Here is a 57,449-nt window from a genome sequence, read left to right on the forward strand (position 1 = left end):
CGGCTGGTGGGCCACCGCCACGATCTGGCCGCTGCGGGCCTTGATCTCCTCCATGGCGGCGCGGTTCTTCTCCAGCAGGTCGTCGTCGGGGACGATCGCGACCGTGGGCAGGGCCGGCTCGATCAGGGCGAGCGGGCCGTGCTTCAGCTCGGAGGCGGGGTAGGCCTCGGCGTGGATGTAGGAGACCTCCTTGAGCTTCAGGGAGGCCTCGCGGGCGACCGGGTAGCCCCGGACGCGGCCGATGAAGAGCATCGAGCGGGCGTCGGCGAACTGCTCCGACAGCTTCTGGATGCCCTCCTCCTGCTCCAGGATCTCGGCGATCTGGGCGGGCAGCCTGCGCAGGCCCTCGATGATCCGCTTGCCGTCGCGGACGGAGAGGTCGCGGGTGCGGCCGAGGTGCAGGGCGAGCAGGGCGAAGGCCACGCAGGTGTTGGTGAAGCACTTGGTGGACACGACGCAGACCTCGGGGCCGGCGTGCACGTAGATGCCGCCGTCGGCCTCGCGGGCGATCGCCGAGCCGACGACGTTGACCACGCCGAGGACGCGGGCGCCCTTGCGCTTCAGCTCCTGGACGGCGGCCAGCACGTCGTACGTCTCACCGGACTGCGAGACGGCGATGTACAGGGTGTCGGGGTCGACGACCGCGTTGCGGTAGCGGAACTCCGAGGCGGGCTCGGCGTCGGCGGGGATGCGGGCCAGCTCCTCGATCATCTGGGCGCCGATCATGCCCGCGTGGTACGAGGTGCCGCAGCCGAGGATCTTCACGCGGCGGATCTGCCGGGCCTCGCGGGCGTCCAGGTTGAGGCCGCCGAGGTGCACGGTGGAGAAGCGGTCGTCGATGCGGCCGCGCAGGACGCGGTCGACCGCGTCGGCCTGCTCGAAGATCTCCTTGTGCATGTAGGTGTCGTGGCCGCCCATGTCGTAGGAGGCGGCCTCCCACTCGACGGTGGTGGGCTCGGCGGTGGTGCGCGTGCCCTCCGTCGTGTAGGTGCGGAAGTCGTCGGCCTTGAGGGTGGCCATCTCGCCGTCGTCGAGGGTCACGATCTGGCGGGTGTGGGCGACCAGCGCGGCGATGTCCGAGGCGACGAACATCTCCTTCTCGCCGATGCCGAGGACGACCGGCGAGCCGTTGCGGGCGACGACGATACGGTCGTTGAAGTCGGCGTGCATCACGGCGATGCCGTAGGTGCCCTCGACCACGCGCAGCGCCTCGCGGACCTTGTCCTCCAGCTTCTCGGCCTGCGCGCGGGCGATCAGGTGGACGAGGACCTCGGTGTCGGTCTCGGAGAGGAACTCGACGCCGTCCGCCTCCAGCTTGCGGCGCAGATCGGAGGCGTTGTCGATGATGCCGTTGTGGACGACGGCGACCTTGGACTCGGCGTCCAGGTGCGGGTGGGCGTTCACGTCGGACGGGGCGCCGTGGGTGGCCCAGCGGGTGTGGGCGATACCGGTGGTGCCCTTGAAGCGCGCCGGGACCTTGGCCTCCAGGTCGCGGACCCGGCCCTTGGCCTTGACCATCTTCAGGCCGGCCGTCTTCGGGGAGCTGACGACGATGCCCGCGGAGTCGTAGCCGCGGTACTCCAGGCGCTGCAGGCCCTCCAGGAGCAGGGGCGCGACGTCACGCTTCCCGATGTATCCGACGATTCCGCACATGTATATGTATTCCTCAGCCGTAGACGATGCGGCGCAGCTGCCGGAGCGACAGCTCCGGGGGTGCCACGGCGCGATAGCGCAGGTCCGCCGCGATCCGTTCGAAGATCGTCGCGTTCACCAGGCCCTGGGCCTGCAGCTCGCGGTGGCGGCGACGGACGAACTCCTCGGTCGTCTCGTCGAAGAACGCGAGAACGTCCTGGATCACCCGCAGCGCCTCGCCCCGGTTGAGGGGCGTCGTCCGCGTCAGATGATCGACCAGTTCGTCGTGCACCCGCTAGATCTTGGGGTAAGGGCGCCACTTTCGCAAGAAGCCTGCCCGATTTCGGGCAGGCGGCTGTTGAAGGACTCATGAGCGGCTGTTTGTCGGCTGTCCATCCGGCGTCCGGACTCCCGTTGCCCGAGGAGACGAGTTTCAGACGCCATGGACATTCCTCGCATGGGCGTACCCGAGCGGCTCGCCGGCCGCATGAGCATGGCCGAGCAGCACGAGTACCTGCGCGCCACCTTCTCGCGGCGCACGATGATCAGAGGCGGCGCCGTCACCCTCGGCGCCGTCGCGGGCGGCGCGTTCGTCACGGGCAGCACCGCCCAGGCCGCCGTACCCGCGCCGAGCGGCGCCCCCGCGGCCGAGACCGTCGACGGCGCCCTCGTCGCCCCCTTCGGCCGCCACCTCGCCTATGGCAACGACCCGCGCACCGAGATGACCATCTCCTGGCAGGTCCCGGTCGCCGTGAAGAAGCCGTTCGTGCGGATCGGCGCGCACCCCTGGGACCTCTCCCGCCGGATCGAGGCCGAGGTCCGCACCCTGCACACCCCGGCCGGCGTCGGCGCGAGCGGCGACCACACCCAGTACTACCTCACGCCAAGCTCACCCACCTGCGCCCCGGCCGCACCTACTACTACGGCGTCGGCCACGACGGCTTCGACCCGGCCGACGCCCACCTGCTCGGCACCCTCGGCACCTTCACCACCGCGCCCGCCCACAAGGCGCCGTTCACCTTCACCGCCTTCGGCGACCAGGGCGTCAGCTACCACGGCCTCGCCAACGACGCCCTCATCCTCGGCCAGCGGCCCGCCTTCCACCTGCACGCCGGCGACATCGCCTACGCCGACCCGTCCGGCGGCGGCAAGACCACCGACAGCGGCTTCGACGCCCGCGTCTGGGACCAGTTCCTGTACCAGACCGAGTCCGTCGCCAAGTCCGTCCCGTGGATGGTCAGCTACGGCAACCACGACATGGAGGCCTGGTACTCGCCCAACGGCTACGGCGGCCAGGAGGCCCGCTTCACCCTCCCCGACAACGGGCCGGACCGGAGGAACCTGCCGGGCGTCTACTCCTTCACCCACGGCAACACCGCGGTCATCTCCCTCGACCCCAACGACATCTCCTTCGAGATCCCCGCCAACCTCGGCATCTCCGGCGGCACCCAGACCCGGTGGTTCGAGGCGCAGCTGAAGAAGTACCGGGCGGCGAAGGACATCGACTTCGTCGTCGTCTTCTTCCACCACTGCGCCTACTGCACCTCCACCGCCCACGCCTCCGAGGGCGGCGTGCGCCAGGAGTGGGTGCCGCTGTTCGAGAAGTACCAGGTCGACCTGGTCATCAACGGCCACAACCACGTCTACGAGCGCACCGACGTCCTCAAGGGCGGCCGCGTCGCCAAGCAGCTCCCCATCGGCGGCACCGCCTACCCGGAGACCGACGGCGTCGTGTACGTGACCGCGGGCGCCGCCGGCCGGAGCCTGTACGCCTTCAGCGCCGAGCAGTCCTACGAGGGCCACGAGAAGGACCTCGGCTCCGTCGCCTCCTTCGTCTGCGTCCAGGGCGGCAAGCGGGCCGAGACCGTCGAGTGGTCCCGGGTCCGCTACCTCGACTACTCCTTCCTGCGCGTGGACGTCACGCCCGCCCCCAAGGGCCGCTACGCCACCCTGAAGGTGCAGGGCATCGCCGAGACGGGCGAGCGCGTCGACCACTTCACCGTGGCGCGGCGCGCCAAGTAGGCCGCGTCGTCATCCGCGTCCCCGGGAGGGTCACAGCCGCTTCAGCACCGCCTGCTTGGCCAGCGCGAACTCGTCGTCCGTCAGCACCCCGTCCCGGTGCAGCTCGCCGAGTTCGCGCAGCCGGCGCAGCAGGGCGTCGTGGTCGTCCCCGGCGACGACGGCCACGGTGTCCCGCGCCGGCGCCGCGGCCGCGGCACGCGCGGACGGATGGGGCAGCCGCGCCTGCACCGCCGCCGCGACCAGCGCCATCAGCGGGTCCTTCTTGAACCCCCACAGCTCCACCGCGTTCGGGTCGTACTTCGGCGGCGCCTTGGTCGCCGCGCCCCGCACCGCGAACCGCAGACAGCCGTTCTCCAGCCCGGCCGCGGGCCACCACTCCACGCCCTCGATGTCGGCGACCGCGAGCGTGCGGGCGCCCGCGGCGGCCTTCGCGTCCTCCGTCTTCCAGTTCCACTCCAGCCGTACGTGCTCCCCGTCGAAGCCCGCCGTGCCGTCCCCGGCCGACACCGACAGCGGCACCGCCGGCCCCGGCAGCAGGAAGGTGTCCACCGGCTCCGCCGGCACCTGCTCCAGCAGCAGCGCGTTGCGCACCTCGTCCGCGAAGTACTCGGCGACGCCGTACCGGTCCGGCTCCACGACCAGCTGGTACGGGTCGTGCGGCTCGGTCAGCCGGCCGCCCGTCGCGTGCAGCAGCGGATCGGCGCCGTCCCGCAGCCGCAGTCTCAGCCGCCCGCTCTTCTTCCCCTGCTCGAAGGAGATCCCCGCCAACGCCCCCAACGGGACGGTCAGTTCACCCAGGGTCCTGCGGAGAAGGCTGACGTTCTTGTCGCGTCCCGGCGTCAGCCGCAGGGCGTCGCCGTCGAAGGCCCACGTACCGTCCTTCTGGATGATTTCCGCCATGCACGGATTCTTCCACCGGCGCTGCACCCCTCGATCCGGCGGCGGCCCTGCGCGATAGTGGTCGGGAGGGTGGTCTATACCCCTCAGGTCCGACCCACCCCGAAGGGAGCGCACGTGAGACGGCAACGCCGAACGACTCCCCGCATCCGCAGGAGCCCCCGTCTGCACCGGCTGCTGGGCACCCTGCTGCTCGTGGCCGCGGCCGGTGTCTTCACCGCCGGGTCCGCCCCGGCCGCGGCGGCGGCCCCCGTCCCGCTGGACCAGGTGATCCCGGCGCCCGCCCAGGTGACGCCGGGCGGAGCGCCGTACCGCATCACCGCCGGCACCGCGATCCGCGTCGACCCCGACCCGGAGGCCCGCCGCGTCGCCGAGTACCTCGCCGGCATCCTGCGGCCGTCCACCGGCTACCGGCTGCCGGTCACCGCCCAGGGCAGCTCCGGCATCCGGCTGCGGCTCGCCGACGGCGGTCACGGCGCCGAGGGCTACCGCCTGGACAGCGACGCGGGCCGCGTCACCCTCACCGCCGCCACGCCCGCCGGCCTCTTCCACGGGGTGCAGACCCTGCGCCAGCTGCTGCCGGCCGCCGTCGAGAAGGACACCGTCCAGCCCGGCCCCTGGACCGTCGCCGGCGGCACGATCACCGACCACCCGCGCTACGGCTACCGCGGCGCGATGCTCGACGTCGCCCGCCACTTCCTCACCGTCGACCAGGTCAAGCGGTACATCGACCAGCTCTCCCTCTACAAGATCAACACCCTGCATCTGCACCTCAGCGACGACCAGGGCTGGCGCATCGCCGTCGACTCCTGGCCGCGCCTTGCGACCTACGGCGGCTCCACCCAGGTCGGCGGCGGCCCCGGCGGCTTCTACACCAAGGACGACTACCGCGAGATCGTCCGCCACGCCGCCTCGCGCTTCCTCCAGGTCGTCCCCGAGATCGACATGCCGGGCCACACCAACGCGGCCCTGGCCTCCTACGCCGAGCTGAACTGCGACGGCGTGGCGCCTCCGCTCTACACCGGCACCAGCGTCGGCTTCAGCTCGCTGTGCGTGCCGAAGGACGTCACCTACGACTTCGTGGACGACGTCCTGCGGGAGATCGCCGCGCTCACCCCGGGCCCGTACCTGCACATCGGCGGCGACGAGGCGCACTCCACCAGCCACGCGGACTACGTGGCGTTCATGAACCGGGTGCAGCCGCTCGTCGCGAAGTACGGCAAGACCGTCATCGGCTGGCACCAGCTCACCGGCGCCACCCCCGTCCCGGGCGCGCTCGCCCAGTACTGGGGCCTGGACTCCACCAAGGCCGCGGAGAAGGAGCAGGTCGCGCAGGCCGCGCGGAACGGCACCGGCCTGATCCTGTCGCCCGCCGACCGGATCTACCTCGACATGAAGTACGACAAGAACACCCGGCTCGGCCTGTCCTGGGCCGGCTACGTCGAGGTCAAGAGGTCCTACGACTGGGACCCCGGCACCTACCTGCCGGGCGCCCCCGCCTCCGCGGTCCGGGGCGTCGAGGCGCCGATGTGGACCGAGACCCTGCAGAAGTCGGCCGACCTGGAGTTCATGGCGTTCCCGCGGCTGCCCGGCGCGGCCGAGCTGGGCTGGTCGCCGGCGGCCGGCCACGACTGGGACGGCTACAAGGTGCGGCTCGCCGCGCAGGCCCCGCGCTGGGAGGCGCTCGGCATCGCCTACTACCGCTCACCGCAGGTGCCCTGGCCCACCGCCGGGTGACCGATACACGGACGGGCGCCCCGGTGGACCGTACACCGGGGCGCCCGTCTGCCCGGGGGTCACCGTCCCGCGAGGGGGTTCTCCAGGGTTCCCACCAGCTGCAGCGCGCCGGACGGATCGGCGAGGTCCACCATCTGCCGGTTGTCGCGCAGCTGGAGCCGGTTCAGGCAGGACAGCGCGAACTCCGGGGCGAACATGTCGTACTGCCGGAACTTCTCGGCCAGTTCGGGTGCCGCCGCCTGGTACTCGCGGGTCACCTCCGCGACCGTGTCCCAGAAGCCGTCCTCGGTGAGCACGCCCTCGGTGGCGAGCTGGGCCGCGAGGAAGCGGAAGAAGCAGTCGAAGACGTCCGTGAAGAGGGACAGCAGCTTCATGTCGTCCGGGACCTCGACGCGGATGCGGCGCACCTCCGGCGGCAGCACCGCGTCCGGGTCCATCACCGCGATCTCCTCGGCGATGTCCTTGTAGACCGCCCGCTGGACGACACCGTCCTTCAGGACCAGGATCACGTTCTCGCCGTGCGGCATGAACACCAGGTCGTAGGCGTAGAAGCTGTGCAGCAGCGGGGTGTAGTAGGCGCGCAGATAGCGGCGCAGCCACTCCTTCGCCGGCAGCCCCGACCGCTCGACCAGCGCGGCGGCGAAGCCGTGGCCCTCGTGGTCGACGTGCAGCAGCGAGGCCATCGTGGCGAGCTGCTCGCCGTCCTGGAGGGAGGGCACGGGGGACTCCCGCCACAGCGCGGCCAGCATCTTGCGGTACGGCGAGTAGCGGTCGGTGGCCCGCTCGTACTCCAGGTGCCGGTAGCCGACGGCGGCCCGCTCCCGGATGATCGTCAGGCCCGTCGACTTCAGCACCGGGTCGTTGTCGATCAGCTGGGCGAGCCAGTCGTTGATCGCCGGGGTGGCCTCCATGTAGGCGGCGGACAGGCCCCGCATGAAGCCCATGTTCAGCACGGACAGGGCCGTCTTGACGTAGTGCTTGTGCGGGCTGGTGGTGTTGAAGAAGGTGCGGATGGACTGCTGGGCCAGGTACTCGTCGTCGCCCTCGCCGAGGCAGACCAGGTGCCTGCGGGCCAGCTCGGCGGCGAAGGTGACGGTGAGCTTGTTCCACCACTGCCAGGGGTGGACCGGGATGAGCAGGTAGTCCGCCGGGTCCAGACCCTGCTCGGTCAGCCGCTTCGCGAACCGCTCGACGGTCGCCTCGCCCAGCTCCTGCCGGACGAAGGACTCGTACTCGATGCCGGCGCCGGCCGTGAACGCGGCCCGCGAGCGGTGCGCGGCCAGCCACACCAGCCGGACCGGGGACGCGGTCTCGGGGGCGTACGACAGGTACTCGTGGATGCCGAACCCGAGCCGGCCGTTGTTGGCGACGAAGCAGGGGTGGCCCTCGGTCATCCCGGTCTCGATGTCCTGGAAGCCCGCGCGGGTCAGCTCGGCCGCCGGTACCTGGGGCTTGGTGAGCTTGTAGCAGGTGCCGGAGAGGGTGGAGGAGATCTCCTCCAGGTAGACCGGCAGGATCTCGTCGCTCAGTCCGAGCGAGCCCTTCAGCTCGATGAAGAAGTCCAGCGCGGCGAGCGGCAGTTCCGTTCCCTCGCGGTGCCGGGATATGGAGTCGGCGTCTACCTGCCAGTGGTCGAGGGCCCGGCGGACGGCGCCGAAGCGGTACTCGGTGCGGCCGTCGTCGCTGCGGACGACGTACCGCCGCTCGCCGTCCGGCTCGGGCGTGACCAGCCGCTCGTGCGCGAACTCGGCGAGCGCCTTGCGGATGAGCCGGCGGTTGGCGCGGTCCCACAGCTCGGGCGTGAGGTGGGCGACGGCGTCGGCGAGGGTCATGCGGTCACCGCCTTCTCGAACTGCTCCCGGGTGCAGAAGCTGAGCAGGGCCCTCTTCTCCGGCTTCTGGATCTCCCGCTCGGGCACGAACCCGACCGCCGCGTTCAGCGCGTGGACGGCGGTGTTGCGCACGTCCGGCTCGACGACGACCCGCTCGACGGCCGGGTCCTCGAAGAGGTGGGCCATGACGGCGGTGATGACGGCCCGGGTGAAGCCGTGCTCGGGCGTGTCGGTCGCCGGGGTCAGGAAGTGCATGCCGATGTCCCCGGGCCGCGCCTCGTACAGCCCGGTCAGCTCGCGGTGGGCGGGGTCGTACTTCTCCATCAGGAAGGCCGGCTCCCCGTCGCGCAGCCCGAGCAGGGCGTCGTGGTGGGGGTCGGCGGCGATCTCCATGTAGGCCCGCTCGACGTCCTCCAGCCGGGCGTCCTGCATCATCCAGAACGCGGCCTTCGGGTGGGTGACCCAGGAGTGCAGCAGCTCGGCGTCCTTCAGGGGGTCCAGGGGGCGGAAGGTGAACGTCATGGCGGTGCTCATACGGAAAACTCCTGGAACGCGATCGTCTTCTCGACCGGGTAGTACTCGCTGCCGAGCAGCTCACGGATGATGCAGCTGTTGCGGTACGCGCCCATGCCCAGGTCGGGGCTGGTGATGCTGTGGGTGTGGACGCCGGCGTTCTGCAGGAAGACGCCGCGGCCGGTGATGTCGATGGCGTAGTTGCGGGCCACGTCGAAGTTGCCGTGGGAGTCGCGGACCAGGCGGTCGTGGACCGGCTTCAGGAATTCCGGTTCGGCGTAGGCGTAGCCGGTGGCCAGGACCAGGCCCTCGGTGGCGATCTCGTAGTCCTTCTCCTGTTCCTCCTGGCGGAAGGAGAGGGTGTACGTGCCGTGGTCGTGCCGTGCCGCGCGCAGGCAGGAGTTGGTGAGCAGGCGGGTGGGGACCGGGCCGGTGAGGTTCTTCTGGTAGAGCAGGTCGAAGATCTCGTTGACGAGGTCGCCGTCGATGCCCTTGAACAGGCCCTTCTGCTGCTGGACGAGGCGGTAGCGGGTCGCCTCGGGCAGGGCGCGGAAGTAGTCGATGTACTCGGGGGACGTCATCTCCAGCGTGAGCTTGGTGTACTCGAGGGGGAAGAACCGCGGGGAGCGGGTCACCCAGTTCAGCTGGTAGCCGTGGACGTCGATCTCGGAGAGCAGGTCGAGGTAGATCTCGGCGGCGGACTGGCCGGAGCCGACAATCGTGATCGACCGCTTGCGCTGGAGGGCGGCCTTGTTCTGCACGTAGCGGCTGTTGTGGAAGAAGTCGCCGCCCAGGCCGCGGACGGCGTCGGGGTAGTGCGGGGAGGTGCCGGTGCCGAGGACGAGGTGACGGCCGCGGTACGTCTTGCCGGTCGCGGTCCGCACGACGTAACTCTCGTCGCTCTCGTCGTACGTCACCTCCGTGACCGTCGTGCCGAAGCGGACGCTGCTCAGCTTGTTCGCGGCCCAGCGGCAGTAGTCGTCGTACTCGACGCGCAGCGGGTAGAAGTTCTCGCGGATGTAGAAGGAGTAGAGCCGGCCCTTCTCCTTGAGGTAGTTGAGGAAGGAGTACGGCGAGGTCGGGTCGGCGAGGGTGACCAGGTCGGACATGAACGGCGTCTGGAGGTGGGCGCCGTCGAGGAACATGCCGGCGTGCCACTCGAAGTCCGGCTTGGACTCCAGGAAGACGGCGTCCAGTTCGGCGATGGGCTCGGTGAGGCAGGCCAGGCCGAGGTTGAAGGGGCCGAGCCCGATGCCCACCAGGTCGTGGGTGCGTTCTCGGGTGTCAGCAGGCGCGGTCAAGGGAGTCTCCCAGGTACTGCTCGGCGTGGCCGGCGATCAGGTCGAGGACGGCGGCGATGTCGGCGGCCGTCGTCTCGGGGTTGAGCAGGGTGAACTTCAGGTAGTGGCGGCCGGCCACCTTGGTGCCCGCGACGACGGCGTCGCCGGAGGCGAACAGGGCTTTGCGGGCGTAGAGGTTGGCGCGGTCGATCTCGGCCGGGTCGGTGACGGCGGCCGGGATGTAGCGGAAGACCAGGGTGGAGAGGGACGGCTCGACGACCACGTCGTAGCGGGGGTCGGCGGCGAGCAGCCGCCAGCCCTGCTCCGCCAGGTCGCACACCTCGTCGAAGAGCTGCCCGATGCCGTCGGCGCCCATCACGCGCAGCGTCATCCACAGTTTCAGCGCGTCGAAGCGGCGGGTGGTCTGCAGGGACTTGTCCACCTGGTTGGGGATGCGTTCCTGCACCATGCGGCGCGGGTTGAGGTACTCGGCGTGGTAGGTGGCGTGCCGCAGGGTGGCCGCGTCGCGGACCAGGACGGCGGAGGAACTCACCGGCTGGAAGAAGGACTTGTGGTAGTCGACGGTGACGGAGTCGGCGCGCTCGATGCCGGCGAGGAGGTGCCGGCGGGTGGGGGAGACGAGCAGGCCGCAGCCGTAGGCGGCGTCGACGTGCAGCCAGGTGCCGTACTGGGCGCACAGCTCGGCGATCTCGGGCAGCGGGTCGAGGGAGCCGAAGTCGGTGGTGCCGGCGGTGGCGACGACGGCCATGGGGACGAGGCCGTCCCTGGCGCAGCGCTCCAGTTCGCGGGCGAGGGCGACGGTCTGCATCCGCTTGTCGTGGTCGACGGGGACGGTGATGACGGCGTCGGGGCCGAGGCCGAGGAGTTTCGCGGACTTCTTCACGCTGAAGTGGCTGACCTCGGAGGCGAGGACGCGCAGCCGGCCGAGGTCCTCGGTCTTGGCCTCCTCGCGGGCGAGCAGCAGCGCCTGGAGGTTGGACTGGCTGCCGCCGGAGGTGAAGACGCCGTCGGCGTTGGCGCCGAGGCCGATGCGCTCGGCGGTCCAGTCGATGAGCCGGCGCTCGATGAGGGTGCCGCCGGCGGACTGGTCCCAGGTGTCGAGGGAGGAGTTGACCGCGGACAGGACGGCCTCGCCGAGCACCGCCGGGATGACGACCGGGCAGTTGAGGTGGGCGAGGTAGCGGGGATGGTGGAAGTAGACGGCGTCGCGGAGGTAGACCTCCTCCAGCTCGTCCAGGACCGCCGAGGTGTCGCCCAGCGGGCGGTCCAGGTCGATCCGCTCGATGCGGGGGGCGAGGGCGTCGACGGTGACGCCGGTGAACGGACGGTCGGTGGTGGCGAGTTTGGCCGCCACCCGCTCTACTCCTTCGGTCACGGAGCGGCGGTAGTGCTCCGCCGTGAGGTCATTGAGCAGGTGCGAGCGCATGTGGGGGTCCTCCGGTGGGGACAGTCCGGGTGGGTGCGGCCGGGTCCGAACGAGATCAACTTAGGTTAGCCTAACCTAAATTAGAAGGTGCTGGGCATGCCTGTGCCGTGACGGGTGTCACGGTCACGGCAGGGGGCTACTCCGAGGCGCGCAGCTCTTCCTCCGTCAGGCCCCGGCGCCAGTAGCCGACGAAGGTGACGCGGCGGCGGTCGAAGCCGCGCTCGCCGACGAGGTGCCGGCGCAGCGCCTTCACGCACGACGACTCGCCCGCGATCCAGGCGTACGGACGCCCGGCGGGCGGGAGCTGGGCGGCGCGGAGGGCGCCGAGGGCCATGGGGATGGGGGCACCTCCCACGCCTTTCGGGCAGTGGGGGACCTCGGCGCGGTCGGTGGAGGACGGTCCGTCGTGGACCAGCCAGGTGATCTCCGCGTCGGCCGCCGTCTCCAGGTCCTGGATGTCCCCGGCGTCGTGCACCTCCAGCCACACCCGGGCGGGCAGACCGGCGGGCAGGCTTTCGAGGATCGCGGAGACGGCCGGCAGCGCGGTCGCGTCGCCCCAGATCACCACGAGGTCGGTGTCCCCGGGCGGGCGGAAGCGGATCGCGCGGTTGTCGGCGATCGCCGGGCCGAGCAGCAGCACCCGGTCACCGGCGGCGGCGCGGGCGGCCCAGCGGGAGGCCGGCCCGGCGGGCACGGCCGCGCCCGGCCCGACGCCGTGCAGGACGAAGTCGATGTCGATCTCGTCGGGGTCGCGGCGCAGCGCGCGCAGGGTGTACGAGCGCATCACGGCCCGTACGTCGTCCGGGAGTTCACGCCAGGCCTGCCACCAGCCGTCGCCCAGCTCCACGGGGACGACGGGCTCGGGCTGGCCCGGGTGCGGCAGGAACAGCGACAGGCTCTGGTCGCGTCCGTCGGAGTGGAAGGCGGCCAGGTCGGGCCCGCCGAAGGTGACCCGGACCAGAGACGGGCCGAGCCGCCTCGTCCGTACGACCTGGAGGGAGAAGAAACGGAACGGGGCGGCTACGGCCGTGGTCATGAGGGCTCCTGTTATCGGGCGGGAGGTCGGCTGACCCAGGGGCGCGGGGAACTGCGCGACCAGCCACGGACGGGCCGCGGCCGGAGAGCGGCGAAGTGCCCCGACGGCGCGCACGGGTTGCCCTCCCGGCGGTACATGTCAGCTGACCTTCTTGGCCTTCTCGATCGCCTCGGCGAGGGATTCGAGCAGCGGCGCGCACTTGTCGTAGGAGAGGATCGGCTCGGGGTTGCGGGCGATGACCTGGCCGGCCTTGACCGCGGGCAGCTTCTTCCAGGTGCCCTCGGTGATGTCGGCGGGCTGGATGGCCTGCGTGCGGTTGTCCATCATGATGATGTCCGCCGGGTACTTGTCGACGTTCTCCCAGCTCAGCGACTCGTACCAGCCGCCACCGCCGTTGGCCTGCTTGGCGCTCTCCGGCGGCTCGACGAAGTTCACGCCGAGGGACTTGAAGTACTCCAGGTCGATGGAGAGGTTGGTGCCGGAGACGTAGAAGATGTCCTGGCTGGCGGAGCCGACCAGCACCTTGATGTCCGGCTTGGCCTTCGCGGCGGCGCGCAGCCGGGCCGCCGCGTCCTCGAACCGCTTCTTGGCCTGGGTGAACTTCGCGGAGGTCACGTCACCGCCGAGCGACTTGGCGAGTTCCACCATCCGCTGGAGCGGCTGGGTCAGCTGGCGGTCGTAGACGGAGATGCCGACGCTCGGCGCGCCGACGGCCTCGATCTTCTTCTTCGACTCCTCCGGGACGTACCAGAGGGTGCCGGTGTCGTCGAACATCGTGGAGATGAGCGCGTCCGGGGCGAGCGCGGCGTACTTCTCGATGTTGAACTGGCCCCACTCGTTGCCGAGGTTGGTCACCTTGGTGACGTCGAGGTCGCCGGCCTGGACGTCGGGCTTGCCGTCCTTGGTGGTGGTCGGGCCGAAGACGCCCTTGGCCTCGACGCCGTAGTCGTGCAGGGCGGCGGCCACGCCGATGAAGGCGACGATGTTCGCGGGGACCTTGTCGGCCTTCACACTCTGGCCGCGGTCGTCCTTGAAGGTCCAGGGGCCGGACTTGGCGGCCGCCGTCTCCTTGCCCGCCGAGCCCCCGTCTTTCTCGTCGTCCCCGCACGCTGCGAGCGCGGCACCGAGGCCGAGTGCGCCGCCCGCGGCCAGGATGCCGCGGCGGGTGAGGTGGGAGGCTCTGGCGTTGGGCATGGGTATGACTGCTTTCGAACGGGGCGGAGCGCCCGCCGGACAAGTTCGAAGGTAGGTTAGCCTAACCTCATCACTTGTCCAGAGGGCGCCCCCTCGGGTCTCAGCCCACGAGACCCAACTCCCGCGCGATCAGCATGCGTTGCACCTCGCTCGTGCCCTCGCCGATCTCCAGGATCTTGGAGTCGCGCCACATGCGGGCCACCGGGTACTCGTTCATGAAGCCGTAGCCGCCGTGGATCTGCGTGGCGTCGCGGGCGTTGTCGACGGCGACCGTGGAGGAGTGCAGCTTGGCCAGCGCCGCCTCCTTCTTGAAGGGCTCCCCGGCGACCAGCCGGGCCGCCGCGTCACGCCAGGCGAGGCGGGCTGTGTGGGCCTTCATCTCCATGTCGGCGATCTTGAACTGGATGGCCTGGTTGGCGCCGATCGGCCGGCCGAAGGCGTGCCGCTCCTTGGCGTACTTGACCGACTCGTCCACGCAGCCCTGGGCCAGGCCCGTGGCGAGCGCGGCGATCGCGATCCGGCCCTCGTCGAGGATGCGCAGGAACTGCGCGTAACCCCGGCCCTCCTCGCCCAGCAGGTTCGCGGCCGGGACCCGCACGTCCTGGAAGGACAGTTCACGGGTGTCCGACGCGTTCCAGCCGACCTTCGAGTACGGCGGCGCCACCGTGAAGCCCGGCGTGCCCGACGGCACGATGATCGCCGAGATCCGCGGCCGGCCGTCCGGCTTGCGGCCGGTGACCGCCGTGACCGTGACCAGGCCGGTGATGTCGGTGCCCGAGTTGGTGATGAAGCACTTCGTGCCGTTGATCACCCACTCGTTCGTCGACTCGTCGAGGGTGGCCGTCGTGCGCGTCGCGCCCGCGTCGCTGCCGCCGTCCGGCTCCGTCAGGCCGAACGCGCCCAGGATCTCGCCCGCGCACAGCCGCGGCAGCCACTCCCGCTTCTGCTCGTCCGTGCCGAACAGGTGGATCGGCATGGCGCCCAGTGAGACACCCGCCTCCAGGGTGATCGCGACGGACGAGTCCACCCGGGCCAGCTCCTCCAGCGCCACGCCCAGGGCGAGGTAGTCGCCGCCCATGCCGCCGTACTCCTCCGGGAACGGCAGCCCGAACAGGCCCATACGGCCCATCTCGCGCACGATCTCGTACGGGAACTCGTGCCGCTCGTAGAAGTCGCCGATCTTCGGTGCGACCACGTCGTGCGCGAACTCCTCGACCGTGCGGCGGAGTTCCTCCAGCTCGGGGGAGAGTCGGTAGTCCATCGTTTCTCACTGCTCCTGGTGGGAGAGGGCTCGGACGGTGCGGGACGGGCTGGGTCGGCCCAGTTGGTCGGCCATCCACACGCTGGTGGCGACGAGACGGCCGAGGTCGACTCCGGTGTCGATGCCGAGGCCCTGAAGCATCCACACGAGGTCTTCGGTGGCGAGATTGCCGGTCGCGGACTTGGCGTACGGGCAGCCGCCCAGGCCGCCCGCGGAGGCGTCGACGGTGGTGACGCCGTGCCGGAGCGCGGCCAGGGTGTTGGCGAGGGCCTGGCCGTAGGTGTCGTGGAAGTGCACGCCGAGTGCCTCGGTGGGCACGCCCTCCCCGTTCAGCGCGGTGAGCAGGGACGTCACATGGCCCGGCGTCGCCACGCCGATGGTGTCGCCGAGGCTCAGCTCGTCGCAGCCCATGTCGAGCAGCGCCCGGCAGACCCGCACCACCTGCGGGACGGGCACCGGACCCTCCCACGGGTCGCCGAAGCACATCGACAGATAGCCGCGGACGTGCACCTGCTCGGCCTTCGCCCGGGACACCACCGGCTCGAACATGGCCAGCGCCTCGTCGACCGTGCGGTTGAGGTTGGCCTTGGCGAAGGACTCCGTCGCGCTGGCGAACACGGCGACCCGGCGGGCGCCGAGCGCGAGCGCGCGGTCCAGGCCGCGTTCGTTCGGCACCAGCACCGGCAGGTCCACCGGCAGGCCGGCGACCTGCGGGAACAGCTGCTCGGCGTCCGCGAGCTGGGGCACCCACCTGGGGTGGACGAAGCTCGTCGCCTCGATCGTGGTCAGGCCCGCGTCGGCGAGGCGGCGCACGAACTCCGCCTTCACCTCGGTCGGTACGGCCGTCTTCTCGTTCTGCAGGCCGTCCCGTGCGCCCACCTCGTGGATCCGCACCCGCCCGGGCAGGCCCTCGGCGGGGACGGTCATCGGCAGTCCGGGGGCGGTCATCCCGCCACCTCCTCGTGCGGTGCGATCACGGCCAGCACCTGGTCCATGGCGACCGTGGTGCCCGGCGTGACGTCCAGCTCGGCGACCGTGCCGGCGTGCGGGGCGGAGATGACGTGCTCCATCTTCATCGCCTCCACCACCAGCAGGCTCTGCCCGGCGGCCACCTCGTCGCCGACCGCGACCTTCACCACCGTCACCGTGCCGGGCATCGGCGCGGTGAGCGAGTCGGCGCCCGCGTGCCCGGAGCGCGTCAGGGAGGCCGCGACCGGGTCGTGGTCCCGGACGTGCCAGGCGTCGCCGTCGCGGCCCAGCCAGTCGGCCGCGCGGTGGAACGTGTGGCGGACGCCGTCGAGGGTGACGGTGACACGGTCCTCGGTGACGGTGTGCGTGCCGCGCGGGGCGTACTCCACCGGCTCGGTGACCCGCAGCGGGAAGCTCACGGGCTTCGGCTCACCGCCCAGCCGCCACCCGCTCGGCACCGAGAACGGGTCGATCCAGCCGTCCGTGGCCGGCTTCAGCCCCTCCAGCCGTACGGCCGCCGCCGCCTCGTACACCTCCTCCGGGACGTCCGTCGGCACCAGGTCGTCGACCACCCGCTCGACCAGGCCCGTGTCCAGGTCGCCGGAGACCACGTCCGGGTGGGCCAGCAGCCGCCGCAGGAACCCGGCGTTGGTCTGCACGCCCAGCGTCACCGTCTCCGCCAGGGCCGCCCGCAGGCGGCGCAGCGCCGTCGCGCGGTCGGGGCCGTAGGCGATGACCTTCGACAGCATCGGGTCGTACAGGCTGCCGACCTCGGTGCCCTCGGTGAGCCCGGAGTCGGTGCGCACGCCGTCGCCCTGCGGTTCGCGCAGCCGCAGCACCCGGCCGCCCGAGGGCAGGAAGCCGCGGGCCGGGTCCTCGGCGCAGATCCGCGCCTCGACCGCGTGCCCGGTGAGCGTGACGTCCTCCTGGCGGAAGCCCAGCGGCTCCCCGGCGGCCACCCGCACCTGCCACTCCACCAGGTCCAGGCCGGTGATCAGCTCGGTCACCGGGTGCTCCACCTGGAGGCGGGTGTTCATCTCCATGAAGTAGTACTGCGAGGGGTCGCCGCCCGGCACGATGAACTCCACCGTGCCCGCGCCGCGGTAGCCGCAGGAGCGGGCCGCCTGCACGGCTGCCTCGCCCATCGCCGCGCGCGTCGCCTCGTCCAGCAGGACGCTCGGCGCCTCCTCGACGATCTTCTGGTGGCGGCGCTGCAGCGAGCACTCGCGCTCGCCGAGGTGGACCACGCCCCCGTGGCCGTCGGCCAGGACCTGGATCTCGATGTGCCGGGGACGGTCGATCCACCGCTCCACCAGCAGGGTGTCGTCGCCGAAGGAGGCACGGGCCTCGCGGCGGGCAGCGGCGATCTCGTCGTCCAGGACGTCCAGGTCCCGCACCAGCCGCATGCCCTTGCCCCCGCCGCCCGCGCTGGGCTTCAGCAGCACGGGCGCGCCCAGCTTGCGGGCCGCCTCGGCCAGCTCCGGGTCGCGGCCGCCGGGCACCACCGGCACGCCCGCGGCCTGCACGGTCTCCTTCGCCCGGATCTTGTCGCCCATCAGGGCGATCGCGTCGGCCGGCGGGCCGATGAAGACCAGCCCGGCCTCCTCGCAGGCGCGCGCGAAGGCGGCGTTCTCGGCCAGGAAGCCGTAGCCCGGGTGGACGGCCTGGGCGCCGGTGCGGGCGGCGGCATCCAGCAGCCGCTCGACGGACAGATAGCTCTCCGTCGCGGGCGGCGGGCCGATCCGCACCGCCGTGTCGGCCTCCCGGACGTGCCGGGCGTCCGCGTCGGCGTCGGAGTACACGGCCACCGAGCGGATGCCCATCGACCGCAGCGTGCGGATGACCCGGACCGCGATCTCGCCGCGGTTGGCCACGAGTACGGTGTCGAACATCGAAGTCCCCCTCCTCACATCCGGAAGACGCCGAACTGGGGGTCACCCAGGGGCGCGTTGCCGCAGGCCGTCAGCGCCAGGCCCAGCACCTGCCGGGTCTGCAGCGGGTCGATGACCCCGTCGTCCCACAGCCGGGCCGTGGCGTAGTAGGCGTTGCCCTGGCGCTCGTACTGGGCGCGGATCGGGTCCTTGAACGCCTCCTCGTCCTCGACGGGCCACTCCTCGCCGCGCGCTTCCAGCTGGTCCCGCTTGACCGTGGCCAGCACCGACGCGGCCTGCTCGCCGCCCATGACGGAGATCTTGGCGTTGGGCCACATCCACAGGAAGCGGGGCGAGTAGGCCCGGCCGCACATCGAGTAGTTGCCCGCGCCGTACGACCCGCCGACCACCACGGTCAGCTTCGGCACGCGCGTGCACGCCACCGCCGTGACCATCTTGGCGCCGTGCTTGGCGATGCCGCCCGCCTCGTAGTCCTTGCCGACCATGAACCCGGAGATGTTCTGCAGGAACACCAGCGGGATGCCGCGCTGGTCGCACAGCTCGATGAAGTGGGCGCCCTTCTGGGCGGACTCGGAGAAGAGGATGCCGTTGTTGGCGACGATCCCGACGGGGTGGCCCATGATCCGGGCGAAACCGGTGACCAGGGTCTGCCCGAACTCGGCCTTGAACTCCGCGAAGCGGGAGCCGTCGGTGACGCGGGCGATGATCTCGCGGACGTCGTAGGGGGTGCGGGAGTCCACCGGCACCGCGCCGTACAGGCCGTAGGGGTCCACCTTCGGCTCGACGGCGGGCTCCACCGTCCAGGGGAAGTCTCCGCGCGCGGGGAGCGTGGAGACGATGGTGCGCACGATCCGCAGCGCGTGCGCGTCGTCCTCCGCGAGGTGGTCGGTGACGCCGGAGACCCGGGAGTGCACCTCGCCGCCGCCCAGCTCCTCGGCGGTGACGACCTCGCCGGTCGCGGCCTTCACGAGCGGCGGGCCGCCCAGGAAGATCGTGCCCTGGTTGCGGACGATGACCGCCTCGTCGCTCATCGCCGGGACATACGCGCCGCCGGCCGTGCAGGAGCCGAGCACCGCCGCGATCTGCGGGATGCCGGCGCCGGACATCCGGGCCTGGTTGTAGAAGATCCGCCCGAAGTGCTCCCGGTCCGGGAACACCTCGTCCTGCATCGGCAGGAACGCGCCGCCCGAGTCCACCAGGTACAGGCAGGGCAGCCGGTTCTCCAGCGCCACCTCCTGGGCGCGCAGGTGCTTCTTCACCGTCATCGGGTAGTACGTGCCGCCCTTGACGGTGGCGTCGTTGGCGACGATCACGCACTCGCGCCCGCTGACCCGGCCGATCCCGGCGATCACCCCGGCGGCCGGGGCCTCGTCGTCGTACATCCCGTCCGCCGCGAGCGGCGCCAGCTCCAGGAAGGGCGAGCCCGGGTCCAGGAGGCTGTCCACCCGGTCCCTCGGCAGCAGCTTGCCGCGCGCGGTGTGCCGCGCCCTGGCCTTCTCGCCCCCGCCGAGCCGCGCCCGCGCCAGCTTGGCGTGCAGTTCCTCCACGAGTGCGCGGTGCGCCTGCTCGTTGGCCTGCCAGGCCGCCGACGCGGGATCCGCCGCGCTCGTCAGCTCCGGTGCCTCTTGCATCCTTGCGGTCCCCTCACCCAGCGATCGTGTCGTTGGTCGTCCGTGATCGTGACTGTTCCGGTGATCGTGACTGTTAATGAGCGTTAACCATTTCCTCCAGGTTAACGACCGCTAACTCGGCTGTCTAGAATTGCTTCCATGGCCACCAGAACCGACGCCCCGACCCGCCGCGAGCAGATCCTCAAGGAAGCCGCCCGGCTCTTCGCCGACCGCGGCTTCCACGGCGTCGGCGTGGACGAGATAGGCGCCGCCGTCGGCATCAGCGGGCCCGGGCTGTACCGGCACTTCCCGGGCAAGGACGCGATGCTCGCCGAGCTGCTGGTGGGGATCAGCGGACGGCTGCTGACGGGGGCGAAGCGGCGGCTGGCCGAGGCCGACGGGGAGACCTCCTCGCAGATCCTGGACTCGCTGATCGAGGGCCACATCGACTTCGCCCTCGACGACCGGCCCCTCATCACCCTGCACGACCGGGAGCTGGACCGCCTCCGGGACAGCGACCGCAAGCTGGTCCGCCAGCTCCAGCGGCAGTACGTCGAGCTGTGGGTCCAGGTGGTCCGCGAGGTCTATCCGGGCCTCGCCGAGCCCACCGCCCGTTCGGCGGTCCACTCCGTCTTCGGCCTGCTCAACTCCACCCCGCACCTCGGCCGCGCCGGCACCCTGCCGGGCCGCGGCACCACGGCCGCGCTGCTGCACCGGATGGCCCGGGGGGCGTTCGCGGCGGCCGAGGCGGAGTCGCGCGCGTAGAGCGCAAGGTCAACTCCTCGCCATATCGCCACAGTTGGCCCCCCGTGGCGGCGTAGCATCGACCGCCGGTGCTCACTCGCTGATCGGGGGACAACCCATGCAACGTCCGGACGACCGCACCGCCTCGGCCCTGCGCTTCACGACCGAACTCATCGCCTGGGTCGCCACCCCCTGGGCACTGGCCCCGCACTCCTGGGTGCTCGCCGTGCTGTCCGTGGTGGTGCTGATCGGCCTGCCGACCGTCTTCACCACTCCGGGGGACAAGCCGCACAACGGGATGGTGCCGGTGCCGGGCTGGGTCACCATCGCCCTGGTGCTGCTCCAGCTCGTCGCGGCCGTGATCTCCTCCTGGGTCGCCTGGCCGGCCTGGGCGGCCGTCGTGGTGTCCGCGCTGGCCGCCGTCTGCCTCGTCACCGAGCGCCGCCGCTGGCAGTGGCTGCTGGCGGCCGACCGGGCGTGACGAGCGTTACGGAGGGTCCCCTCTGGACGCGCCTCCCTACCCGCCGGTACGGTTGAGTGAGCAAGCGCTTAGACATGCCGAGTGTCAGGTACGTGGAGGTGGCGGCGTGCGCCGTACGGTGTTCAACGAGGATCACGAGGCGTTCCGGGAGACCCTTCGCGCCTTCATCGAGGCCGAGGTCGTTCCCGTCTACGACGAGTGGTTCGCAGCCGGCCAGGCGCCGCGCGACTTCTACTACAAGCTCGGTGAGCTGGGCATCTTCGGCATCAACGTGCCCGAGGAGTACGGCGGCGCCGGCCTGGACAGCCACAAGTTCGAGGCCGTGCTGTACGAGGAGACCGCCCGCGCGGGCGTCCAGTTCGGCGGCTCCGGCGTGCACGTGCTGCTCGCCCTGCCGTACATCAAGATGCTGGCGACGGACGAGCAGAAGAAGCGCTACCTGCCGAAGTTCGTCACCGGCGAGGAGATGTGGGCCATCGCGATGACCGAGCCGGGCACCGGCTCCGACCTCGCGGGCATGAAGTCCACCGCCAAGCTCTCCGAGGACGGCACGCACTACATCCTCAACGGCGCCAAGACCTTCATCACCGGCGGCGTCCACGCCGACCGCGTCATCGTCTGCGCCCGCACCGCCGCGCCGACCGCCGAGGACCGCCGCCACGGCATCTCCCTGTTCGCCGTGGACACCAAGTCCGAGGGCTACTCCATCGGCCGCAAGCTGGACAAGCTCGGTCTGCGCACGTCCGACACCGCCGAGCTGGCGTTCGTCGACGTGAAGGTGCCCGTCGAGGACCTGCTGGGCGAGGAGAACAAGGGCTTCTACTACCTCGGCCACAACCTCGCCTCCGAGCGCTGGGGCATCGCCTTCGGCGCCTACGCGCAGGCCAAGGCCGCCGTCCGGTTCGCCAAGCAGTACGTGCAGGAGCGCACCGTCTTCGGCAAGCCGGTCGCCCACTTCCAGAACACCAAGTTCGAGCTGGCCGCCTGCCAGGCCGAGGTCGACGCCGCCGAGGCCGTCGCCGACCGCGCCACCGAGGCGCTGGACGCCGGCGAGCTGACGCCCGCCGAGGCCGCCTCCGCCAAGCTGTTCTGCACCGAGGTCGCCCACCGCGTCATCGACCGCTGCCTCCAGCTGCACGGCGGCTACGGCTACATGAACGAGTACCCGATCGCCCGCCTGTACGCGGACAACCGCGTCAACCGCATCTACGGCGGCACCAGCGAGATCATGAAGACGATCATCGCCAAGGACATGGGCCTGTAGGACGCCGGTCACCCCGGCCACCACCACCCATGAGCCAGGCACTCCAGGATCTCCTCGATCTGCTCGACCTGGAGCAGATCGAGGAGAACATCTTCCGCGGCCGGTCCCGCTCCGCCGTCGTGCCCCGCGTCTTCGGCGGGCAGGTCGCGGCGCAGGCGCTGGTCGCCGCCGGGCGGACGGTCCCCGCGGACCGGCCCGCCCACTCGCTCCACGCGTACTTCCTGCGCATGGGCGACCCCGGCGCGCCCATCGTCTACACCGTCGAGCGCATCCGGGACGGGCGGTCCTTCACCACCCGCCGGGTCGTCGCCGTCCAGCACGGCCGGCCGATCTTCTCCCTGTCCGCCTCCTTCCAGGCGTACGAGGAGGGCCTCGACCACCAGACGCCGATGCCGCCCGCGCCGGACCCGGTCACCCTGCCCACCTCCCGCGAGCGGTTCAGCGGCTACGACCACCTCGACCCCGGGGTCGTCGCCCGCTTTTTGGAGGCACGCGAGGCGATCGACCTGCGGTACGTCGACGAGCCGCCCTACGGCCGCTACGGCGAGCCGCGCGAACCGCACTCCCAGGTCTGGTTCCGCACCGCGGGCAAGCTCGCCGACGACCCGATGCTGCACACCGTCCTCGCCACGTACGTCTCCGACATGACCCTGCTCGACTCGGTGCTGCTCGCGCACGGCCGCGGCGGCTGGGCCGTCGGCGACGTCGTCGGGGCCTCGCTGGACCACGCCATGTGGTTCCACCGGCCCTTCCGCGCCGACGAGTGGCTGCTGTACGACCAGGAGTCGCCGTCGGCGTACGGCGGCCGGGGACTCGGGCAGGCGCGGATCTACACGCAGGACGGCAGGCTCGCCATCTCCGTGATCCAGGAGGGCGTGGTCCGCGTACCGCGCGACTGAGTGCGCACAGGCCGGCACGGAGAGCGCTTGGCCCGGCCTGGAGATCGTTCTACCGTTCCCGCATCGCCTCGGGGAGAGACGATCTTGGGGGAGGGCACGATGAGCCTGGCCGGACTGGGGCTGACCGCCGCGCAGGAACGCGTGTACCGCTACCTGTTACGCAACCCGCGCACCGATCCCGCGACCGCCGCCGCCGACCTCGGCCTGGAGCCGGCCCAGGTGAGGCGGATGGCCGCCGAGCTGAGCGCGCTGGGCCTGCTGGACGACGCGCTGACGCCGGTCGCCCCGGCCGCCGCCGTGGAGCTGCTGGTGCGCCGGCGCCTCGAACAGGCCCAGCGGCAGTTCACCGAGCTGACCCGCGCCTGGGACGTGCTCACCGAACTCTCCGAGGAGCACCGCAGCGGCCGTACCGTCCAGATGGTCGAGCACCTGCCCGACGGGGCGACCGTCACCCGGCGCATGCGCGCCCTGCTGGCCGCCGAGCCGGGCGAGCTGGTCCATCTGAAGATCCGCGCCCGCGGCCGCCGCTCCGAGGACCTGCAGCCCTTCGCCCGCCTGCTCGCCCGCGGCCTGCGCAGCCGCACCCTGTTCTCCGCGGACGCCCTGACGGACCCCGAGGAGCTGGCACACGCCGAGTACTGGCACCGCCTCGGCGACCGGCACCGGGTGACCACCGAACCCAGCCGCCACCTGGCCGTCGTCAACCGCTCCGTCGCCTTCGTGCAGGCCGACCCCAGCGGCCCCGGACCCGGCGCCTTCCAGATCCGCCAGCCCGGCCTGGTCGCCACGCTGGCCGACGTCTTCGACGGCATGTGGGAACGCGCCCGCGACCTGGACGACCTGCCCCTGACCCCCATCGAGGAGCAGGTCCTGCACGCCCTGACCCGCCACGACACCGACGAGGCCGCCGCGCGCTCGCTGAACGTCTCCGTCCGCAAGTTCCGCGCCCATGTCGCCGACCTCATGGGCCGGCTCGGCGCGGCCACCCGCTTCCAGGCGGCCCTGCGGGCCAAGGAGCGCGGCTGGCTCTGAGCAGGCCCGGGGCCGCCGTGCAGGTTCCTGCACCGGGCCTGCAACTTGTCCCTCTCGCGGGTCCGCCCGGGCACCGACAGGCTGGTCCGCATGGACGCAACGGACCGACTCGACGTCATCGACACCTGCACCCGCATGGCCTGGTACGCCGACCGGCGTGACTGGGACCGGCTCACCGAGGTGTTCGCCGACAAGGTGACCCTGGACTACACGAGCCTCAACGGCGGCGAGCCCGTCACCCTCACCCCGGCGCAGATCACCGACGGCTGGCGCGCCGGGCTCGGCGTGTACGACGCCACCCAGCACCTCGTCGGCAACCACCTGGTCACCGCCGACGGCGACAGCGCGGTGTGCACGGCCACCTTCCAGGCCACCCACCTCAAGAGCGACGGCTCCCGCTGGACCCTCGGCGGCACCTACCGCTTCGATCTGGCCCGCACCGGCGCCGGCTGGCGCATCACCGGCGTGGTCATGACCGCGGTGTGGAGCGACGGCGAGCGATGAGGAGACCCGCCGTCCTGGCGGCGGCGGTGGCCGCACTGGCCGTGGCGGCGGGCGCGGCGGCCCTGACCGGAGGTGACCTGCTGGGCGGGGACACCGACGGGGCGGCGGCGCGACCGCCCGCCGCGTCGCGTACGTCGCCCGCCCGCTCCCTCGCCCCCTCCGCCCTGCACCCCGCCGCCCGGCGCTACTTCGACGCCGTGGCCGGCGAGGACGCCGACGCCGTCGCCGCCGCGTTCGCCGCGGACGGGCTCGTCGTCGACGTGGGGCGGGAGATCCGCGGCCGGGACGCCATCCGGCAGTGGGCCGCGGACGAGGTCGTCGGCGGCGACTACACCGTCCTGGACCACACCCCGCACACCACCGGCACCACCCTGCTGGTCCGCTTCCGGCCCGGCGGCACGGGCGACGGCTTCCGCGCCCGCTACCGCTTCGACATCACCGACGGACTGATCACCCGAGCCACCCTGGAGTACGCATGACGCGCACCACCCCGGTCAAGGTCACCTTCGACAGCGAGGGCGTGACCCTGACCGGCAACCTGTACCTCCCCGGGACGGCGGCGGCCACCCCCGCGCCCGGCGTCGTCGTCGCCGGCACCTGGACCAGCGTCAAGGAGCTGATGGCCGACCGCTACGCCGAGCGGCTCGCCGAGCGCGGACACGCCGCCCTGTCCTTCGACTTCACCGGCTTCGGCGAGTCCGGCGGCACGCCGCGCGACGTGGAGGACCCGGCCCGCAAGGTCCGCGACATCCACCACGCCGTCACCTTCCTCGCCGCGCACCCGGCCGTCGACGCCGGCCGGATCGGCGCCCTCGGCATCTGCGCGGCGGCGATGTACATGTCCGACAACACCGCCCACGACCCCCGGGTCCGCTCGCTCGCCCTGGTCGCCCCCTGGCTGCACGACGCCGCGATCTGCGAGGACGCCTACGGCGGCGCCGCGGCCGTGGCCGAGCGGATCAAGACCGGCCGGGAGGCCCGCTCCCGCTACGACGAGACCGGCGAGGTCGACTACGTGCCGGTGGTCTCCGCCACCGACGAGCGCGCGGCCATGCCGTACGACATCGACTTCTACCTCAACCCCGGGCGCGGCGGCATCCCCGCCTGGCCCAACCGGTTCGCGGTGATGTCCTGGCCGGACTGGCTCAGCTACGACGCGATCGCCCTGGCCCCCCTGATCGACCGGCCCACGCTGCTCGTGCACAGCGAGGACGCCGCGATCCCCGAGGGCGCCCGCCGCTTCCACGCGGGGCTCGCCGGGCCGAAGGACATCTTCTGGACCCAGGGCACCCAGTTCGACTTCTACGACCAGGAACCCCAGGTCACCGTCGCCGTCGACGCCGTGGCCGCGCACTTCGGAAGGACCCTTCGATGATCCTCGTGACCGGAGCGACCGGCAACGTCGGCGGTGAGGTGGTGGACGCGCTCGTCCGCGCCGGAGAGCCGGTACGGGCGCTGGTGCGCCGCCCCGCCGAGGGCCGGCTGCCCGCACCGGCCGAGCAGACCGCCGGCGACCTGAACGAGCCCGGCTCGCTCGACGCCGCCCTGGACGGCGTCCGCGGGGTGTTCCTGCTGCCCGGCTACCGGGACATGCCCGGGCTGCTCGCCCGGATGCGGCAGGCGGGGGTGGAGCGGGTGGTGCTGCTGTCCGGGCTGTCCACCGTCGCCCGCGACACCGACAACGCCATCTCCCGGTACATGATCGAGTCGGAGCGCGCGGTCCGGGAGTCCGGGCTGGCCTGGACGTTCCTGCGGCCCAACGCGTTCATGTCGAACGCGCTGCGCTGGCTGCCGCAACTGCGCGCCGGCGACGTCGTCCGGGACTCCTTCGGCTCGGTGCCGGTGGCCTCCGTCGACCCGTACGACATCGCGGCCGTGGCCGTGCGCGCCCTGCTCGACCCCGGGCACGAGGAGGGCATCCACCCGCTGAGCGGCCCCGAACCGCTGCTGCCCGCCCGGCGCCTCGCCGTCCTCGCCGACGTCCTCGGCCGCGACCTGCGCTTCCACGCCCTGTCCGACGAGGAGGGCAGGGCCGAGATGGCCGCGAACGGGGTGCCCGAGCCGTACATCCAGGCGTTCTTCAGCTTCTACGCCGACGGCACCCTGGACGAGTCGCAGGTCTACCCGACGGTGGAGAAGGTGACCGGCAGGCCGCCGCGCACCTTCCGGCAGTGGGCCGAGGCCCACCGCGCGGACTTCGTCTGACCCCGGCTCAGGAGAGGCCGGCCTCCGCCAGCAGGTACGCCGTCATCGGGTCGTAGTAGCGGGGGCTGACCACGTGGTCGTCGAGCGGCACCGTCACCTGGAGGGTGCCCTCGGCCTCCGCGAGGAACAGCGCCGGGTCGTTGCAGTCGGCGTACCCGACCGCGTCGACGCCGTGCTGCCCGGCGTACCCGGCCCAGCCGTGGTCGGCGACGACCAGGTCGGGCAGCGGGCGGCCCTCGCGCTCCAGGCCGGTCAGGATCGCCTTCATCGGCTCGCCCGAGTGGGTGTGCCACAGCGTGGCCCCGTGCTCCAGCACCGCCACGTCCGCGAACTGCATGACGTACCCCTCGTCCGTCACCAGCCCGTCCGGGATGACGACGATCTCGCAGCCCGCGGCGCGCAGGGCCGCGGCGGTCGCGCGGTGCACGTCGAGCAGGCCGCCCGGGTGGCCGGTGGCGAACAGCACCCGCTGCTGCCCGTCGGCGGCCTTGCGCAGCCGCGCCGCCATCCGCTCCAGGGCGGAGACGGTCAGCTCGGGGTCGATGGTGTCCTGCCCGTGGCGGTGCTCCGGGTCGTCGCTGACGCCGACCCGCTCCGCCATCACCGCGAGCACGTCCTGCTCGTCGCTCCAGCGGTCGCCCAGCTCCAGACCGAGCCAGTAGCCGCGGTCGCCGTTCGCCAGCTTCCGGTAGTGGGAGAGGTTGTTCTCGCGGGGAGTGGCGACGTCGCCCGCGATGCGGGTGCGGACGAGGTGGTCGACGAGTTCGGCGCGGCTGGGTGTCCCGGGTATCGGCATGGTCCCCATTGTGAGGCAGACCTCCGTGCCGCCACCGGGCCTCCCGCACGCTGGGACGCGGGTCACGCACCGCATGTCACGGGCGCCGCCCGAGGGTGTGCGGGTCACGCACCGCACGTCACAGGCGCCGCCCGAGGGCGAACCACAGCTCCATCCGTACGTCCGGGTCGTCCAGGTCGGCGTCGAGCAGGGCCGCGCAGCGGGCGATGCGCTGGCGCACGGTGTTGCGGTGCACGGACAGCGCGACGGCGGTGCGGTCCCAGCTGCCGTGCAGGGACAGCCAGGCGCGCAGGGTCTCGGTGAGCGCGGGGGTGAGGGGCGCGAGGAGGGCACGGGCGTACGCCTCGGCCTCGCCGGCCGGAAGGAGATCGGCGAGCCCGGTCCGCTCGCCGTGCCGGACGAGCGGGACCCGGGTGGCGCGGGCCCGCGCCAGGGCACGGGCCGCCTGCGCGTCGGCGCCGGGGAGACCGGCGGGCTCGGCGGGCGCGCTGATCCCGAGTGTCCAGCCGGGATACGCGGCCGGGACGGTGCCCGTGGGCAGCAGCACACGGACGACGTCGTCGTCCAGGTCGACCAGGGACGAGCCGAGCGCGGCGCCCAGGGCGGAGGCGGCCACCGCGTCCGGGGTGCCCTGCTCGGGCCGGCCGTGCACCACCACCAGGCGCTCCGCCCCGAGCAGCGGGGCCACCTCCTCGGGCGTGGCGCCCAGCAGCAGCCGGACCAGGGCCGCGGAGCGCGCCGCGCCCGTGCCGCCGCGCTGTTCGCCGGTGAGGAGGGTGAGCAGGACCGCGGCCACCGAGGCGATGGTGTGGTCGCCCTGGTCGCGGGGCGGGGCGGCGACGCCCAGCACGAAGCCCCGGCCGGTGCCGAGCGCGTAGGCGGCGAGCCGGACGTCCCCGGCGGTGTCGGTGGCGGTCGCCGAGGAGCGGCGGGTGACCGCCCCCGCCAGCCCGGCCAGCGCCCGCTCCACCTCCGGCGGCTGCTCCCGGCCCGCCTCGGCGACCCGGGCGCCCTCGGGGCCGTACAGCACGGCCCGGCCGCCGAGCCGCTGGGCGAGCCGGCGCAGCACGGACGGCACCGGGTCGGGGCGGGAGGCCGCCGCGGCCAGGCTCTGCTGGGCCTCCGTGACCCGGCGCAGCTCGGCGGTCCTGGCCTGCGCCATGAGTTGCCAGACGGCCCGGGCCACACCGGAGAAGGTGGTCCGCGGCGGCACCTCCAGCAGCGGCAGCCCGTGCGCCTCGCACGCCTCGACCAGCGCGCGCGGCACGGTGTCGTGCACGGGCGCGAGGCCGAAGCCGAGGGCGGCGCCGCCCGCGGCGACGATCCGCGAGACGTAGTCGTCGAAGTACGTCCCCGTCCCCGCCGGGTCCGGGATGTGCACGCCGGCCGTCAGCAGCAGCTCCCCGCCCAGCAGGTAGGGGTACGGGTCGGCCATCTCCGAGGTGTGCGCCCAGTGGACGGTGACCCCGGCGGCGTCCGGCCCGGCGATCTGCCGCAGGGCGAGGTCCTCCCGCGCCAGGAGTGCCGCGAGGGGCACGGGTGGCGTGGGCGGAACGGCCGGATCCGGCATGGTGTGCGATCCCTCCACCGAAGGCGTCCCCGAGTGGAGGAAACGTACACTTCGCAGTCGCTTTCCGGCCACCTAGGGTCGGTCCGACCGGCAGCCGCGGGTACGGGCGGATGTCCCCGCGAGCCGCTGCCGACACCCCCGTTTCGGTACCTGCACGACACGCCACCGGGAAGCGCTGAAGGAGGGCCCCACATGGCCGTCGACTACACCGTCATCGTCCTGTATCTGGCCGGCATGCTGGCCATGGGCTGGTGGGGCATGCGCCGCGCCAGGTCCAAGAGCGAGTTCCTGGTGGCCGGCCGCCGCCTCGGGCCCGCGATGTACTCCGGCACCATGGCGGCCATCGTCCTCGGCGGCGCCTCCACCATCGGCGGCGTGGGCCTCGGCTACCAGTACGGCCTGTCTGGCGCCTGGATGGTCTTCACCATCGGCCTCGGCCTGCTCGCCCTGTCGGTGTTCTTCTCGGCCCGCATCGCCCGGCTGAGGGTCTACACCGTCTCCGAGATGCTCGACCTGCGCTACGGCGGACGGGCCGGCGTCATCTCCGGCGTGGTCATGTGGGCGTACACCCTGATGCTCGCCGTCACCTCCACCATCGCCTACGCCACGATCTTCGACGTCCTGTTCGACCTCAACCGCACGGTCGCGATCGTCCTCGGCGGCTCGATCGTCGTCGCCTACTCCACCCTCGGCGGCATGTGGTCCATCACGCTGACGGACATGGTGCAGTTCGTCGTCAAGACCGTCGGCGTGCTCCTGCTGCTCCTGCCGATCGCCGTCGTCAAGGCGGGCGGCTTCGCCGAGATGAAGGCCGAGCTGCCCACCGAGTACTTCGACCCGCTGGGCATCGGCGGCGAGACGATCTTCACCTACGTCCTGATCTACACGTTCGGCATGCTGATCGGCCAGGACATCTGGCAGCGCGTGTTCACCGCGCGCAGCGACCGCACCGCCAAGTGGGGCGGCACGGTCGCCGGCACCTACTGCCTGGCGTACGCCCTGGCCGGCGCGGTGATCGGCACGGCCGCCAAGGTGCTGTACCCGACGCTGGGCAGCGCCGACGACGCCTTCGCGACCATCGTCAAGGACGAGCTGCCCGTCGGCGTGCGGGGCCTGGTGCTGGCGGCGGCCCTCGCCGCGGTGATGTCGACGTCGTCGGGCGCGCTGATCGCCTGCGCCACCGTCGCCAACAACGACATCTGGTCGCGGATCCGGGGAGCCGTGAGCGGCCCGGCGGAGGGCCGCGACGAGGACCACGACGAGGTGCGCGGCAACCGCGCCTTCATCCTCATCATGGGCCTGGCGGTGATCGCCACGGCCATCGCCCTGAACAACGTCGTCGAGGCGCTCACCGTGGCCTACAACCTGCTCGTCGGCGGCCTCCTCGTGCCCATCCTCGGCGGCCTGCTGTGGAAGCGCGGCACCGCCCAGGGCGCGCTCGCCTCCGTCGCCGTCGGCGGCGTGGCCGTCATCGCCCTGATGGCCTGGAAGGGCATCCTCGCCAACGAACCCGTCTACTACGGCCTCCTCGCCTCCCTCGCCGCCTACGCGGCCGTCTCCCTGGCCACCCCGGCGACCGACCCGGCCGTCCTGGCCGCCTGGCGCGAGCGCCTCGCCGGCCGTGCCCCCGAACCCCTGTCCGAACCGGTCCCGGCTCCCCAGTAGAGTCGTAAGGACGAAGCAGTACATACGCGATGAAGCGTAGGAAAGAAGGCACTTGACCATGAGCAGCAACGAGACGCCCCGCGGCCCCGTCGACTCCTCCCGCATCCCGCGGTACGCCGGCCCCGCGACCTTCGCCCGGCTGCCCCGCCTCGACGAGGTCGGACGCGCCGACGTCGCCGTGGTGGGCGTGCCGTTCGACTCGGGCGTCTCGTACCGGCCGGGCGCCCGCTTCGGCGGCAACGCCATCCGTGAGGCGTCCCGGCTGCTGCGCCCCTACAACCCGGCACAGGACGCCTCCCCCTTCGCCCTCGCGCAGGTCGCCGACGGCGGCGACATCGCCGTCAACCCGTTCAACATCAACGAGGCCGTCGACACGATCGAGGCGGCGGCCGACGAGCTGCTCGGCACCGGCGCCCGCCTGATGACCCTGGGCGGCGACCACACCATCGCGCTGCCGCTGCTGCGGTCGGTCGCGAAGAAGCACGGCCCGGTGGCGCTGCTCCACTTCGACGCCCACCTGGACACCTGGGACACCTACTTCGGCGCGGAGTACACCCACGGCACGCCGTTCCGCCGCGCGGTCGAGGAGGGCATCCTCGACACGTCCGCCCTGTCCCACGTCGGCACCCGCGGCCCGCTCTACGGCAAGCAGGACCTCACCGACGACGAGAAGATGGGCTTCGGCATCGTCACCTCGGCGGACATCTACCGCCGCGGCGCCGACGAGGTCGCCGACCAGCTGCGCCAGCGCATCGGGGACCGCCCGCTGTACATCTCCATCGACATCGACTGCCTCGACCCGGCCCACGCGCCCGGCACCGGCACGCCCGAGGCGGGCGGCATGACCTCCCGCGAGCTGCTGGAGATCCTGCGCGGCCTGGCGTCGTGCAACCTGGTCTCGGCGGACGTCGTCGAGGTGGCCCCCGCGTACGACCACGCGGAGATCACGTCGGTGGCGGCCTCCCACACGGCGTACGAACTGACCACCATCATGAGCCGCCAGATCGCCGCGGCCCGCGAGGAGAACGAGGGCAAGTGACCCACGACCACGACCTGGAGCTTCGTCCCACGGCCGCCCAGACGGAGGCCGCGCTCAACCCGCCTCCCGGCCGCAACGGCGGAGACCTGGTCGTGGAGACCCTGGCCGGGCTGGGCGCGACGACCGTCTTCGGCCTGCCCGGCCAGCACGCGCTCGGCATGTTCGACGCGCTGCGCCGCTCCCCGCTGCGCTATGTGGGCCTGCGGGTGGAGAACAACGCGGGCTTCGCGGCGGACGCGTACGGCCGCATCACCGGCGAGGCGGCCCCGCTGCTGCTGTCGACGGGCCCGGGCGCGCTGACGTCGCTGGCCGCGCTGCAGGAGGCGGCGGCCGCCTCGGCGCCCGTCCTGGCGATCAGCAGCCAGGTGCCGGTGGCCGGCCTGGGCGGCGGCCGCAAGGGCTATCTGCACGAACTCCCCGACCAGGCGGCCTCGTTCCGGGGCGTGGTGAAGTCGGTCCACACGGTCCGCACCCCGTCCCAGATCCCCTCCGCGATCGCGGCGGCCTGGCGGTCGGCGCTGACCGCCCCGCACGGTCCGGTGTGGGTGGAGATCCCGCAGGACGTACTGCTGTCCCCGACGGCGCTGCCGGTGGTGACGGCGATGGACGCGACGCCGGACGAGCTGGTCCCGCGCCCGGAACTGACCGCGGTGGCGGCCGACTTGCTGTCACGCGCGTCCCGCCCGGCGATCATCGCGGGCGGCGGAGTGGTCCGCTCGGACGCCTCCGGCAAGCTGAAGGCCCTCGCGGAGAGGCTCGACGCGCCGGTGGTGACGACCTTCGGCGGCAAGGGCGCCTTCCCGTGGGAGCATCCGCTCTCCCTCCAGTCCTGGCTGGAGGATCGCCACATGACGGACCTCCTGGAGGATGCGGACGTCCTGCTGGTGGTCGGCTCGGGCCTCGGCGAACTCTCCTCGAACTACCACACGTTCGCCCCGCGCGGCCGGGTGATCCAGATCGAGGCCGACCTCGGCAAGCTGGAGTCCAACCACCCGGCCCTGGGCATCCACGCGGACGCCCGCCTCGCGCTCCAGGCCCTGCTGGAGACGGTGACCGAGCGCACGGACCCGTCGGCGCGCGAACGGGTACGGCAGGTGCTGGACCGGATCCGCGCCCGCATCGCCTCCCAGGACCTGACCCTGGAGCAGCAGGTCCTCGCCTCGGTCCGCGCGGCCCTCCCCGCCGACTCCCCGTCCTTCTGGGACATGACGATCCTGGCCTACTGGGCCTGGTCGGCCTTCGACCCCCGCGGCACCAACCTCATGCACTCGGCCCAGGGCGCGGGCGGCCTCGGCTACGGCTTCCCGGCCGCCCTCGGCGCGGCGGCGGCCGACCCGACCCGCCCGGTCCTCGCGGTCTCCGGCGACGGAGGCGCCCTGTACTCGATCGCCGAACTGGCGACGGCCCGCCAGTACGACCTCCCGGTGACCTGGCTGATCATCGACGACGGCGGCTACGGCATCCTCCGCGAGTACATGACCGACGCCTTCGGCGAGGCCACGGCCACGGAACTGACCCGCCCGGACTACGTGGCCCTGGCGGAGTCCTTCGGGGTACCGGGGGTCCGCACGACGCCCGAGTCCCTGCAGTCCGACCTGACGAAGGCACTGGCGACACCGGGGCCGTCGGTGGTCGTACTCCCGGCACTGCTGCGGATGTTCGCGCCGACGCATCTGGGGTGAGGCGCGTCGCGGCTGCCTCGGCGAGCGCCGGTCTCCCCTGCGCGACGATCTCGCGTTTGACCCTCGACCTGGTCGAGGGACCAGAGTTGCGGATGTGGAGAGCGACATGCGCAGCATCGGGGAGATGGCGCGGGACAGCGGACTGGGCGTGAGTGCGCTGCGGTTCTACGACCGTGCCGGTGTACTGGTCCCCGCCTGGGTGGACCCGGTCAGCGGCTACCGGTGGTACGACCCCGGGCAGCTGGAAGAGGCCCGGTTGCTGGCCCGTCTGCGCCGGGCCGGCATGCCGCTGGCGGACGTCCGGATGGTTCTGGTGGGCTGGTCCACCGCGGACACGGACCTCGTGCGGGGACTCCTCCAGGCGCACCTGCGCCGCCTCGAACGGGGTCTGGCCGACGCCCACGGTGAGTTCTCCACACTCCGAGTACTACTCGACGAACGGGAGAACCCCATGACTTCGCTTGGCACGGCCACCGCCGAACTGTCCGTTCCCGCCACCGAACTGGCCGCCGCACTGGACGCGGTCCGTTTCGCGGCCGGCTCGGACCCGGATCTGCCCATGCTCGCGGGTGTCCTGTTCGACATCGAGGGCGCGGCACTGAGCGTCGCGGCCACCGACCGCTACCGGATGGCCGTCGCCCGGACCGCCACGACCGGATACGACGGGCCCCGCGTGCAGGCCATCGTGCCGCTGCCCCTCGCCGACGCGATGCGAGCGCTGCTGGACGGCGAGGAACAGGTGCGGCTCGCCCTGGACGGTGACCGGGTGTCGCTGACGGCCGGCGACCGGCAGACGGCCGGCCGGTGCCTCGACCACGACTTCCCCGACTACCGCCGCCTGGTGCAGCTGCCCGAAGGCCGCCGGGCCGTCGTCGACACGGCTGCCCTCCAGGAAGCGTTGAAGTCCGGCCCGGTCCGGAGGGGCGAGCTGAGCAAGCAGGACGGAGAGCACTGCGACGTCAGCGTGCTCAGGGTGGCCGACGACGGCACAGTGACACTCTGCGAGGACGGTGACGAGCGCCAGGACGATGTCGCCGTCAACCGCCGCTTCCTGCTGGACGCGCTCACCGCGGGGGATCGTGACGAGCTGATCCTGGAGTTCGGCGCCCCCACGGCCCCGATCGCGATCCGCCGGCCCGACGACGAGCGGGCCTTGTCGATCCTGATGCCGGTCCGCCTGGAGGACTAGGCCGTCTCCTTGCGGATCACCGGAACCGGAGCGAAGTTTCAGTCGGGCCCTTGCCGCCTGGGCGCGTGCATGGTGCGGAGGAAAGCCTTGCTCCAAATACCACTCCCTGGCGGTGAGGTGGCGGGACGTCAGCGCAGGGCGACCGCCGCGTTCGAGCGTTCCGTCGCGATCCTGAGCGCGAAGCCGGCCAGCGCGGTGCCCATCGCGTAGCGATGAAGACGCTGCCAGAGCGGGTGGCGGTTGAAGAAGCCGGCGACGGAACCGGCCGTCACGATGAAGAACGCGTTTCCGGCGACCCCCACCGCGATCTGGGTCAGACCCAGCAGGAGGCCCTGGAGGGCGACGTGGCCGCGGTCCGGGTCGACGAACTGCGGCAGCAGGGAGATATAGAGGATGGCCACCTTGGGGTTGAGCAGGCAGGTGAGGAGGCCCATCAGGAAGAGCTTCACAGGCCTGTCGGGCGCCAGCTCCTGCTGCTCCAGCGGCGACCGGCCGCCCGGGCGGACCGCCTTCCAGGCCAGCCAGAGCAGATAGGCCGCCCCGGCCAGCTTGACCGTCAGGTAGATCTCCGGCACCAGGGCGAAGACGGTGGCGATACCGGCGGACACGGCGAGGAGGTAGACCAGGAAGCCGAGGGCGACCCCGGCCAGCGAGACCAGCCCCGCCCGGCGACCCTGGGAGATCGAGCGCGACACCAGGTAGATCATGTTCGGCCCCGGCGTCAGCACCATGCCGAGCTCCACCAAGGCGATCCCCGCTATTGCTCCGAGCCCGATCACGGCACTACCTCCGTACGCATGTTCCCCTGGGCGCAACCTAGCAGCTCACACTCACACCTCGGTAACGATCAGATGGCGGTAGGTCACGCTGCGTGCAGGCCGCATTCCGTTGCACGCGGTCCTGAGGCCGGTCTAGTCTCCGTCTGCACCACAGGCTTGGGCACACCCATCACGAGGACGGCTGCCGGCAGGGAGTCGTGGGAAGGTGCGGGTTACTGCACCATGGCGGTCGAGTTTCGTGTCTTTCCGGGCGGCGGGTCGCAGATGGACAGTCTGCGGGACTGGATGGGCGGGCACCCCGGGGTCGAGGTGACCGTCGTGGAGCGGCCGCCCGAGCCCAACAGCCAGGGGACCGTGTGGGACTTCCTGGCGGTGGTGTGTGCCGCCGGCGGGCCGCTGGTCGCCGCCGTGCAGGCGCTGCACCTGTGGATCGGGGCGCAGACCACCGACATCGAACTCGAGGTCGGCGACCGGCGGTTCAAGGTGACCGGCCGCAACGCCGAGGCCGTGCTGCGGGAGGTCATCGAGACCGCCCGGCAACTGGAGGCGGGCCAGGGGGAGGCGGGGGGCACGGATGAGTCCGCGTGACGACATCGACTTCGGTCGGTCGCGCGCCATCCTGCTGGGCACGTCGGACTACCGGGCCGGCTTCGAGGGCCGCCGCCCCATGCCCGCCGCCCTGCGCAGCCTGCGGGAGATGCGCCGCTTACTGACCGGGCCGGGGGAGTGGCCCCCGGCCCGTATCACCACGTTCAAGAACAAGCAGGGCAGCGGCCGGCTGCTGCAGAGCATCGCCGCGCTCCTCGACGACGTCGAGGACGTCCTGCTGTTCTACTACGTCGGCCACGGCCAGCCCCTCGTCGCCGGCAACGGCCGGTTCGACCTCGGGCTCGCCCTCACCGACACCAGCGAGGACGCCGCCCAGCGGGCCCTGACCTCGCTGCGCTTCCGCGACCTGCGTGAGCAGATAGAGGGCAGCCGCGCCCGTATCAAGATCGTCGTCCTGGACTGCTGCTGCGCCGGCATCGCCACCCGGTTCGCCGAACCCGCCTCCCACCTCACCGACCACGCCGACCAGGCCACCCCGGTCCGCGGCGCGGGCACCTACATCTGGGCCGCCTGCGGGCACACCCAGCGGACCTTCTTCGAGGACGGCCCCGAAGGGCTGACCTACTTCACCAAGTACCTCGCCGAGGCGGTCCGCGCGGCCCGCGCCGAACAGACCCTCGGCGCCACTGTCGCAAACCTGCACGACGACGTCCGGCGCCGGCTGCGCGAGGCGAGCATCCAGAACGCCACCGTGCCGCCCGTGCCCGACCTGCTCTACAGCGGCCGGCCCGACCAGTTCCTCTTCGTGCGCGGGCAGGCCGGCGGCGAGGAGTTCCACTTCGAGTCGCTGAAGGCCGGCGACCCGCACCGGATCGGCCCGTACGTCCTCCAGGCCCGCCTCGGCACGGGCGGCGCCGGCCAGGTCTATCTGGCGTTCACGCCCGGCGGGCAGCCCGTCGCCGTCAAGGTCCTCAAGCCGGAACTGGGCCAGGACCCCGAGTTCGCGGGCCGCTTCGCCCGCGAGGTGCGCGTCGCCCAGGACGTCCGCAGCAGCGATGTCGCCCGCCTGATCAGCGCCGACCCGCAGGCGGCGCAACCGTGGCTGGCCAGTACGTACGTGTGCGGGCCGTCGCTGCTCGAACTCGTCCGGGAGGCCGGGCCGCTGCCCGACCGTGAGGTCATGCTCATCGCCTCCGGCATAGCCCGGGCGCTGCAGGCCATCCACGACGCCGGCGCCGTGCACCGCGACCTGAAGCCCGCCAACGTGATGCTGGACGAGACCGGCCCCAAGGTCATCGACTTCGGCATCGCCAAGTCCGTCTCCAGGACGCTGATCACCCGGACCAACGTCCATCTCGGCACCCCCGCCTACCGGTCGCCGGAACAGGCGCTCGGCCGCAAGGAGATCACCTCCCAGTCGGACGTGTTCACCCTCGGCTCCACCGTCTACTTCCTGGCGACCGGCGAGGACGTCTTCGCCGCCGAGGACCTGATGGGCACCATCAACCTCATCGCCCGCGAGGAGCCCGACCTCGGCGCGCTCAGCCCGCAGGTCCGCGACCTGGTCGCGCGCTGCCTGGCCAAGGACCCGGCCGAACGGCCCACCCCCGCCGAGGTGGTGGAGCTGTGCGCCGCCGCGGCCGGACCGGTCACCCCGGGCGCCTACCTGCCCATCGAGAAGGCCGCCCCCGCGATCCACGCCCGCAACCAGGCCCTGCGGCGGCTCATGCAGTCGGCCGACGTCCGCAGGACTCCGCCACCGCCGCCCCCGCCGCCCCCTCCGGGCGGCCCCGCGGACGACGACCCCGGGTCCGTGGTGGGCAACCGGCAGCCCCCGGGCCCGACCGGCGGTACGAGCGGGCGCGGTGTGCTCGGCGCTGTGCTCGCCCTGGTCTGCGTCGTCCTGCTGATCTGGATTCCCGCGCACTTCGCGGGCGGCAGCGACGACGACAAGGCCGGCGGGACGGTCACGCCCACACCGTCCGTGTACTCGACGTTCCCGGAACCCGACCCCTACGAGGAGGGCGAGCCGGCGGACGACCCCACCCCCGACGAGCCGTCGGACACCCCGTCGCCCACCCCCTCCCCGAGCCCCACCAACCCCATCGCCACGGTCGAGGAGGGCGACTGCCTCACCATGGACGGCACCTACGACGAACCCGACTACCGCGAGACCGACTGCACCGACGGCGTCTTCAAGGTGCTGGCCGCGTTCAGCGGCACCACCGACCGGGGCGAGTGCGCCGGGTTCACCGAGGCCGACGTCGTCACCACCAGCGCCGGGCTGCGGCGCGTCGTCTGCCTCTCCTACCAGGGCGGCAGCGCCTACCACGCCAGGCCCGGCGACTGCGTCTACGGCCCGAACGCCAAGGGCAGCAACTGGACCCGGCAGAGCTGCGTCACCGGCAACTTCACCGTCAAGGCCCGGCTCACCGGCACGTCGGACACCGCCCGGTGCCGGTCGTACTCCGGTGTCGAGCAGACCCTCACCTCGACGACGCGGTGGAGCGAGCTGAACGTCGTGCAGTGCCTGGCGATGAACTTCCCCAACGCGGCCGGCCGCGCCCCAGTCGGCTCCTGTCTGCTGATGACGGGATCCGGCCAGAACACGGACTACCAGGCCGCGTCGTGTGGTCAGGCCAACGTCATGGTGACCGGGCGCGTCTCCCGCTACTACGACACCGCCTACTGCGGGTCGTACGGCTGGACGACCTGGCGGTCGGGGGACTTCCCGGACATCGCCTACACCGTGTGCTTCAAGCGCATCTGACGTCGCGCGGAGGGCCGTTGGGGTGGCCCTCCCGCCAAATGTGACAGTGCGTCGTACAACCATTCGGTCGAACTCATGAGTCAACAGGGGCATGACTCATGGGACTTCCGTACGTGCCAGAGCCCTCGCCGCAGCCGTCGGCGCCGGCGTCCTCATACCCTGCGTGCTCGCCGCCACCCCGGCCGCCGCCGCCACACCCACCGTCAGCTGCACCTCCGCCAAAGCCGGCCTCGCCGCCAAGCTGCAGCGGGACATCACCACCGCGCTCTCCGGCCGCGGCGGCACCGTCGCCGTCGGGCTCTACGACCGCGCCACCAACACCACCTGCACCCTGCGCGCCTCCACCGCCTACGACTCCGCCAGCGTCGTCAAGGTGACCGTCCTCGCCACACTGCTGTGGGACGCGAAGAAGCACAACCGGTATCTGACCGACCGTGAGGTCTCCCTCACCCGGGCCATGATCACCAAGTCGGACAACAACGCCACCTCCACCCTGTGGAAGCAGCTCGGCCTGACGAAGATCAAGGGGTTCCTCGCCGCCGCCGGCATGACCCAGACCAGGCCCGGCGCCAACGGCTACTGGGGGCTGACGCAGATCACCGTCACCGACGAACAGAAGCTGCTGAAGCTCCTCACCGCGCGGAACACGGTCCTCAGCGACAACTCCCGGGCCTACGCCCTGAAGCTGATGAGCCAGGTCGTCTCCTCGCAGCGCTGGGGCACCCCGTACGGCGCCCCCTCCGGCATCGCCGTGCACGTCAAGAACGGGTGGCTGCAGCGCTCCACTTACGGCTGGCGCGTGCACAGCGTCGGCACCTTCAACGGCGGCGGCCACGACTACATGCTCACCGTGCTCACCCACGGCAACAGCACCATGAACTACGGCATCAGCACCATCCAGGCCGTCGCCAAGGTCGTCCACCGGGACCTCGCGTAACGAGGCGGTCTCCCTTCCTTCACCCTCCCGCCCTACGGTGGCGTCCATGCGCCCGAGAACGCTTCTCGCCACCTTCACCGCCGGCCTCGCGGCGGTCGCCGGCCTGACCGCCGCGGCACCGGCCGGCGCGGCCGGCAGCCACGCCTGTTCGCCGTCCGTCCGTATCGACCGGTTCTCCGACGCCCTGGACAAGACCGGCTTCCAGGGCACCTTCGTCGGGAACCTCTCCGCCCTCGCCGTCGACCGGGACGGCTCGCTCGCCGCCGTCTCCGACCGGTCCTCCCTGTTCCGCCTGGACCGGACGACCCTCGCGCCGACGTCCGTCGTCCCGCTCGCCGACGAGAGCGGTGCCGTGCTCGACTCCGAGGGGCTGGTCGTGGACCGGGACGGCACCCGGCTGGTCAGCAGCGAGACGGAACCGTCCGTACGCCGCTACCGGCCCGACGGCCGTCTCCTCGACAGCCTGCCCGTGCCCGGCCCGCTGCGGGTCGCCCCGGCGGGCCGCGCCCGCGCCAACGGCACCTTCGAGGGGCTGACCCTGCTGCCCGGCGGGCACCGGCTGCTCGCCTCGATGGAGTACCCGCTCGCCGGGGACGCCGCGGACCTCGTCCGCTTCCAGACCTGGCAGCGCACCCCCGGCAACCGCTTCCGGCCCGCAGCCCAGTACGCCTACCCCGTCGATGCCGGCCTCGGCGTCCCCGAGGTGCAGTCCCTCCCGGACGGCCGGCTCCTGGTGCTGGAGCGCGGCTTCACCGCCGGTGTCGGCAACACGGTCCGGCTCTACCTGGCCGACCCCCGGCACGCCACCGACACCAGCGGCATCGAGACCCTCACCGGGCAGGACGACGGCGTACGGGTGATCCGCAAGACCCTCCTCGCCGACCTCGCCGCCTGCCCCTCCCTCGGCGCCACCGCCCGGCAGCCCCAGCCGAACCCGCTCCTCGACAACATCGAGGGGATGGCCGTCACCGGCCGTGCGGGCGACCGCCTGAACGTGCTGCTGGTCAGTGACGACAATCAGAGCGAGAAGCAGATCACGCGGTTCTACTTCCTGCGCGTCCGCCTCTGATCGGACACCCACTGTGACGGAGGGATGAAATCCGCTTCCCGCCGCGTTGGTGCCTTCCGGTAGATCAGGTCGAACGGAAGGCACCGACTGTGGCAGCGCAACGGGGATGGGCGCGAAGGCTCGCCGGGTACGCCTGGCGGTACCCGAAGGACGTCGTCCTCGCCCTCGGCTCCTCCCTCGCCGGCATGGCCGTCATGGCCGTCGTCCCGCTGATCACCAAGGTGATCATCGACGACGTCATCGGCGACCACAGCCGGGGCATGGCCGTCTGGGCCGGCTCCCTGATCGGCGCAGCGCTCCTGGTCTACGTCTCCACCTACGTCCGCCGCTACTACGGCGGCCGGCTCGCCCTCGACGTCCAGCACGACCTGCGGACGGAGATGTTCGGCACGATCACCCGGCTCGACGGGCGCCGCCAGGACGAGCTGTCCACCGGACAGGTCGTCGGCCGGGCCACCAGCGACCTCCAGCTGATCCAGGGCCTGCTCTTCATGCTCCCGATGACCATCGGGAACGTCCTGCTCTTCGTGATCTCCCTGGTGATCATGGCGTGGCTGTCGCTGCCGCTCACCCTCGTCGCCCTCGCCGTCGCCCCCGCCCTGTACCTCATCGCCCGCCGCTCCCGCTCCCGGCTGCACCCGGCCACCTGGTACGCCCAGGCGCAGGCGGCGGCCGTCGCGGGCGTCGTCGACGGCGCCGTCAGCGGCGTCCGCGTGGTGAAGGGCTTCGGGCAGGAGGAGCAGGAGACCGGCAAGCTGCGCGAGGTCGGCCGGCGGCTGTTCGCCGGCCGGATGCGGACCATCCGGCTGAACAGCCGGTACACCCCCGCCCTCCAGGCCGTCCCCGCGCTCGGCCAGGTCGCCATGCTGGCGCTCGGCGGCTGGCTCGCCGTCGACGGCCACATCACGCTCGGCACCTTCGTCGCCTTCTCCACCTACCTCGCCCAGCTCGTCGGCCCGGTCCGCATGCTCGCCGTGGTGCTCACCGTCGGCCAGCAGGCCCGCGCCGGCACCGAGCGCGTCCTGGAGCTGATCGACACCGAGCCGACCCTCAAGGACGGCGGGAAGGAACTGCCCGCCGACGCGCCCGCGACCGTCGAGTTCGACGACGTCTCCTTCGGCTACGACGCCGGGCACCCCGTCCTCGACGGGCTGAGCTTCGAGATCCGCCCCGGCGAGACCCTCGCCGTCGTCGGCTCCTCCGGCTCCGGCAAGTCCACGCTCTCCCTGCTGCTGCCGCGCTTCTACGACGTCACCGGCGGCGCGGTCCTGGTCGGCGGCCACGACGTGCGCGAGCTGACCCTGGACTCGCTCAGGGCCGCGATCGGCCTGGTCCCCGAGGACTCCTTCCTCTTCTCCGACACCGTCCGCGCCAACATCGCCTACGGCCGCCCCGACGCCACCGACGAGGAGATCGAGCGCGCCGCCCGCGCCGCCCAGGCCGACGGCTTCATCCGGGAGCTGCCCGACGGCTACGCCACCACGGTCGGCGAGCACGGCCTGACCCTCTCCGGCGGCCAGCGCCAGCGCATCGCGCTCGCCCGCGCGATCCTCACCGACCCGCGGCTGCTCGTGCTGGACGACGCCACCTCCGCCGTCGACGCCCGCGTCGAGCACGAGATCCACGAGGCGCTGAAGGAGGTCATGCGGGGCCGCACCACCCTGCTGATCGCCCACCGCCGCTCCACCCTGAACCTCGCCGACCGCATCGCCGTCCTGGACGCCGGACGCCTCGCCGACGTCGGCACCCACGACGAGCTGCAGGAGCGCTGCGCGCTCTACCGCCGGCTCCTCACCGACCCCGACGAGCTGGGCGGCGTCTCCCCGGGCCACGCCCGGCCCGCCGCGCCCGAGGAGGACACCTCCGTCCGCGACGAGCTGGACGCCGAGTTCGACGCCGAGCGCGGCATCACGCCGAGGCTGTGGGCCGGGGAGCGCGAGCCCCGCGACGCCGCGCTGTCCGGCAGCCCCGCCACGCCCGAGCTGCTCGCCCAGGTCGAGGCGCTGCCCCCGGCCACCGACACGCCGGACATCGACGAGGCCCGCGCGGTCCGCCCCGAGGACTCCTACGGCCTGAGGCGCCTGCTGCACGGCTTCGGGCTGCCGCTGCTGGTCAGCCTCGGCCTGGTCGCCGTCGACGCGGGGACGGGCCTGCTGCTGCCGGTGCTGATCCGGCACGGCATCGACGACGGAGTGTCCCGCATGGCGCTGGGCGCGGTCTGGGCCGCCGCGCTGCTGGCGCTGCTCACCGTGGCCGTGCAGTGGGCGGCGCAGGTCGGCGAGACCCGGATGACCGGCCGTACCGGCGAGCGGGTGCTGTACGCGCTGCGGCTGAAGATCTTCGCGCAGCTCCAGCGGCTCGGCCTCGACTACTACGAGCGCGAGCTGACCGGCCGGATCATGACGCGGATGACCACCGACGTGGACGCCCTGTCGACGTTCCTGCAGACGGGCCTGGTCACCGCGTTCGTCTCCGTCGTCACCTTCTTCGGCATCATGGCCGCCCTGCTGGTGATCGACCTGCAGCTGGCGCTGGTGGTGTTCGCGACGCTGCCGCCGCTGATCGTCGGCACGTTCTTCTTCCGCCGGGCCAGTGTGAAGGCGTACGAGCTGGCCCGGGAGCGGGTCTCGGCGGTCAACGCCGACCTCCAGGAGTCCGTCTCCGGGCTGCGCATCGTGCAGGCGTTCCGGCGCGAGAAGGACGGCGGCCGGCGCTTCGCCGAGCGCAGCGACAGCTACCGCCGGGCGCGCATCCGCGGCCAGTGGCTGATCTCGGTCTACTTCCCGTTCGTGCAGTTCCTGTCCTCCGTCGCGGCCGCCGCCGTGCTCGTCGTGGGCGCGGGCCGGGTCGACGACGCCACCCTCACGACCGGCGCGCTGGTCGCCTACCTGCTCTACATCGACCTGTTCTTCGCGCCCGTGCAGCAGCTCTCCCAGGTCTTCGACGGCTACCAGCAGGCCACCGTCTCCCTCGGCCGCATCCAGGAGCTGCTGCGGGAGCCGACGTCGACGAGGTCCGCCGACGAACCCCTCGAAGTGCTCTCCCTGCGCGGCGAGATCGCCTTCGAGGACGTCCACTTCGCCTACGGCACGGACGAGGAGGCCCTGACCGGGATCGACCTGCGCATCCCGGCCGGGCAGACCGTCGCGTTCGTCGGCGAGACCGGCGCGGGCAAGTCGACGCTGGTGAAGCTGGTGGCGCGGTTCTACGACCCGACCGGCGGCCGGGTCACGGCCGACGGCACGGACCTGCGCGACCTGGACCTCACCTCGTACCGGCACCGGCTCGGTGTCGTGCCGCAGGAGGCGTACCTCTTCCCCGGCACGGTCCGCGACGCCATCGCCTACGGCCGTCCCGACGCCACCGACGCCGAGGTGGAGGCGGCGGCCCGGGCGGTCGGCGCGCACGAGATGATCGCCCGGCTGGAGGGCGGCTATCTGCACGAGGTCGCCGAGCGGGGCCGCAACCTGTCCGCCGGGCAACGGCAGTTGATCGCGCTGGCCCGCGCCGAGCTGGTCGACCCCGACATCCTGCTCCTGGACGAGGCGACGGCCGCGCTGGACCTGGCCACCGAGGCGCAGGTCAACCAGGCCACCGACCGGCTCGCCGGACGCCGTACCACCCTGGTCGTCGCGCACCGGCTGACCACCGCGGCCCGCGCCGACCGGGTCGTCGTCATGGACCACGGGAAGGTCGCCGAGGACGGCACGCACGACGAACTCCTCGCCCTCGGCGGGCGGTACGCGCGGCTGTGGCGGACGTTCGTCGGCGCGGCCGAGCCGGAGGAGCCGGTGGGCGCCACCCGGTAAGAGCCCCGGAGCAGCGCGTTCCGCTGACGGTCGTGCAACCGTCCGACACATGTTCCGCGTCCGTACACCCGTACGCTCGTACGGAGATGGCAGCGACGGGGAGGGACCTGAGTGGACAGGGGTGCGATACGTCGGTGGCTGGCGCTCGGCACGGCCACACTCACCGCGTCGGGACTGCTCGCCCTCGCGGCCCCCGGCGCCCAGGCCGCCGCGCCCACCAGATGCCAGGGCCGCGAGGTGAAGACGCTGGCCTTCTCCACCGGCGTCACCCACGTCTACCGGCAGAACGGCTACGTCTGCGCCCTCACCGTCACCAGGCGGCCCGGCGTGGCCGTCACGATGTCGGTGAGCGTGCAGGCCCGCGGCGGCCGGCCCGTCGTCGACAAGGGCCGCTACAGGTACCAGGCCGGACCGATCACCGTGCACGCCGGGCACCGCTGCGTGAAGGTGACCGGCGCGGTCGGCAACGGCTCGGTGCGCACCGGCTGGATCCTGTGCTGACCGGCTGAAACGCCGTGCTCCGACCGAGGGTTGTCCCGCGTTTCACCGACCACCCCTGGTGCGACGGGAGTTGCTCCGATAGCTTCCGGCGCACATCTGTCTCACAGGGGAGGGTGCACGCGCATGCGCAAGGCGCTCAGATGGCTGCTGGCGCTCACGGTGCTCATAGGCACGCTGAGCACGGCGGGGGCGGCCACCGCCGCCGAGCCGGACGCCACAGCCGGCAGCACGGACATCAAGGACCAGCTGCTGTCCATACCGGGGATGAGCCTCATCCAGGAGAAGCCGTACCCCGGTTACCGTTACTTCGTCCTCAACTACACCCAGCCCGTCGACCACCGGAACCCGGCGGCGGGCACCTTCCAGCAGCGGATCACCGTGCTGCACAAGGACGTCAGCCGCCCGACCGTGTTCTACACCAGCGGCTACAACGTCTCCACCAACCCGTCCCGGCGCGAGCCCACCCAGATCGTGGACGGCAACCAGGTCTCCCTGGAGTACCGCTTCTTCACCCCGTCCCGTCCCGCCCCGGCCGACTGGTCCAAGCTGGACATCTGGCAGGCGGCGAGCGACCAGCACCGCGTCTTCACCGCCCTGAAGACGGTCTACACCAAGAACTGGCTGGCCACGGGCGGCTCCAAGGGCGGCATGACCGCCACCTACTACGAGCGGTTCTACCCGCGCGACATGGACGGCGTCGTCGCCTACGTCGCCCCCAACGACGTGGTGAACCAGGAGGACTCGGCCTACGACCGCTTCTTCGCCACCGTCGGCACCAAGGAGTGCCGCGACCGGCTGAACGCCGTGCAGCGCGAGGCGCTGGTGCGCCGCGAGCCGCTGGAGAAGAAGTACGCGGCCTACGCCGCCGACAACGGCTACACCTTCGGCACCATCGGCTCCCTGGACCGGGCCTACGAGGCCGTCGTCCTGGACTACGTGTGGGGCTTCTGGCAGTACAGCCTGCTCTCCGACTGCGACACCATCCCGGCGAACGCGGCCACGGCGAGCGACGACGAGATCTGGAACTCCGTCGACGAGATCTCCGGCTTCTCCGCCTACACCGACCAGGGCCTGGAGACGTACACGCCGTACTACTACCAGGCGGGCACCCAGCTGGGCGCGCCCACCATCCACTTCCCGCACATCGAGAAGCAGTACATCCGCTACGGCTACCAGCCGCCGCGCAACTTCGTGCCCCGGGACATCTCCATGAAGTTCCAGCCGTGGGCGATGCGCGACGTCGACACCTGGGTCCGGCACAACGCCCGCCACATGCTGTTCGTGTACGGGCAGAACGACCCGTGGGGCGCCGAGCGGTTCCGCGTCGACAAAGGCGCCAAGGACTCCTACGTCTTCACCGCGCCCGGCCTGAACCACGGCGCCAACGTCGCCGGCCTGGTCCCCGACCAGAAGGCGCTTGCCACCGCCCGCATCCTGGAGTGGGCCGGCCTGCCCGCGGCGACGACCGCACAGGCGAAGCCGCTGGCGAAGTTCGACGCGAAGCTGGACGTCCGCGACACCGAGCGCGAGCCGGCACTGCGGCCGTAGTCTCACATCCGGTCGGCGCACCCCACGGGCCTCGCGCCGCCCAGTTGCACGTACAGGGCCGTGGACGCCGGGCACTTCGCCCGCGTGTCCACGGCCCGCACCACTTTGAACTGCGGTTTCCGCTTCCCCGAGCCGTCGCAGGCGGTCTCCCGGACCTGCCCGCCGCCCGTGCCGTAGACGCAGTCGCCGACGATCGTGCGCGGGCCGCCCCCGCCGCCGGGATCGCCCGGGTGGGGCGCCTGGAGGTTGCGCATACAGGCGTAGCCGCGCGGGATGCGGCCGTCGCCGTCCTCGTCGAAGGACACGTCCTGGGCGCTGATGTGCAGCACGAAGTCGGTGGTCGCCGGGCACGGCGGGCCGCCGGCCGCGGCACCGTCGTACCGGGCCACGACCCGCGCCGCCGCCCGCTCGCCCCCGCAGGGCACCTCGGTGAAGCTCGTCGTGCCGAAGGAGCTGCACTCGCCGACGCCGAGGAACCGCGCCCCCACGCCGGTCGGCCGGGCGGCCGCCGCGCCCACGGGCGTGCCGGAGGGACCGGAACCGCCGCCGCCGGACGAGCAGCCGGCCGCCAGCAGCCCGGCGACCAGGACACCCACCACCCCCGCGGACCCTCGCTCGCGCATCGCCATCCCCCCTGATCCCCGCGTCCAGCGTGACTCCCGGTCAAGGGGCACGCCAGAAGCAGGGGGCGGTTTGGGCCGGTTTGGGGGTGGTGTGCCGGGCGGGGGACGTAGCGCTAGTACGACAGGCCGTACCCGATCGGGTACAGCACCTGCGTCGGGTCGTCCGCCCGCTGCACCGGCACCGGCAGCCGGCCGCCCGGGTTCACGCGTCCGGCGACGACCCGGGCGGCGGCCCGCAGCTCGACGTCCGTCCACGAGTACGCCGCCAGGTACGCGGGGACGCCGGGCAGCTGGGCCACGTCGTACGGGTTGCGCACGGCCACCGCGACGACCGGCTTCCCGACGGCCAGCAGGCGCTGGACCAGCGTCTTCTGGCTGCTGGTCGCCGACACGTTGTACGTGGCCACCACCACCGCGTCCGCGTCGGCCGCCGCCGCGACCGCCCGGGCGATCGTGGCCTGCGAGGGGGCCGTGCCGGTGGACAGCGCGGTCGCCGTGAAGCCCAGCTCGGTCAGCGCGCCGGCGAGGACGCCGGTGGGCGGCCCGGTGGTGCCCGACGGGGACGCCGGGTCGGCACCGACGACGAGGATCCTCCGGTGCTCCTCGGGCGCCAGCGGCAGCAGCGACCCCTCGTTGACCAGCAGCGTCGTCGTCCGCTCGGCGATGGCGTCGGCGTCGGCCAGGTGCCGGGCGGTACCCACCGTGCGCTCGACCCCGGCCTGCGTGACGTACGGCTGCTCGAACAGCCCCAGCTTCGCCTTCAGCCGCAGCACGCGGAGAACCGATTCGTCGAGCCGCTCCTCCGTCAGCTCCCCGGTGTGTACGGCGTCCAGCACGGCGTGCCACGCCACGTCCAGGTCCGGCGGGTTGAGCAGCTGGTCGACGCCGGCCTTCAGGGCGAGCACCGGCACCCGGTCGTCGCCGTACTTGGTGCGCACGCCCTCCATGCCGAGCGAGTCGGTGACCACGACCCCGTCGTAGCCCAGCTCCCCGCGCAGGATCCCGGTGAGGATGGGCCGCGACAGCGTGGCCGGGTCGCCGGAGTCGTCGAGGGCCGGGAACTGGATGTGCGCGGTCATGATCGAGTCGATGCCGGCGGCGATCGCCGCGCGGAACGGCACCGCGTCCAGCGCCTCCCACTGCTCGCGGGTGTGCGTGATGACCGGGAAGCCGTAGTGGCTGTCGACGGCGGTGTCGCCGTGGCCCGGGAAGTGCTTGGCGGTCGCCGCGACCCGGCTGCCCTGGTACCCCTTCACCTCCGCCGCGACCAGCCCGGCCACCGCCCGCGGGTCCGCGCCGAAGGACCGTACGCCGATGACCGGGTTGGCCGGGTTGACGTTCACGTCGGCGACGGGGGAGTAGTCCTGCCGGATGCCCATCGCCCGCAGCTCGGCGCCGGAGATCCGGCCGAGGGCGCGCGCGTCGGTGCGGGAGCCGCCCGCGCCCATCGCCATCGCGCCGGGGAACAGGGTCGCGGGCTTGCCGACGCGGCAGACGATGCCGTGCTCCTGGTCGGTGGAGATCAGCACCGGCAGGCCCCGCGGCAGGCCGAGGGACGCCTTCTGGATGCCGTTGGACAGGTCGGCGATCTGGTGCGGGTCACGCGTGTTGTGTGCCCACGCGAAGTAGATGACGCCGCCCACCCGGTACTTCTCGACCAGCTCGGCGGCCGTGCGGACGCCGATCTCCTTGAGGTTGGCGTCGATGTCGGCCTGGTCGGGGGCGGTGGCCGAGTGGCCGTACACCCGCATCACGAAGAGCTGCCCGACCTTCTCCTCCAGCGTCATGCGGGAGACGAGCGCGCGCAGCCGGTGCTCGTCCAGGCCGGCCGCCTGCGCGGTGCCGCCGACCGCCAGGGCCGCCGTGATGCCCGCCGTCGCCGCGAGGACGCTGCGTCTGGAGGGAGTTGCGGTGTTTCCCGTACGTCCCGTGCTGTCGTCGTGCACGTGCGCTCCTTCCGGGGAGGATCCGCGCTGAATGAAGGAAACTTCCAAGGGGTCACCAATATCCGGGAAGTTTCTTCCGGTCAAGGGACCGCACACGAACCCGCCCACGCCGGAAGGGACCTGAGGGGCCGCCATCGGCGCTGTTGGGAGGGGGGCGCGCCGACGGCGGCGGGCCGCCGGCCGCGGTACGGCGGAGAGGGTGGGTCAGCGTTCGCAGCCAGCAGCGAGGCCGACACCGGACCGCGGTGACTCTCCGGCAGCTCGGCGATGGGACGGACGGGGGCGGCCGCGGGTTCCCTGCGGGCCGCGGATTCCGGGAAGTCGGGAGGGGCGGGGCAGGTGGGGATGCCGGGACCCGCGGGGGCAGCGGGCACCGCGATGCCGCGTCAGTCCCGCCAGTGCCCCTGGAGCGTACGGACCGTCTCCCTGACCGACGGGCGGCCCGCCGCTCCTGCCCGCCACAGCGCGTACAGCCGCCGAACCGGCGCCGGTTCGAGCGCCACCTCCACCACCCCGGCGGGCAGCGGACCGCGCCCGAGGCGGGGGATCACGCAGATGCCGAGCCCGGCGGCGACCAGGGCGACCAGGGTCGGGTTCTCGTCGGCCTGGTGGACAATGTCCGGCTCGTGCCCGGCCGCGCGCAGCGTGCGCACCAGCCAGTCGTGGCAGACCCGGCCCGGCGGCTGGCACACCCACCGCTGCCCGCCGAGATCCTCGCGCCGCACGGCCGCCCGCCCCGCGAACGGGTGCGCCTCCGGCACCAGCAGCGTGCACCGGTCCTCCCCGATCACCGCCTGCTCCACCCCGGGCGGCACCGGCAGCGGAGAGATGTCCCAGTCGTGCACGACGGCCAGGTCCACCGCGCCCTTGGCGACCAGCCCGACCGACAGATGCGGGTCGATCTCGGTGAGCCGTGCCTCCAGGGCCGGATGACGCGCCGCCAGGTCGGCCAGCACGCCCGGCAGCAGCCCGCGCGCCGCCGACGCGAACGCGGCGATCGTCAGCCGCCCGGACGGCACTCCGCGCCGCTCCTCCAGCTCCGTCTCCGCCCGCTCCACGAGCGCCAGCAGCTCCTGCGCGGTCTGCGCGAGGTGCAGCGCCTCGGCGGTGAGCCGGACGCCCCTGCCCTCCCGCTGGAGCAGCACGGTCCGGGTCTCCCGCTCCAGCTTGGCGATCTGCTGGGACACCGCCGACGGGGTGTAGCCGAGCGCGGTGGCGGCGGCGCCGACGCTGCCGTGGACGGACACGGCGTGCAGGGCGCGCAGGCGCTGGAGGTCGAGCACGGGAACTCCCTCGGTGTAGCGTTGCTGCATCCCACCATGCAGGAATCTTCGCTGGTGCTGAACGGTCGCCGGCGGTGATGCTCGACGCATGCGTCCCGCACACCTCCTTCTCGCCGTTCTCGTCGCCGCCGTCTGGGGCGTCAACTTCACCGTCATCGAGATCGGCCTCGGCCACTTCCCGCCGCTGCTCTTCTCGGCCCTGCGCTTCCTGGTCGCGGCCCTCCCGGCGGTCTTCCTCGTGGGGCGCCCCAAGGTGGCGTGGAAGTGGATCGTGGCGGTCGGCCTGGTCCTCGGCGTCGCCAAGTTCGGCCTGCTCTTCGTCGGCATGGACGCGGGGATGCCGGCCGGGCTGTCCTCCCTGGTCCTGCAGATCCAGGCGGTGTTCACGGCGGCCGTCGCCGGAGTCGTGCTGGGCGAACGTCCCACCCGGGCCCGGCTGCTGGGCATGGCGGTGGCGCTGGCCGGGATCGCGGTGGCCGCGCTGGACGAGGGCGCGGCCGGGCCGCTGGGCGCCTTCGCGCTGGTGCTCGCGGCGGCGGCCTGCTGGGGCGTCTCCAACGTGCTGACCCGCAGGGCGGCCCCGCCGGACGCCCTGAACTTCATGGTGTGGGTGAGCACGGTGCCGGTGCTGCCGCTGCTCGGCCTGTCGCTGCTCCTCGAGGGCCCCGGCCGGGACGCGGACGCCCTGCGCGCCCTGGACTGGCAGGGCGCCGGCACGGTCGTCTACGTCGCCTGGGTCACCACCGTCTTCGGCTTCGGCGCCTGGGGCTGGCTGCTGCGCCGCCACCCGGCGTCCACGGTCGCGCCCTTCTCGCTGCTGGTGCCCGTGTTCGGCATGTCGTCGGCGGCGCTCTTCCTGGGCGAGGGCATCAGCCCGCTGCGCTGGTGCGCGGCGGCCCTGCTGGTCGGCGGGGTGGCGGTGACGTCGCTGGCGCCGGCGCGCCGGACGGCCGGGGCCCCCGGTATTCCGGTCGACGGCGGCGCCCGCGTCGACGAGACTCGTCCCGGCCGCCCCGCCGGAGCGGGGCAGCAGCGGGCGATCTCGGGGAAGGGCGGCGGGCGTTGGGCTTCGAGCTGACGGGACCGGTTCTGCAGGGCGCGCTGGTGCGCCTGGAACCGCTGGACCACGGGCACGCGGACGGACTGGCCCGCGCGGCCGAGGAAGACCGGGACACCTACGCCTTCACCTGGGTGCCCCGCGCCCACGAGGTCGGCGAGTACATCGACGCCCAGCTCGCCCGCAAGGCGGCCGGCCGGCTCGCCCCCTACGCGCAGGTGCACCTGGCGACGGGCCGGGTGGTCGGCACGACGTCCTTCTGGGACCCGCGCTGCTGGCGCTCGGACGACAGGCTGGACGCCGTGGAGATCGGCTTCACCTGGCTCGCCCGCTCCGCGCAGGGCACGGGCGTCAACGCCGAGGCCAAGTACCTGCTGTTCCGGCACGCCTTCGAGACCTGGGGCGCGGCCCGCGTCGACCTGAAGACGGACGCCCGCAACGAGCGCTCCCGCGCCGCCATCGCGAGCGTCGGCGCCCGCTTCGAGGGCGTCCTGCGCAACTGGTCCCGCTCCTGGGCCCCCGGCGAGGAGGGCCGCCTGCGCGACTCGGCGATCTACGCGGTCACGGCGGAGGACTGGCCGGGGTGCCGCGAGCGGCTGGCGGAGCGGGTGGCGCGGTACACGGCCCGGCCCTGAGCACTTCCCTGGCTCAGAACTGATTAGGGGCCAGTTCCCGGGCCGCCGCGACCAGTTGCTCCCGTACGGCCGCCAGCACCGGATCCCCCTCCGACCCGGCCCGCACCGCCGCGAAGACGTTGCGGGACGGCGGTTCGCCCTCGGTGGTGAGCAGAGCGATACGGCGGTGGGCGTACAGGGGCCGCACCAGCCGCGGCACCAGCGCCACCCCCGCGCCCGCCTCGACCAGCGCCGCCAGCGCACCCCAGTCGTTCACGGCGTGCCGTACGTCCGGGGTGAACCCGGCCGCCGCGCACACCGCGCGCGCCACCGCCCCGCAGCAACTGTGCGCGGCCCCCACGATCCACGCCTCCCGCGCCAGCTCCCGCAGCGCCACCCCGCCCCGCCCGGCCAGCCGGTGCCCGGCCGGTACGGCAACGTCCAGGACGTCCCGGAACAGGTCGGCGCGGCGGTAGCGGGGGTCGGTGTGCGGGGGCGCGGCGGCGAAGTCGACGGCCACCGCCACGTCCAGCCGGCCCGCGTCCAGAGCCGTGAACACGTCCGGCGGCTCGGCCTCCACCACGTCCACCCGGACGTGCGGCAGCCGCGCGCGCAGCCCGGCCAGCACACCGGGCAGCAGGCCCAGGATGCCGCTGGAGAAGCAGCCGACCGTCACCGTGCCCCGGCCGCCCTCGCCGTACGCCGCCAGGTCGGCCCGGGCGCGCTCCAGCTGGGCCGCGATCAGGTCGGCGTGGGCGAGGAGCACCTTGGCCTGCCCGGTCAGCCGTACGCCCCGCCCGTCGCGTTCGGTGAGCGGCACGCCCAGCTCCCGGGAGAGGGCGGAGAGTTGCTGCGAGACCGCCGACGGGGTCAGATGCAGCGCCTCGGCGGTCCGGGCGAGGCTGCCCCGGCGCTGGAGTTCGCGCAGCACGGTGAGGCGGCGAAGGTCGATCGTGAAGGCAGGGCTTAACGGTTCCACCCGGGAACATTAACTGGACCTGGAGGGTCGGGCGCGGAAATCATCGGCACATGACAGCGACGCGCTCCTACCTCATCCTCCACGGCTGGCAGAACCACCGCCCCGAGGCCCACTGGCAGTACTGGCTCGCGGACCGCCTGACCGAGCGGGGCCACCGGGTGACGTACCCGCAGCTGCCCGACCCGGACGAGCCGCACCTGGAGGCCTGGCTCGGTGAACTGCAGACGCACCTGGCCGGCCTGGGCGAGGGCGAGCGGGTGGTCGTCGCGCACAGCCTCGCCGTGGTGCTGTGGCTGCACGCCGTCGCCCGGGGGCTGCCCGGCCCGGCGACCGTCGACCGGGTCCTGCTGGTGGCGCCGCCCTCGGACACCTTCATGTCCGGCCACCGGGAGGTGCTGGGCTCCTTCCTCCCCACCCCGGTGGAGGGGCTGACCCTGCCCGCGCCGACCCGGCTGGTCGCAGGCGACGAGGACCCGTACTGCCCCGAGGGCGCGCAGAAGGCGTACGGCGACCCCCTGGGCCTGACGGCGGAGATCCTGCCCGGCGCGGCCCACCTCGACCTGGACGCGGGCTACGGCTCGTGGCCGTCGGTGCTGGAGTGGTGCCTGGACGCGGGGGCGGGGTTCGGGGCGCGGCCGGGGCGGTAGGGGGCCTGTCCGTCAGGGCGGCACCCGGTCAGGGCCTCGGACGGGCCGGAGCGGGAGCCGCGCGTCCGGCGGGCCGGAGCGAGGCCTGTGCGTCGGGCGGGCCGAAGCGGGACGGTCGGCCCGGTGGCCCGGTGGCCCGGTGGCCCGGTGGCCCGGTGGCCCGGTGGCCCGGTGGCCCGGTGGCCCGGTGGGCTGGTGGCCGGGTGGCCCGGTGGGCTGGTGGCCTGGTGGCCTGGTGGCCTGGTGGGCTGGTGGCGCGGGTGGGCCGGGTGGGCTGATGGCCCGGTGGGCTCAGTGGGCCGGGTGGGCTGGTGGCCCGGTGGGCTCAGTGGGCCGGGTGGGCACGGTGGGCCGATTTCACGCCTCGGTCGGCGCCGAACGGGCCGCAGCCGGGTCCTGTTCCCCCGGCGGGCCGACGGGGCGCGCGGGGTCCTCTCCGCCGGGCTCGTCCGCCGTGCGCCGCAGCTCCGGTGTCGTCGCCGCGACCGAGCCGACCGCGAGGACGCACAGCAGGCCGCCGGTGATCAGGGCGGTGGCGCCGGAGGACCAGCCGGCGACGAGGCCGCCGCGCAGGTTGCCGAGGTGGGGGCCCGCCTGGCCGACGATCTGCTCGGCCGCGGTGACCCGGCCGAGCAGCGCGTCCGGCGTGCGGGTCTGCACGATGGTGCTGCGGGAGACGACCGCCACCGCGTCCGCCGCCCCGGCCACCGCGAGTACGGCGAGCCCGGCCCAGGCGCTGGTCGTCACCCCGAACAGGGCGAGCGCGGCCCCCCAGGTCGCCGAGGCGCACAGCATCACGGGCCCGGGCCGGGCCAGCCGGGTGAGCGGTCCCGACAGGGCGGTCGCGGCCACGCCGCCGACGGCCAGCGCGGACAGGAACAGCCCGAGCGTGCGCGGCTCGTCGCCGAACCGCTCCGCGTTGACCAGCGGGAAGAGACTGATCGGCATCGCCAGGACGGTCGCCGCCAGATCGGTGAGCAGCGCGCCGCGCACCACCCGGTGCCCGGTGAGGAACCGCAGCCCGTCCAGCACGCCGTGCAGACCGGGCCGGGACTGCTCGCCCTCCGGCGGCAGCGGGGGCAGGCCCCAGGCGCCCCAGAAGGCGAGGAGGAAGCTCAGCGCGTCCAGCAGGTAGCAGACGCCGATCCCGAACCAGCCCAGCAGCAGGCCCGCCAGCGCCGGCCCGGCCAGCATCGTCAGCTGCCCGGCGACCATGTTGAGCGCCAGACCCGCGGCCACCTGGTCCTTGGGCAGCAGCCGCGGCACGAACACGCCCGCCGCGGGCGCCCCGAACGCCCCGAACGACGCGTGCACCGCCACCAGCGCCAGCACCACGCCCACCGGCGCGTGACCGGTGAACCCCTGCACCGCCAGCAGCGCCGCGCACACGGCCTGCCCGACGGTCGAGGCGAGGAAGATACGGCGCCGGTCCCCGCGGTCCACCCACGCGCCCGCGAACAGCCCCACGCCGACCAGCGGCAGCGCCTGCGCGAGGCCGACCGCGCCGCTCCACACGGAGCTGTGGGTCATGTCCCACACCTGGTACAGGACGGTGACCACGCTCATGAACCCGCCGAGCAGGGACACGGTCCGCCCGATCAGCAGCCGCCGGAAGGCGGGGGTACGCAGCGGACGGACGTCCGCGAAGGCGCGGGTCAGACTCATGACAGCGCCTCGGCGGGCGGCGGGGGAGGAAGCACGGCGGGGAGGCTACGCGGCCGTACGCCACCCCCACCAGCGAATTTCCGCGGACCGCGCCGCGTCGGGCCGGGTCAGGCCGAGTCGTTGAGCAGCCGGCCCAGGTGCTCGCGCCCGGCCGTGAGCAGCCCCGGCAGCGGCGCCGCGTCCTCGTACCACCGCTTCTCGTACTCCCAGCACAGCCAGCCGTCCCAGCCGTGCCGGGACAGCACCTCGACGCACTCGGCGAGCGGCAGCACCCCCGCGCCCAGCGCCAGCGGGGTGGTGTCGGAGGCCGAGGCGATGTCCTTCACCTGCACATAGCCGAGGTACGGCGACAGGGCCGCGTACGTCTCCGACGGCTGCTCGCCGCCCAGCCAGGTGTGCATGACGTCCCACAGGGCGCCGACGTGCCGGTGCCCGACCAGGCCGAGGACGCGCATCGCGGCCGCGCCGGTGGGGTGCGAGTCGTGGGTCTCCAGCAGGATCCGCACGCCCAGGTCGGCGGCGTGCTCGGCGGCCGTGCCGAGCCGGCGGGCGGCGACGGCGTCGGCCTCCTCGGCGCTCTGCCCGTCGGCGCCGCCGGGGAAGACGCGGACGTACGGGGCGCCCAGGTCGCGGGCCAGCTCCAGCAGCCCGCGGATCTCGGCGACGACCGGCTCGTCGTCGCCGGGCGCGGCGACGCGCGCGTACCCGGCCAGGCCCAGCACCTCGACGCCGGCGGCCTTGAACTCCGCGGCGATGTCGGCGCGCCGGGCGGGATCCAGCCCCGGATGGACGGGCTCCTCGGGATGGGCGCGCAGTTCGACGCCGTGATAGCCGTGCTCGGCCGCGAGCCGCAGCACGTCGGGGAGCGGAAGACCGGGCACACCGAGCGTGGAGAAGGCGAACTTCATGCTCACGGACTCTACGCGTCACCGGCTCCGCGCGCGTCACCCGCTTCGCGCGTGCAGATCCAGCCGCCAGTCCTGCCCGACCAGGTCCCGGCCGAAGGAGTGGTGCGGCCGCTCGGCGGTGAGGACGAACCCGTGCCGCTGGTAGAGCCGGCGGGCGGCGGACAGCACGTCGTTGGTCCACAGCACCAGCCACCGGTACCCGGCGTCCCGGGCGAAGCCGACGACGGCGCCGACGAGCCGGTCGCCGACGCCGAGGCCGCGCGCGTCGGGCTCGACGAGCAGCAGCCGCAGCCGGGCGGTGTCCGGCGCGGCGTCCCGCACGCACATGACACACCCCACGGCCCGCCCACCGACCTCGGCGATCCACACGCGCTCCCGCCGCGGATCGTGATCCTCGGCGAAGTCGGCGACGATCCGCGCGACGAGCGCCTCGTACGTGCTGTCCCAGCCGTACTCCTCGGCGTACAGAACGGCGTTGCGCTGCACGATCCAGCCGAGGTCGCCCGGCGCGGGCTCCCGCAGTACGACGTCCTGAGGCATCTGCGTCAGCGGACGACGTCGAACACGTTCTTCTGGATGCCGTTGGCGTAGGTCTCGTGCTCGACCAGCCTCAGCTTCTGGGCGTCCTTGTCCGTGGCGCTGAACAGCCGCTTGCCCGCGCCGAGCAGCACCGGGAAGACCAGCAGGTGGTAGCGGTCGATCAGGCCGGCGTCGGACAGGGCCCGGTTCAGGGTGGCGCTGCCGTGCACGATGATCGGGCCGCCGTCGGTCTCCTTCAGCGCCGCGACCTCGTCGAGCGAGCGCAGGATGGTGGTCTCGCCCCAGTCGGAGACGAGGGCGTCCTCGGTGAGGGTGGTGGAGACGACGTACTTCGGCATCACCTTGTAGTCGGCGAACTCCGCCATGCCGGGCCACACCGGGCTGAACGCCTCGTAGCTGACCCGGCCAAGCAGCATCGCGCCGGCCTCCTTCTGCTCCCGCCCCTTGATCTCGTACGCCTCGGGCAGGAACTCGATGTCCTTGAAGGTCCACCCGGCGTTCCGGTAGCCGGGCTCGCCGCCCGGGGCCTCGACGACGCCGTCGAGAGAGACGAAAGCGGTGCTGATGAGGGTGCGCATCTGAAGGCTCCTGGATATCTGGTGTGTCATGCCACAGCTCTGACCGGGGATCCTGGCAGAACTCATCGCCCCGAAGCGGCTAATCCTCGGCGACCGTCCGGTACACGCACACCTCCGCCCCCGTCTTCGCGGTGACCGTCGACACGAGTTGCAGCGGACGCTGGACCCCGTCCGTGGGGAACAGCGACATACCGCCGCCGACCAGCACCGGCATCCGGGTGAGGATCAGCTCCTCGACGAGCCCCTCGGCGAGCAG

Annotated in this window: 48 protein-coding genes and 2 pseudogenes (2 of these 50 only partly in view); 25 read left to right on the forward strand and 25 right to left on the reverse strand. The window is 72.6% G+C overall.

The window, feature by feature from the left end; all coding sequences use genetic code 11:
• On the reverse strand, positions 1 to 1,653 hold the 5' portion of the coding sequence (gene glmS / locus IE308_RS20065) for a glutamine--fructose-6-phosphate transaminase (isomerizing) (protein ID WP_110628362.1). The gene continues 165 nt to the left of window position 1, outside the view; the window shows 1,653 of its 1,818 coding nt (coding positions 1-1,653); the start codon lies at positions 1,651 to 1,653; its stop codon lies off the left edge, out of view.
• 13 nt (positions 1,654 to 1,666) lie between these two features.
• Positions 1,667 to 1,924: a hypothetical protein gene (locus IE308_RS20070; protein WP_110628361.1), complete on the reverse strand. Its 258-nt coding sequence runs from the start codon at positions 1,922 to 1,924 to the stop codon at positions 1,667 to 1,669.
• 165 nt (positions 1,925 to 2,089) lie between these two features.
• On the opposite strand from IE308_RS20070, the pseudogene IE308_RS20075 reads away from it, so the two are divergent.
• A pseudogene (locus IE308_RS20075) lies at positions 2,090 to 3,654 on the forward strand (purple acid phosphatase family protein).
• Positions 3,655 to 3,684: 30 nt separating this feature from the next.
• Here the strand turns inward: IE308_RS20075 and IE308_RS20080 are convergent.
• Positions 3,685 to 4,554, reverse strand: a complete 870-nt coding sequence (locus IE308_RS20080) for a DUF4429 domain-containing protein (protein ID WP_190218992.1) — start codon at positions 4,552 to 4,554, stop codon at positions 3,685 to 3,687.
• A 114-nt stretch (positions 4,555 to 4,668) separates the two neighbouring features.
• On the opposite strand from IE308_RS20080, the gene IE308_RS20085 reads away from it, so the two are divergent.
• Entirely contained in the window at positions 4,669 to 6,288 is a 1,620-nt protein-coding gene (locus tag IE308_RS20085; RefSeq protein WP_373314539.1) for a beta-N-acetylhexosaminidase, read from the forward strand.
• A gap of 59 nt (positions 6,289 to 6,347) precedes the next feature.
• On the opposite strand, the gene IE308_RS20090 is transcribed toward IE308_RS20085, so the two are convergent.
• The 10 genes from IE308_RS20090 to IE308_RS20135 form a co-directional block, all read right to left on the reverse strand.
• Positions 6,348 to 8,120, reverse strand: coding sequence for an IucA/IucC family protein (locus IE308_RS20090; protein WP_190218993.1), 1,773 nt, complete (start codon positions 8,118 to 8,120; stop codon positions 6,348 to 6,350).
• Positions 8,117 to 8,653 carry a GNAT family N-acetyltransferase gene (locus tag IE308_RS20095; RefSeq protein ID WP_110628356.1) on the reverse strand — a complete coding sequence of 179 codons (537 nt, stop codon included), beginning with the start codon at positions 8,651 to 8,653 and terminating at the stop codon, positions 8,117 to 8,119. The genes IE308_RS20090 and IE308_RS20095 overlap by 4 nt, the downstream gene beginning before the upstream one ends.
• Complete coding sequence (locus IE308_RS20100; protein WP_229908965.1) at positions 8,650 to 9,933, reverse strand: lysine N(6)-hydroxylase/L-ornithine N(5)-oxygenase family protein; 1,284 nt, start codon at positions 9,931 to 9,933, stop codon at positions 8,650 to 8,652. The genes IE308_RS20095 and IE308_RS20100 overlap by 4 nt, the downstream gene beginning before the upstream one ends.
• Entirely contained in the window at positions 9,917 to 11,359 is a 1,443-nt protein-coding gene (gene desA / locus IE308_RS20105; protein ID WP_110628354.1) for a lysine decarboxylase DesA, read from the reverse strand. The genes IE308_RS20100 and desA overlap by 17 nt, the downstream gene beginning before the upstream one ends.
• Positions 11,360 to 11,495: 136 nt before the next feature.
• Positions 11,496 to 12,395 carry a siderophore-interacting protein gene (locus tag IE308_RS20110; protein ID WP_190218994.1) on the reverse strand — a complete coding sequence of 300 codons (900 nt, stop codon included), beginning with the start codon at positions 12,393 to 12,395 and terminating at the stop codon, positions 11,496 to 11,498.
• Between the two features lie 138 nt (positions 12,396 to 12,533).
• A complete protein-coding gene (locus IE308_RS20115) occupies positions 12,534 to 13,589 on the reverse strand; it encodes an ABC transporter substrate-binding protein (RefSeq protein WP_190218995.1) in 1,056 nt (351 codons plus the stop codon).
• Between the two features lie 100 nt (positions 13,590 to 13,689).
• Entirely contained in the window at positions 13,690 to 14,850 is a 1,161-nt protein-coding gene (locus IE308_RS20120; protein WP_110628351.1) for an acyl-CoA dehydrogenase family protein, read from the reverse strand.
• 6 nt (positions 14,851 to 14,856) lie between these two features.
• Positions 14,857 to 15,798 carry a hydroxymethylglutaryl-CoA lyase gene (locus IE308_RS20125; RefSeq protein ID WP_190218996.1) on the reverse strand — a complete coding sequence of 314 codons (942 nt, stop codon included), beginning with the start codon at positions 15,796 to 15,798 and terminating at the stop codon, positions 14,857 to 14,859.
• Positions 15,795 to 17,711 carry an ATP-binding protein gene (locus IE308_RS20130; protein WP_190218997.1) on the reverse strand — a complete coding sequence of 639 codons (1,917 nt, stop codon included), beginning with the start codon at positions 17,709 to 17,711 and terminating at the stop codon, positions 15,795 to 15,797. Before IE308_RS20130 ends, IE308_RS20125 begins: the two co-directional genes overlap by 4 nt.
• A 14-nt stretch (positions 17,712 to 17,725) precedes the next feature.
• A complete protein-coding gene (locus IE308_RS20135; protein ID WP_190218998.1) occupies positions 17,726 to 19,342 on the reverse strand; it encodes a carboxyl transferase domain-containing protein in 1,617 nt (538 codons plus the stop codon).
• A 138-nt stretch (positions 19,343 to 19,480) separates the two neighbouring features.
• Between IE308_RS20135 and IE308_RS20140 the strand changes: the two genes are divergently transcribed.
• From IE308_RS20140 to IE308_RS20180, 9 genes are all read left to right on the forward strand, one after another.
• A complete protein-coding gene (locus tag IE308_RS20140; protein WP_190218999.1) occupies positions 19,481 to 20,086 on the forward strand; it encodes an SACE_7040 family transcriptional regulator in 606 nt (201 codons plus the stop codon).
• Positions 20,087 to 20,183: 97 nt separating this feature from the next.
• Positions 20,184 to 20,546, forward strand: a complete 363-nt coding sequence (locus tag IE308_RS20145; protein ID WP_190219000.1) for a hypothetical protein — start codon at positions 20,184 to 20,186, stop codon at positions 20,544 to 20,546.
• 106 nt (positions 20,547 to 20,652) lie between these two features.
• Positions 20,653 to 21,810, forward strand: coding sequence for an acyl-CoA dehydrogenase family protein (locus IE308_RS20150; RefSeq protein WP_103780830.1), 1,158 nt, complete (start codon positions 20,653 to 20,655; stop codon positions 21,808 to 21,810).
• A 29-nt stretch (positions 21,811 to 21,839) separates the two neighbouring features.
• The gene (locus tag IE308_RS20155; protein WP_110628344.1) at positions 21,840 to 22,709 is read left to right on the forward strand and encodes an acyl-CoA thioesterase; all 870 of its coding nucleotides are present in this window, start codon (positions 21,840 to 21,842) and stop codon (positions 22,707 to 22,709) included.
• A 99-nt stretch (positions 22,710 to 22,808) separates the two neighbouring features.
• A complete protein-coding gene (locus IE308_RS20160; protein ID WP_190219001.1) occupies positions 22,809 to 23,741 on the forward strand; it encodes a helix-turn-helix domain-containing protein in 933 nt (310 codons plus the stop codon).
• A gap of 90 nt (positions 23,742 to 23,831) precedes the next feature.
• Positions 23,832 to 24,245 (forward strand): nuclear transport factor 2 family protein, encoded by a 414-nt coding sequence (locus IE308_RS20165; RefSeq protein WP_110628342.1) that lies wholly within the window; start codon positions 23,832 to 23,834, stop codon positions 24,243 to 24,245.
• Positions 24,242 to 24,724: a nuclear transport factor 2 family protein gene (locus IE308_RS20170; protein ID WP_190219002.1), complete on the forward strand. Its 483-nt coding sequence runs from the start codon at positions 24,242 to 24,244 to the stop codon at positions 24,722 to 24,724. The genes IE308_RS20165 and IE308_RS20170 overlap by 4 nt, the downstream gene beginning before the upstream one ends.
• A complete protein-coding gene (locus IE308_RS20175; RefSeq protein ID WP_190219003.1) occupies positions 24,721 to 25,620 on the forward strand; it encodes an alpha/beta hydrolase in 900 nt (299 codons plus the stop codon). Before IE308_RS20170 ends, IE308_RS20175 begins: the two co-directional genes overlap by 4 nt.
• Positions 25,617 to 26,450, forward strand: a complete 834-nt coding sequence (locus tag IE308_RS20180; protein ID WP_110628339.1) for an NAD(P)H-binding protein — start codon at positions 25,617 to 25,619, stop codon at positions 26,448 to 26,450. Before IE308_RS20175 ends, IE308_RS20180 begins: the two co-directional genes overlap by 4 nt.
• Before the next feature lie 7 nt (positions 26,451 to 26,457).
• Here IE308_RS20180 and IE308_RS20185 read toward each other — a convergent pair whose 3' ends face one another.
• Together IE308_RS20185 and IE308_RS20190 are read right to left on the reverse strand one after the other, a co-directional pair.
• Positions 26,458 to 27,246 (reverse strand): phosphatase, encoded by a 789-nt coding sequence (locus IE308_RS20185; protein WP_110636516.1) that lies wholly within the window; start codon positions 27,244 to 27,246, stop codon positions 26,458 to 26,460.
• A 118-nt stretch (positions 27,247 to 27,364) separates the two neighbouring features.
• Positions 27,365 to 28,816, reverse strand: a complete 1,452-nt coding sequence (locus IE308_RS20190) for a PucR family transcriptional regulator (protein WP_190219004.1) — start codon at positions 28,814 to 28,816, stop codon at positions 27,365 to 27,367.
• A gap of 192 nt (positions 28,817 to 29,008) precedes the next feature.
• Between IE308_RS20190 and IE308_RS20195 the strand changes: the two genes are divergently transcribed.
• From IE308_RS20195 to IE308_RS20210, 4 genes are all read left to right on the forward strand, one after another.
• Entirely contained in the window at positions 29,009 to 30,481 is a 1,473-nt protein-coding gene (locus IE308_RS20195; RefSeq protein ID WP_190219005.1) for a sodium:solute symporter family protein, read from the forward strand.
• Between the two features lie 58 nt (positions 30,482 to 30,539).
• Positions 30,540 to 31,520 carry an agmatinase gene (gene speB, locus IE308_RS20200; RefSeq protein ID WP_110628337.1) on the forward strand — a complete coding sequence of 327 codons (981 nt, stop codon included), beginning with the start codon at positions 30,540 to 30,542 and terminating at the stop codon, positions 31,518 to 31,520.
• Positions 31,517 to 33,202 carry a thiamine pyrophosphate-binding protein gene (locus IE308_RS20205; RefSeq protein WP_190219006.1) on the forward strand — a complete coding sequence of 562 codons (1,686 nt, stop codon included), beginning with the start codon at positions 31,517 to 31,519 and terminating at the stop codon, positions 33,200 to 33,202. Before speB ends, IE308_RS20205 begins: the two co-directional genes overlap by 4 nt.
• Positions 33,203 to 33,308: 106 nt before the next feature.
• Positions 33,309 to 34,391 (forward strand): DNA polymerase III subunit beta family protein, encoded by a 1,083-nt coding sequence (locus IE308_RS20210; RefSeq protein WP_190219007.1) that lies wholly within the window; start codon positions 33,309 to 33,311, stop codon positions 34,389 to 34,391.
• Positions 34,392 to 34,519: 128 nt separating this feature from the next.
• On the opposite strand, the gene IE308_RS20215 is transcribed toward IE308_RS20210, so the two are convergent.
• Positions 34,520 to 35,170 carry a LysE family translocator gene (locus tag IE308_RS20215; protein ID WP_110628334.1) on the reverse strand — a complete coding sequence of 217 codons (651 nt, stop codon included), beginning with the start codon at positions 35,168 to 35,170 and terminating at the stop codon, positions 34,520 to 34,522.
• A gap of 222 nt (positions 35,171 to 35,392) precedes the next feature.
• Between IE308_RS20215 and IE308_RS20220 the strand changes: the two genes are divergently transcribed.
• From IE308_RS20220 to IE308_RS20250, 7 genes are all read left to right on the forward strand, one after another.
• Positions 35,393 to 35,758, forward strand: a complete 366-nt coding sequence (locus IE308_RS20220) for an effector-associated constant component EACC1 (RefSeq protein ID WP_110628333.1) — start codon at positions 35,393 to 35,395, stop codon at positions 35,756 to 35,758.
• Positions 35,745 to 38,489 carry a serine/threonine-protein kinase gene (locus IE308_RS20225; RefSeq protein WP_190219008.1) on the forward strand — a complete coding sequence of 915 codons (2,745 nt, stop codon included), beginning with the start codon at positions 35,745 to 35,747 and terminating at the stop codon, positions 38,487 to 38,489. Before IE308_RS20220 ends, IE308_RS20225 begins: the two co-directional genes overlap by 14 nt.
• A 91-nt stretch (positions 38,490 to 38,580) precedes the next feature.
• On the forward strand, positions 38,581 to 39,426 hold the full coding sequence (locus tag IE308_RS20230; protein WP_190219009.1) for a serine hydrolase: 846 nt from the start codon (positions 38,581 to 38,583) through the stop codon (positions 39,424 to 39,426).
• Between the two features lie 46 nt (positions 39,427 to 39,472).
• Positions 39,473 to 40,495, forward strand: a complete 1,023-nt coding sequence (locus IE308_RS20235; protein WP_190219010.1) for an esterase-like activity of phytase family protein — start codon at positions 39,473 to 39,475, stop codon at positions 40,493 to 40,495.
• An 89-nt stretch (positions 40,496 to 40,584) separates the two neighbouring features.
• Positions 40,585 to 44,304, forward strand: coding sequence for an ABC transporter ATP-binding protein (locus IE308_RS20240; protein WP_110628329.1), 3,720 nt, complete (start codon positions 40,585 to 40,587; stop codon positions 44,302 to 44,304).
• Between the two features lie 111 nt (positions 44,305 to 44,415).
• Positions 44,416 to 44,805: a hypothetical protein gene (locus IE308_RS20245; protein ID WP_110628328.1), complete on the forward strand. Its 390-nt coding sequence runs from the start codon at positions 44,416 to 44,418 to the stop codon at positions 44,803 to 44,805.
• A 123-nt stretch (positions 44,806 to 44,928) separates the two neighbouring features.
• Complete coding sequence (locus tag IE308_RS20250; RefSeq protein ID WP_110628327.1) at positions 44,929 to 46,353, forward strand: S28 family serine protease; 1,425 nt, start codon at positions 44,929 to 44,931, stop codon at positions 46,351 to 46,353.
• A 2-nt stretch (positions 46,354 to 46,355) separates the two neighbouring features.
• On the opposite strand, the gene IE308_RS20255 is transcribed toward IE308_RS20250, so the two are convergent.
• From IE308_RS20255 to IE308_RS20265, 3 genes are all read right to left on the reverse strand, one after another.
• Positions 46,356 to 46,976, reverse strand: a complete 621-nt coding sequence (locus tag IE308_RS20255) for a hypothetical protein (RefSeq protein WP_110636513.1) — start codon at positions 46,974 to 46,976, stop codon at positions 46,356 to 46,358.
• A gap of 113 nt (positions 46,977 to 47,089) precedes the next feature.
• The gene (locus IE308_RS20260) at positions 47,090 to 48,922 is read right to left on the reverse strand and encodes a glycoside hydrolase family 3 protein (protein WP_229908967.1); all 1,833 of its coding nucleotides are present in this window, start codon (positions 48,920 to 48,922) and stop codon (positions 47,090 to 47,092) included.
• A 386-nt stretch (positions 48,923 to 49,308) separates the two neighbouring features.
• The gene (locus tag IE308_RS20265; protein ID WP_190219378.1) at positions 49,309 to 50,205 is read right to left on the reverse strand and encodes a LysR family transcriptional regulator; all 897 of its coding nucleotides are present in this window, start codon (positions 50,203 to 50,205) and stop codon (positions 49,309 to 49,311) included.
• An 88-nt stretch (positions 50,206 to 50,293) separates the two neighbouring features.
• Between IE308_RS20265 and IE308_RS20270 the strand changes: the two genes are divergently transcribed.
• Complete coding sequence (locus tag IE308_RS20270; RefSeq protein WP_190219012.1) at positions 50,294 to 51,283, forward strand: EamA family transporter; 990 nt, start codon at positions 50,294 to 50,296, stop codon at positions 51,281 to 51,283.
• The gene (locus tag IE308_RS20275; protein WP_190219013.1) at positions 51,268 to 51,897 is read left to right on the forward strand and encodes a GNAT family N-acetyltransferase; all 630 of its coding nucleotides are present in this window, start codon (positions 51,268 to 51,270) and stop codon (positions 51,895 to 51,897) included. Before IE308_RS20270 ends, IE308_RS20275 begins: the two co-directional genes overlap by 16 nt.
• A 13-nt stretch (positions 51,898 to 51,910) precedes the next feature.
• On the opposite strand, the gene IE308_RS20280 is transcribed toward IE308_RS20275, so the two are convergent.
• Positions 51,911 to 52,855, reverse strand: coding sequence for a LysR family transcriptional regulator (locus tag IE308_RS20280; protein WP_190219014.1), 945 nt, complete (start codon positions 52,853 to 52,855; stop codon positions 51,911 to 51,913).
• Between the two features lie 50 nt (positions 52,856 to 52,905).
• Between IE308_RS20280 and IE308_RS20285 the strand changes: the two genes are divergently transcribed.
• Positions 52,906 to 53,502, forward strand: a complete 597-nt coding sequence (locus IE308_RS20285; RefSeq protein WP_190219015.1) for an RBBP9/YdeN family alpha/beta hydrolase — start codon at positions 52,906 to 52,908, stop codon at positions 53,500 to 53,502.
• Positions 53,503 to 53,859: 357 nt separating this feature from the next.
• On the opposite strand, the gene IE308_RS20290 is transcribed toward IE308_RS20285, so the two are convergent.
• From IE308_RS20290 to IE308_RS20310, 5 genes and pseudogenes are all read right to left on the reverse strand, one after another.
• On the reverse strand, positions 53,860 to 55,167 hold the full coding sequence (locus IE308_RS20290; protein WP_190219016.1) for an MFS transporter: 1,308 nt from the start codon (positions 55,165 to 55,167) through the stop codon (positions 53,860 to 53,862).
• Between the two features lie 107 nt (positions 55,168 to 55,274).
• On the reverse strand, positions 55,275 to 56,075 hold the full coding sequence (locus tag IE308_RS20295) for a sugar phosphate isomerase/epimerase family protein (RefSeq protein WP_190219017.1): 801 nt from the start codon (positions 56,073 to 56,075) through the stop codon (positions 55,275 to 55,277).
• Positions 56,076 to 56,111: 36 nt separating this feature from the next.
• Positions 56,112 to 56,609: pseudogene (locus IE308_RS20300) on the reverse strand (GNAT family N-acetyltransferase); the annotation flags it as partial.
• Positions 56,610 to 56,620: 11 nt separating this feature from the next.
• On the reverse strand, positions 56,621 to 57,193 hold the full coding sequence (locus IE308_RS20305; RefSeq protein WP_190219018.1) for a dihydrofolate reductase family protein: 573 nt from the start codon (positions 57,191 to 57,193) through the stop codon (positions 56,621 to 56,623).
• A gap of 79 nt (positions 57,194 to 57,272) precedes the next feature.
• Positions 57,273 to 57,449, reverse strand: partial view of a dihydrofolate reductase family protein gene (locus tag IE308_RS20310; protein WP_190219019.1) — the 3' portion only. It continues 402 nt past the right edge of the window; only the last 177 of its 579 coding nucleotides appear in the window; its start codon lies off the right edge, out of view — the gene reads right to left on this strand; the stop codon is at positions 57,273 to 57,275.

The organism is Streptomyces griseosporeus, from assembly GCF_014656055.1.
Taxonomy (GTDB): Bacteria; Actinomycetota; Actinomycetes; order Streptomycetales; family Streptomycetaceae; genus Streptomyces; species Streptomyces griseosporeus.

Bases quoted from the DNA above. Each gene is read 5' to 3' on its own strand.
- IE308_RS20080 (WP_190218992.1), bottom strand. From the start codon at position 4,554: ATGGCGGAAATCATCCAGAAGGACGGTACGTGGGCCTTCGACGGCGAC.
- IE308_RS20090 (WP_190218993.1), bottom strand. From the start codon at position 8,120: ATGACCCTCGCCGACGCCGTCGCCCACCTCACGCCCGAGCTGTGGGAC.
- IE308_RS20095 (WP_110628356.1), bottom strand. From the start codon at position 8,653: ATGAGCACCGCCATGACGTTCACCTTCCGCCCCCTGGACCCCCTGAAG.
- desA (WP_110628354.1), bottom strand. From the start codon at position 11,359: ATGCGCTCGCACCTGCTCAATGACCTCACGGCGGAGCACTACCGCCGC.
- IE308_RS20110 (WP_190218994.1), bottom strand. From the start codon at position 12,395: ATGACCACGGCCGTAGCCGCCCCGTTCCGTTTCTTCTCCCTCCAGGTC.
- IE308_RS20115 (WP_190218995.1), bottom strand. From the start codon at position 13,589: ATGCCCAACGCCAGAGCCTCCCACCTCACCCGCCGCGGCATCCTGGCC.
- IE308_RS20120 (WP_110628351.1), bottom strand. From the start codon at position 14,850: ATGGACTACCGACTCTCCCCCGAGCTGGAGGAACTCCGCCGCACGGTC.
- IE308_RS20125 (WP_190218996.1), bottom strand. From the start codon at position 15,798: ATGACCGCCCCCGGACTGCCGATGACCGTCCCCGCCGAGGGCCTGCCC.
- IE308_RS20130 (WP_190218997.1), bottom strand. From the start codon at position 17,711: ATGTTCGACACCGTACTCGTGGCCAACCGCGGCGAGATCGCGGTCCGG.
- IE308_RS20135 (WP_190218998.1), bottom strand. From the start codon at position 19,342: ATGCAAGAGGCACCGGAGCTGACGAGCGCGGCGGATCCCGCGTCGGCG.
- IE308_RS20140 (WP_190218999.1), top strand. From the start codon at position 19,481: ATGGCCACCAGAACCGACGCCCCGACCCGCCGCGAGCAGATCCTCAAG.
- IE308_RS20145 (WP_190219000.1), top strand. From the start codon at position 20,184: ATGCAACGTCCGGACGACCGCACCGCCTCGGCCCTGCGCTTCACGACC.
- IE308_RS20155 (WP_110628344.1), top strand. From the start codon at position 21,840: ATGAGCCAGGCACTCCAGGATCTCCTCGATCTGCTCGACCTGGAGCAG.
- IE308_RS20160 (WP_190219001.1), top strand. From the start codon at position 22,809: ATGAGCCTGGCCGGACTGGGGCTGACCGCCGCGCAGGAACGCGTGTAC.
- IE308_RS20165 (WP_110628342.1), top strand. From the start codon at position 23,832: ATGGACGCAACGGACCGACTCGACGTCATCGACACCTGCACCCGCATG.
- IE308_RS20170 (WP_190219002.1), top strand. From the start codon at position 24,242: ATGAGGAGACCCGCCGTCCTGGCGGCGGCGGTGGCCGCACTGGCCGTG.
- IE308_RS20175 (WP_190219003.1), top strand. From the start codon at position 24,721: ATGACGCGCACCACCCCGGTCAAGGTCACCTTCGACAGCGAGGGCGTG.
- IE308_RS20180 (WP_110628339.1), top strand. From the start codon at position 25,617: ATGATCCTCGTGACCGGAGCGACCGGCAACGTCGGCGGTGAGGTGGTG.
- IE308_RS20185 (WP_110636516.1), bottom strand. From the start codon at position 27,246: ATGCCGATACCCGGGACACCCAGCCGCGCCGAACTCGTCGACCACCTC.
- IE308_RS20190 (WP_190219004.1), bottom strand. From the start codon at position 28,816: ATGCCGGATCCGGCCGTTCCGCCCACGCCACCCGTGCCCCTCGCGGCA.
- IE308_RS20195 (WP_190219005.1), top strand. From the start codon at position 29,009: ATGGCCGTCGACTACACCGTCATCGTCCTGTATCTGGCCGGCATGCTG.
- speB (WP_110628337.1), top strand. From the start codon at position 30,540: ATGAGCAGCAACGAGACGCCCCGCGGCCCCGTCGACTCCTCCCGCATC.
- IE308_RS20210 (WP_190219007.1), top strand. From the start codon at position 33,309: ATGCGCAGCATCGGGGAGATGGCGCGGGACAGCGGACTGGGCGTGAGT.
- IE308_RS20220 (WP_110628333.1), top strand. From the start codon at position 35,393: ATGGCGGTCGAGTTTCGTGTCTTTCCGGGCGGCGGGTCGCAGATGGAC.
- IE308_RS20225 (WP_190219008.1), top strand. From the start codon at position 35,745: ATGAGTCCGCGTGACGACATCGACTTCGGTCGGTCGCGCGCCATCCTG.
- IE308_RS20230 (WP_190219009.1), top strand. From the start codon at position 38,581: ATGACTCATGGGACTTCCGTACGTGCCAGAGCCCTCGCCGCAGCCGTC.
- IE308_RS20235 (WP_190219010.1), top strand. From the start codon at position 39,473: ATGCGCCCGAGAACGCTTCTCGCCACCTTCACCGCCGGCCTCGCGGCG.
- IE308_RS20250 (WP_110628327.1), top strand. From the start codon at position 44,929: ATGCGCAAGGCGCTCAGATGGCTGCTGGCGCTCACGGTGCTCATAGGC.
- IE308_RS20255 (WP_110636513.1), bottom strand. From the start codon at position 46,976: ATGCGCGAGCGAGGGTCCGCGGGGGTGGTGGGTGTCCTGGTCGCCGGG.
- IE308_RS20270 (WP_190219012.1), top strand. From the start codon at position 50,294: ATGCGTCCCGCACACCTCCTTCTCGCCGTTCTCGTCGCCGCCGTCTGG.
- IE308_RS20285 (WP_190219015.1), top strand. From the start codon at position 52,906: ATGACAGCGACGCGCTCCTACCTCATCCTCCACGGCTGGCAGAACCAC.
- IE308_RS20290 (WP_190219016.1), bottom strand. From the start codon at position 55,167: ATGAGTCTGACCCGCGCCTTCGCGGACGTCCGTCCGCTGCGTACCCCC.
- IE308_RS20295 (WP_190219017.1), bottom strand. From the start codon at position 56,075: ATGAAGTTCGCCTTCTCCACGCTCGGTGTGCCCGGTCTTCCGCTCCCC.
- IE308_RS20305 (WP_190219018.1), bottom strand. From the start codon at position 57,193: ATGCGCACCCTCATCAGCACCGCTTTCGTCTCTCTCGACGGCGTCGTC.